Below are 54537 nucleotides of genomic sequence, written 5' to 3'. Positions count from 1 at the left end.
CGCCGACGTCTCTCCAGTCAGCCACGAACTGATCTATGCCAATCATCCGCGCGGGTTTGCGCTTTGCTCGATGCGTTCGCAGACCCGCAGCCGATATTACCTGCAGTGCGCGCTCGACGAAAAGATCGAGGACTGGACGGATCAGCGCTTCTGGGACGAACTCAGGCGACGGCTGCCGGCACACCATGCCGAGGCATTGGTGACCGGGGCGTCGTTCGAAAAGTCGATCGCGCCGCTCCGATCCTTCGTTGCCGAGCCGATGCGCTTCGGTCGGCTGTTCCTGGTCGGAGACGCCGCCCATATCGTGCCGCCCACCGGCGCCAAAGGCTTGAATCTTGCGGCAAGTGACGTGCACTACCTCTTCGAAGGGCTGCTGGAACACTATCAGGACCGTTCGAATGCCGGTGTCGACGCCTATTCCGCGCATGCCTTGGCGAGGGTTTGGAAGGCGGTGCGTTTTTCCTGGTGGATGACAACCATGCTTCACCGTTTCCCTGATACCGGCGATTTCGACCAGAAGATCCAGGAGGCCGAACTCGATTATCTCACCCATTCGCGTGCCGCCGCGACGGCGCTTGCCGAAAACTACGTCGGGCTGCCGTTCTGAGGCAGGCCCTTCGCGGCGAGATCGCTGCGCAGCATGCCGTAGATGGCAGTGTCCCAACGGGCATCGCCAACTCTCGCTGAAGACCGCCGCACACCTTCCTCGATAAAGCCGAGCTTGAGATAGGTACGGATCGCAGCCGTGTTGAACGTATAGACGTTGAGTTCCAGCCGCTCGAAGATGGGGTCCGCGAAGAAACGCTCTATAACGCACTGGAGAAAAGGGTGGGCGAGGCCCAGTCCGCGAAGCCGTGGGTTGATCGCCACGCGGCCGAGACGGCCGACGCCATTTTCCCAGTCAAGTGCGACCTGGGCGTGACCGGCAAGATTGCCATCGACCATGCCGGCAAACATCCATCGCGCCGGCTCGTTGCCTAAGGTCGAAGCCTGCATCTCCTCGAGCTGCGTCGCGTCGAGCGGAAAGCGAAGTCCCGGCCCACCCCATTGGGTGAGCGCTGCGGCGGTCGGGAACCAGTCCAGCATGTCGGCAATGTGGTGTCGGGCGAAGATTTCGAGCTGCACTGGATCGATCGGCATCGTGTTTCAGCAAAATGATTGAGGCTGCAATCTCGGCTGACGAGGATGTTTTGTAAAGGGCGGCGGGTGTGAACTGCCGGACCGCCGTCACGGTTTCGGGGCGATGTCCGATGCCGCCTCGCGAATGGTCTGCATCAGGATGGAAAGCGGCAATGATGGAACGGAGTCGGCACGCATCGTCAGGCCGACCGGGCCTTTGGTTTCGCTGGTGTCGATCGGCAGGACCGCAAGCGTCCCATCCTCGATATCGCTGGCGACGACGCCCGCAGAAATGATCCAGATTGCGTCGCTGGTGCGCACGAAAGCGCGGCCGAAGGCATCGGAAACCGTTTCGATCTGGTTGGGCAGGCCCGGTATGCCGTTGGCGATCAGAAAATGTTCGACGAAGGGGCGAATGATGGAGGCTCGCGTCGGCATCAGCACCGGGTAGTCGCCGAGACGGGCGAAGGCCGATTGCGCGTCCGAAAGCAACGGGTGCCCTGCGCGCACGGCAAAGACCACCTGTTCGGAATAGAGATGCTCGAAGGAAAATCCGGTCATCTTCTCCGGCGCCGCCAACCGGCCGACGACGAGGTCGAGGTCTCCGACCCGCAACTGTTCGAGAAGGACGGCATTCTCGCCGGTGACGATCTTGATGCGTGCGCCGGTGTCCTCCTCCAGGAAGAGCGACATTGCCCGCGGCATGATCCGCGTCGAGACCGTCGGCAAAGCGCCGATGCGCACCGGCACGCCATCGCCGGAGCGCTCCTGCGAGACGGAATCGAGGCCCTGGCGAAGCGCGGTCAGCGCCGCACCGGCGTGGCGAAGAAAGACCTCGCCATAGCGGGTGATCTTGATGCCGCGTCCCTCGCGCTCGAAAACGGCAACCCCCAGAACCTCTTCCAGCTCGCGGATCGTCTTGGTGACGGCGGGCTGGCTGACATGCAGAAGCTCTGCCGCCTTCATGACGCTCTTCTGCCTTGCGACCTCGACAAAAGTCTGCAGATGGCGAAACTTGACCCGGGCGTCGTTCATGGAATTCATAACTCTTGAGTTAATGGAATGCCGTGAAATATCATTTTACCTAACCAGATTAAACATACAATTTGGTTGCAGAGGAGAAGTGCCGTGCAGTTTGCCCGCATCAACGACATCACCATCCACTATCAGGTCATCGGCGCCACGACTGAGCGGCCGGTGCTGGTCTTTGCCAATTCGCTCGGCACGGACTTTCGCATCTGGCGGGATGTCATCGTGCGTCTCGCCGGCGAATACGCGATCGTCCTCTACGACAAGCGCGGCCACGGTCTCTCCGATATCGGCCCTGTCCCTTACGCGATCGAGGACCACGCCAATGACCTTGCCGGCCTTCTCGACATGCTCTCGGTCCGCCAGGCGATCATCTGCGGTCTTTCGGTCGGCGGATTGATCGCCCAGTCGCTCTATCAACGGCGCCCGGATCTCGTGCGGGCGCTGGTTCTCTGCGATACCGCCCACAAGATCGGCACGCCGGAAATGTGGGCGACGCGCATTGCCGCCATCGAGGAGCACGGCATCGAGGCGATCGCCGACGGTGTGCTGGAGCGCTGGTTCACGCCGGCTTTTCGCAGGCCCGAGAACACCGCGCTTGCCGGCTACAGAAACATGCTGATCCGTCAGCCGGTCACCGGCTATGTCGCCACCTGCGGCGCGATCCGCGACGCCGATTATACCGAGGCGGCGGCCCGTATCGCGGTGCCCGTCCTTTGCGTCGTCGGCGACCAGGACGGTTCGACACCGCCGGATGTGGTGCTTGCCACCGCGCGCCTCATCCCCGGCGCACGCTACGAAGTCATCCGTGATGCGGGGCACATCCCTTGCGTCGAAAACCCGGAAACCCTGACCGCGGTGCTGCGCGCCTTCTTCGAAATTGCAATGCATGGAGACAAGAGCCATGAGTGATGCCTTCGCGCCCTCCGACCGCTACCGCCAGGGTATGGCGACACGGCGGGCCGTCCTTGGCGACAACCATGTGGACCGCGCGCAATCGGCCTCGACCGATTTCGACCGGCCGTTCCAGGACCTGATCACCGAAGCCGCCTGGGGGCACGTCTGGTCGCGCCCGACCTGGACGAAACGTGAGCGGTCGATCGTGACGATCGCGCTTCTGGCCGCACTTGGCCAGGACGAGGAAGTGGCCATGCATGTGCGTGCCACCGCCAATACCGGTGCCAGCCGCGACGACATCTGCGAGGCGCTGCTGCATGTGGCGATCTATGCCGGCGTTCCGGCGGCCAACCATGCGATCAAGATCGTCAAGCAGGTCTTTGCGGAGATGGACGCCGGCAAGGCGGCCTGACGGGAGTAACAGATGTCCGACAGAGCAAACGGGAAGCCCGAAACCGGCGCCTTCTTTCCCCGTGACAGAAACTGGCATGCCCCGGCGCTGACCCCAGGCTACAAAACCTCCGTGCTGCGTTCGCCGCAGAAGGCGCTGCTGTCGCTCGACGGCACGATCTCCGAAATCACCGGACCGGTGTTCGGACATTCGATGCTGGGCGAACTCGACAACGATCTTATCCACAACTTCGCCAAGCCGGGCGAAAGCGCGATCGGAGAGCGCATCATCGTTCACGGACGGGTGCTCGACGAGCGTGGACGGGCCGTTCCCGGCGCTTTGCTCGAATTCTGGCAGGCCAATGCCGGCGGGCGCTACCGCCACAAGAAGGAAAGCTATCTCGCAGCGCTCGATCCGAACTTTGGCGGCTGCGGCCGCACGATCACCGACGAGGAAGGCTTTTATTCCTTCCGCACGGTCAAGCCCGGCCCCTATCCCTGGCAGAACGGCGTCAACGACTGGCGTCCGGCCCACATCCACTTTTCGGTTTTCGGCCACGGCTTTGCGCAGCGGCTGATCACCCAGATGTATTTCGAGGGCGATCCGATGATCTGGAAGTGTCCGATCGTCAACACGATCGCCGATCGCCGCGCGATCGAGCAACTGATCGCGCCGCTCGATTGGGCAAACACCATCCCGATGGACGCACGGGCCTACAAATTCGATATCGTGCTGCGCGGTCGCCGCTCGACGATGTTTGAAAACCGCATGGAGGGCAACTGATGGTCCAGGCGCTCGGCTATCTCAAGGAAACCGCGTCGCAGACCGCCGGTCCCTATGTGCATATCGGCCTCACGCCGAATTTCTGCGGCATCGACGGCGTCTATGACGCCGACCTCGGCACGACGATGCTCAACGAACGCACGCTCGGCGAACGCATCAGTGTCAGCGGCCGCGTGCTCGATGGCACCGGAACGCCGCTTAGAGATGCGCTGGTGGAAATCTGGCAGGCAGATGCGGCGGGGCTCTACAATTCCCCGTCAGAAATGCGAGGTGCTGCCGATCCGACGTTTTCCGGCTGGGGGCGGTGTCCGACCGGCGCCGATGACGGCGTCTTTCGTTTCGATACGATCAAGCCGGGTCGTGTCCCGTTCAAGGACGGCCGGCCGATGGCGCCGCACATCACTTTCTGGATCGTTGCGCGCGGCATCAATATCGGCCTGCACACGCGGATGTATTTCCCCGACGAGGCGGAGGCGAACGCCGCCGATCCGCTGCTTTTGCGCGTCGAGCATCGCCATCGCGTTGCAACGCTTGTCGCAACCGGCAGCGCCCCTAATTATATCTTCGACATTCACCTGCAGGGTGAGAAGGAAACGGTCTTCCTCGACATCTGAAACCGGAATGTCACGCAGAGGCTGATCCGTTGCATCTTGGTGCATGGACGTCTCGAAGCAGAACGTGGCATTCCGTCTAAACGCGAACGGGCATCGCGACAACCATCGGGGGGACTATGACCTATTCCGCTTTCGATCATCCCTATCTCTCCGGCCTTCTGGGCGATGAGGCGGTAGCTGCCGAGTTTTCGACTGCTGCCGACATTCACGCGATGCTCTCCTTCGAGGCGGCGCTGGCGCGCGCTGAGGCGATCCACGGCGTCATCCCGGAAAGTGCCGCCGATCGCATCACGGAGGCCTGCCGCGGCTTTTCTCCCGATGTGGCAGCGCTCCGGCGGGCCATGGCCACTGACGGCGTCGTCGTTCCCGAACTCGTTCGGCAGCTGCGGACGGCCGTCGGCGGCGAGGCCGCCGCACACGTGCATTATGGCGCAACCAGCCAGGACGTCATCGATACGAGCCTGATGCTGCGCATGAAAGCTGTTGCAGAACTGTTCGCCACCCGTCTTGGCGATGTCGTGTCAGCGCTGGAGAGATGTGACGATCAATGGGGCGAGCGGATGCTGATGGGCCGCACGCGCATGCAGGCGGCGATACCGATCACCGTTTCCGATCGGCTGCGCACCTGGATCGAGCCGCTGCTCGATCACAAGGACCGGCTCGAGGCGATGGACCGCGACCTCTTCGCGATCCAGTTCGGCGGTGCGGCGGGCACGCTCGACAAGCTGAAGAGCAAGGCGGACGATGTGCGCGCCACGCTTGCCGAGGAACTGGCGCTTGCCGATTTTCCGCAATGGCACAGCCAGCGCTCGGAAGTCGCCGATTTCGCCAACGCGCTGTCGCTTGTCACCGGCAGCCTCGGCAAATTCGGGCAGGACGTTGCGCTGATGGCGCAGCAGGGTGACGAAATTGAACTTGCCGGCGGCGGCGGATCGTCGGCGATGCCGCACAAGCAGAATCCGGTCGCTGCCGAGGTTCTGGTGGCGCTTGCGCGTTTCAATGCGACGCAGCTTTCCGGCGTCCACCATGCGCTGGTGCACGAGCAGGAGCGCTCTGGTGCTGCTTGGACTCTCGAATGGCTGATCATGCCGCAGATGGCAGGAGCAACCGCGGCGGCCCTGCGCCTCGCCGCGGAACTTGCCGGCAACATCAGGCGGCTCGGCTCCGCCTGACGGTCAGGGGGTCGCTACGGCTAGCCCTTGTTCGCAGCCACGCATTGTTTATCCAGCCGCTTGAGAAAAACCGTGATCTCGCGTGCGACCTGCAGGTCGCCCTTTTTCTCGGCGACCGATCGTCCCTCGGTCCAGATGCGCCGTGCCTCTTCGATGCGATTGAGTTTCAGCAGTGCAGCCCCGCTCAGTTTCCAGGCGGCCGAATAGGTGGGATCGAGTTCGATCGCGCGCTGGAGATGGACAAGTGCGGTCTCGGCATCCGCCTCCTGCAGACAGATGCTGCCGAGGGTGAAGCGCAGCAGCTTATCGTCACGGCCGTCGTCCAGAAGTTTTTCAAGCACCTGTCGCATGGCAGCCCCCGCATGGGTGTCCGTTCGCACCGTTCAGATCGTCGGGCACGATGTGCCCGATGGCAATGGATGCCCGCCTGATGTAGCGGCAAAGGGCGGCGATCTCTCGAGTGCCTGGTATTGCCGCTCGCTCCAGAGCAATGGGTCGGCATAGGTGGCTGTCTCGGTAGCGATGATCGTTCCGACAAAGAGCCGGTGGTCACCGACAAGGATAGAGGCGCTGAGCACGCAGTCGAGCCCGGCGGCAGCACCGAGAAGGCGTGGCCGGCCGGAAGGCCAGTCCGCCCATACGCCGACGAGATAGCGGCTGGCGGCCGCGACCCTGCCGGCGAAAGCGTCAGCGACCAGTTCCTGTCCCTGGGCGAGCATCGCCAGCGAAAAACCGCCATGTCTGGAAATGGTGTCCGCCAGCGCGCTGTCGGCCTTGATCGAGACGACGATCGATGGCGGGCTTGCGGAAAGCGAGAAGACGGCCGTCGCCGTTCGACCCAGGCATTCGGAGCCGACACCGGAGCTGACGACGCAGACGGTCGATGCCAGTCGTGCCATCGCGTCGGCGAACTGCGGTCTGGGGACGGCGCGCTCGGCATGGGCGGTGATATCGACGGTGGCAAGCTTGGTCATGGGTGCAATCCGGCTGAGATATGGTCGTGGCGCCGGCGGCGCGGCGCCACGGCAGGCGTGTCAGGCAGACTTAAGCTCCGCCTCGGCGAACTCGTAGTTCGCCAGTCGGTCGAGGAAGTTGCTGACATAATCGGGACGGCGATTGCGGTAGTCGATGTAGTAGCTGTGCTCCCAGACATCGAGGCCGAGCAGAGCTTTACCCTCGTTGGTGGCAACCGGGTTTGAGCCGTTGGCGGTTTTCGTCACCTTGAGTTTGCCGCCGGTGTCGAGCACGAGCCAAGCCCAACCGGAACCGAACTGGCTGGTGGCCGCCGTCTTGAACGCGTCCTTGAAGGCCGCGACGCTGCCGAAGTCCTCGACGATCTTCTTCTCCAGGCTGTCCGGAATTCGTCCGCCCTTGGGGGAAAGATTGTTCCAGAAAAGGATGTGGTTCCAGTGCTGCCCGGCATTGTTGAACACCGGCGCCAGCTCGGCCTTGCCATTGGCGTGGCCAATGATCTCTTCAAGCGACAGTCCGGCAAGCGCCTGATCCTTCTCGACAAAGCCGTTGAGTGCGGTGACGTAGGCCTGGTGATGCTTGCCGTGGTGGAATTCCAGCGTCTCGGCGCTCATGCCGCCTTCGGCCAAAGCGCCGATGGAAAAGGGGAGGGAGGGGAGTTCGAAAGCCATGGGTGAAATCCTCTTCAGCCGGATGGAACGCAGCGAATGTCTTGTGCGACAACCATCAAGCGTGTATTTAACAAGACAATTCTTTGTAAATCTCCGGGCAATAATATGTCAAGCGACCACTTGTTAAATCCGGATCAAAGCCAGGGCCGGTCGCCGGCCGAACGGATCCTGCTGGCGCTGAAGCTGCATGGGCCGCAGACGGCGCCGGCGCTCGGCAAGCGCCTGTCGATAACCGGCGAGGCAGTGCGTCAGCAGCTGGTGCGCCTTGCGCAGGACGGCCTTGCAAACTCCTGGTCGGAGGCACGCGGCGTCGGGCGTCCCTCGCAGTTTTGGGGACTGACCGCTTCGGGCCATGCGGAGTTTCCCGATACCCATGCGGAGCTGACAGTCCAACTGCTGCGCACCATCCGCCAGACGCTGGGGGATACGGCGGTCGATCGCATCATCGCCGCGCGCGAGGAGGAGACGCGAGCCGGCTATCGTGCGGCGCTCGCTGGCGCCGGAAGCCTGCGGGACCGGGTGGAAAAGCTCGTTCACTTGCGAACGGCAGAAGGGTATATGGCGGGATATGAGGAGGCCGGCGACGGCACCTTTCTCTTCGTCGAGAACCATTGTCCGATCTGCGCCGCCGCGGCCAGTTGCCAGGGCTTTTGCCGGGCGGAGATCAATATCTTCCGCGATATTTTGGGCCAAGACGTTACGGTCGAGCGCACCGAACATATTCTCGCCGGCGCGCGCCGTTGTGCCTATGTCATTGTGCCTGCGACGCAAAGCGATCATCCAGGCGCTTGATTTCCCGGCCGGTTTGCCGGGAAATGCCGACGGCGCCGTGGGGACGCCGTAACGCTCGCAACTCGCGCACAGGCAAGGAATCGCGCAGGGGCGCGGCCGGCCGGGCGTTAGATCTCAGCGCGCGCCCATTCGCAACGCGCCGTCAAGGCGGATGACTTCGCCGTTCAGCATCCGGTTTTCGCAGATATGCTGGACAAGGGCTGCAAACTCCTCGGGCTTGCCGAGACGTTGAGGGAAGGGAACGCTCTTGCCGAGCGATTCCTGAACCTCCTGCGGCATGCCGGCCATCATCGGCGTTTCGAAGATGCCCGGTGCAATCGCGACGACGCGAATGCCGTGTCGCGCCAGTTCGCGGGCAATCGGCAGCGTCATGGCGACGACGCCGCCCTTCGAGGCGGAGTAGGCGGCCTGTCCGACCTGGCCGTCGAAGGCGGCGACGGAGGCGGTGTTGATGATGACGCCACGTTCGCCGTCTTCGCCGGGCGCTTCCTTTTCCATCGCAGCCGCTGCCAGCCGAACCATGTTGAACGTACCGATGAGGTTGATGCCGACCGCACGGGCAAAGCTATCGAGCCTATGAGGGCCCTCGCGCCCAAGCACCTTTTCGCCCGGCGCGATGCCGGCGCAATTCACCAGCCCATGGAGATGGCCGAACGTATCGACGGCCGCGGAGACTGCGGCTGCGCCGTCGGCCTCGCTGGTGACATCCGTTTTGACAAAAAGGGCGTTGCGTCCAAGCGCCTCGGCCATTGCCCGTCCGGCGTCTTCGTTGATATCCGCAAGGACGACGCGAGCGCCCTGGCCGTGCAGCAGGCGGGCAACGCCGGCACCAAGGCCCGAGCCGCCCCCGGTGACAATGAAGACTTTTCCGTTGATCAGCATTTGAGAACTCCTCCAATACCGAACTCCGCCGCCGATAGGCGCTTGCCGCAAAGGCACGGCAACGGAGTTCATTGCCATCAGGCGTGATGGGGTGACGTTAGCGTCTTTGAAACGCGGCGGAAATCGGCTGGAGCGATTTTTGATTTTGCGCCGTGGATAAAATCGCTCGTCCGTCTCACCGATCGTCGGGAAAGGCTGCACCTCCGCCGTGCGCAAGGCTCGCCACTAAGGGCTGGCCAAAAGGGCGCCGATGGCTTAGAAACGGCCTCACATCCGGTCGCAGCCCACCCGGTCAAAACAAGGGATCAACAATTATGAGAACTATCGTCATCTGCTCCGGCGGATTGGACTCCGTTTCGCTCGCTCATAAGATCGCGGCGGAACACGAACTCGTCGGCCTTCTTTCCTTCGATTACGGCCAGCGCCATCGCAAGGAACTCGACTTCGCCGCCGCCTGTGCGCGGCGGCTTGGCGTTCCACACCAGATCATCGACATCACCGGCGTCGGCCGGCACCTGACCGGATCGGCACTGACCGATGATGTCGAGGTGCCCGATGGCCATTATGCCGAGGAGACGATGAAGGCCACGGTGGTGCCGAACCGCAACGCCATAATGCTGGCGATCGCCTTCGGACTCGCCTCGGCGCAGAAGGCCGAGGCCGTTGCCGTTGCCGTCCATGGCGGCGACCACTTCATCTACCCCGATTGTCGGCCGGGCTTCATCGACGCGTTCCAGAAAATGCAGGACGAGGCGTTGGACGGCTATGGCAGCGTCCGGTTGCATGCGCCCTATGTCAATATTCCGAAAGCGGCGATCGTTGCCGATGGCGCCAAGTATGGCACCCCCTTCGGCGAGACCTGGTCCTGCTACAGGGGCGGCGTGCGCCATTGCGGCCGCTGCGGCACCTGCGTAGAGCGGCGCGAGGCCTTTCATCTCGCCGGCGTTGATGACCCGACCGAGTATGCCGATCCGGACTTCTGGCAGGCCGCCACCCGCCGCTTCTCGGCAAAGGAGGTCCGCTGATGTACCGCATCACCAAGGAGTTTCACTTCTCTGCCTCGCACCAGCTGAGCCATCTGCCGGCCGATCACCAATGCGCGCGGCTGCACGGCCACAACTACATCGTCGAGGTCGAGCTTGCCGCCGCGGATCTCGATGAAAACGGCTTCGTGCGGGACTATCATGACCTGGCCCCACTGAAGCGCTACATCGACGACAGTTTCGACCACCGCCACTTGAATGAGGTGCTTGGACACGACCGGGTGACGTCGGAGTGCCTTGCCCGGCATTTCTACGACTGGTGCAAGGAACGGCTGCCTGAAACGTCGGCCGTTCGCGTGAGCGAGACGCCAAAGACCTGGGCGGAATACCGGCCATGACGGGCGCAGCGATCCGCGTCAGTGAGATCTTCGGGCCGACAATCCAGGGTGAGGGCGTGTTGATCGGTCAGCCCACGGTGTTCGTGCGCACCGGCGGCTGCGACTACCGTTGCTCCTGGTGCGATACGCTGCACGCCGTCGATAGCGACTATCGCGAGCAGTGGCGGCCGATGTCGGTCGAAGAGATCTGGGAGGAGGTGAGGCGGCTCTCGGGCGGCGTGCCGCTGACCGTCTCGCTTTCCGGCGGCAATCCCGCCATCCAGCCGCTCGGGCCCTTGATCGATCGCGGCCATGGCGAGGGCTATCGGTTCGCGCTCGAGACGCAGGGCAGCGTCGCCAGGGATTGGTTCGCCGACCTCGACGTGCTTGTCCTCAGCCCGAAACCGCCGTCGAGCGGCATGGAAACCGATTTCGCAAAGCTCGACGACTGTCTGACGATGGCCACTGGCACGCCGATGACGGTGCTCAAGATCGTCGTCTTCGACGATCACGACTATGCCTATGCGAGGGGCATTGCCCAACGCTATCCGGGGCTGCCAATCTATTTGCAGCCGGGAAACCACACCCCGCCGCCGCCGGAGGACGACAGCGCGACGGTGGACATCGATGGCATCATGAACCGCATGCTCTGGCTGGTCGACAAGGTGACCGGCGACAGATGGTTCGATGCGCGGGTGCTGCCGCAATTGCATGTCTTGCTGTGGGGTAATCGACGCGGCGTTTAGAGCGCGGAAAGCAACGTCATAAATCGGCCGGGGCCGTGTGGCTCTTGGTCTGCCGGCTTCGCTGGTCAAAGCGTGGCGCCGACCAATCACCACTCGCACCGGAATATGTTAAAAACAATTGCGATCGCTTGCGCCGACGTTCCCGGTGGCGTTCGGTCTTTCATTCCATTCGCATTTATGCAAGAGGCTGTCTCTGAAGACAAAGTGAGGACGTTGTGATCGATGAAGCGTGGCAGTATGAAATATCCATTCGACCGCCAATTTTCATTTCCGAAACGCAGCATAATCGACCGCGCAAAGACACTATACGACAATGCGCGGGTATCCTTCAGGGAAAGACGAAGCAGGCAAGACGTTGAGCTATTGCCCGCCAAGCCAATAGTCCCGTTGAGCAGCGTTGATATCCCGCTCGTTTTCATTGCGCACAACGACATGGCTCTGCTGCCTTCCTTCCTGAAACACTATCGGATGATCGGGGTGACGCGCTTCATATGCGTTGACGATGTCTCGAATGACGGGACGAAGGAGTATCTGCTCGAGCAGCCTGACATCGACGTGTGGACGTCAAACATCAGATACGAGAAAGCTCGTCGCGGTAGACGTTGGCGCGAGGCGCTCTTTGGCAGGTATGGTTATGAACGTTGGTATATCAATGTTGATTCTGATGAGTTTCTCATCTACGATCAATGCCCCGAAGAAACGATTCCTGCGCTTATACAAGTTCTTGAAGACAATGGGATTAAACGGCTGCCGGCACCTATGCTGGATATCTATCCGGGCGTCGAAGCCGATAATGCCGTCAGTGGAGATCTGCCTTGGTTCTCGGTCAACCGATTTGATGCCGATGGCTATGAGATTTCCTATGTCAAGCGAGGTATCAGCGTCAAAGGCGGTCCACGTAAACGACTTTTCAACGAAGAAAACGAGCTCATCAAATATCCGCTGATCTATTGGGACAAGTATTGCTACTTCGGCAGCAGTATTCACCGGCCCTTGCCGTACAACCGCAATTTCGCGCCCATCTGGGGCGTTCTCCTCCACTTCAAGTTCTTCACGAATTACCGAGAGAAAATAGCTGAGGCTGTTGATGGCCGCCAGCACTACAATGGCTCGCAGCATTACCAAACGATGAAGGAAGAACTGGATCAGAAAGGCGATATCGATTTCATGGATAAGAGCTCTACCCGTTTCGCCAATCCGACCCAACTGATTGAACTCGGTTTTATGCCCAGCATTTGCTTTGATCTGGACGATGAACCTCGCGCACCTTATCGGGCATGGAAGTAAGCTGTTTCCGGTTGGGAAACCTGGGGTTTGGAATGACCAAGAGCAAAGTTGCGATCGTTTTCCCTGTCTACAATGGCGCCAAAACGCTTGAGCGCAGTCTTCAGTGCATAGCTGAGCAAGACTATCCAGATTTTCGGGCATTCATCCTGGAGAATGGGTCGACGGATGATACCGTTGAGATAGCCAAGCGCTTTTGCTCGACCGATCCTCGCTTCACCCTGATCAGCAATGATGTGCATCTGAACGCAGTGGATAATTTTGCAAAGGCAGTCAAGATCGGTTCGGCTGCGGCCGAGTTCTTTTGCCTGCGGGCATGCGATGACATGTCCTCTGAAAATTACCTGTCGTCCCTTATCGGCGCGCTGGAGAACGACCATTCTAAGCTTCTGGCTGCAGGACCAACCACCCTTATCGCCCCGGCCGGAACGTCCAGGATAAAGCGGCCAAGCCCAGATATATTTGATTTCAGAGGTAGATTCGCCAAGGGTATTGTGCCTCGAAACCTTACGTTCCCTGCAGAATGGATATATGGGCTGTTTCGATCAGACGGCGCAGAAGAAATCCTCAAAGCTCGCTGGTATGAATTGGGAAACCCGTGGTGCTTTGCCTCATACGTCGTGTCCGAATTCGTCATCCGAGACTTGGTAGCCTATGTGGACGACGCTTCCTATCATTTCTATGAGGGGTCGGGCTCCGACAAAAAGTTTGGAGCTAAGACATTTAGAGAGCGCTTCAGCCAGCGCATGATCTACACGTTCGGTTGCTACAAGCTGATCCAAAAGCTCCCTCCAGCAAGCGCTCTCGCTCGGGCAAGGTTCTTTAGAATGTGCTGGAATGACGCCCGGCGGAAGACCCGATACAAACTGCTCTGGATTTTCTAGCCCTCGCGGACAGGAAGGGCCTTTGCACGCCATTTTGCGTGCAGACTGGACGCGTCACCTGTCGAGAGAATGGTCCCTTTGACTTCGCATGCACGGGCGATCACACCGATTTTCAACCCATCCTCGAAACGCCGCAATATTGCGGCTGATACCCCAAATCCGGTGAGACCTGCGAGCTTGTCGTTGGGTTTGAAATAGGTTTTGGTCTGGGCGCATTCGATTGGGATCCCGCCATTGAAGCGGCTATCCTGCGTTGGTTCGGAGCTCATTTTTATGACAAAGCGCCCAACTTTCAAAGGGGCAGGAAGTATGGCTGCGAGAGAATCCGCGGATACCAACCATCATCCCTCGGACTACATTCCCCGTCGAGCTGGCAAGCTTGCATTCTCCACTTCTGGCATCTCTCTTATCGCGGACAAGCAGCCAGTCACCTCGGAATGTTCTTTAAGACGAGCAAAGTGAATTCGTTGCAGGGTTTCGCTGCTACTATCTCGCTTGACCGGGGCAGCTAACTCGACGTCTGGCATAGCCTGTATTCTGCTTAGCACGAGAGCTCGTTGCTCGAGGCTTACACTAGCCCGGATCGTAAACATGATATCGGTCATTGACTTATGCCGGCGATAAGCTGCTCCAGGTTCAAACGACCATATCCGAAATCGGGCGTAAAGTCTTGGCCTCCCATGGCAGGCACTTTGTCGGCGCTTGAAGCCAAGGCGCTTCGAATCACCGCCGGATTTCTCTGACCGCCATTCGCGATGTAAAGTGCGGCGGCCGCCGCAACATGTGGGGCTGCCATCGATGTGCCGGGCCATGCGTCATAGTCTGTTTCTCGTATATCTGCTTTTCCCTGCCTCCAGCGCCCATCCGGTCCTCGTTCGGCTTTCCAACCCAACTGTCCCGGATAGGTCGGGAGCGTTGACCAGATTGCGTCGCCGGGGGCCGCGATCGTTACGTGATTCCCGCGGTTCGAGAAGTTGGTGATGCGATCCTGGAGGTTTGTCGCACCGACGGCTATCACGCCCGGGATAGCTGCCGGATAGGAAGTTGGGCTACCATCACGCCTCTCATTGCCCATTGCTGCAACGATCGTGGTTCCGTTGGCTAGTAGCTCCTCAAACGCTGCGCTCTCAGTTGGGTCGGGCGCTCCCCCGCCGCCTATTGATAGGTTGACGACGTCAATGCCTGCATCCGCACAATCAAGGAGCGCCCGCAGGTACATAACCGGGTCGACGAAATAGGCAAACTCCGCTGTTCCATCCAAATACGCCAGCAGGTCAGGGCGGTCATCGAAGATTTTCCATGCGTGGATCCGCGCTCGTGATATTCCGTTGATGCCGAGAGCATTGTTGATCGTAGCGGCAATGGTGCCTGCGACATGGGTTCCGTGTCCAATGAGATCCTGAGACGAGCTCGCTCCGGGAAGATCCGGATGTTCAAACGTGTATTGGGCGATCTGCTCTTTGAGGTCTGGGTGGTCAGTATCGATGCCGGTGTCGAGAACCGCTACCTTTATCCTGCTCCCGTCATCGAACCCGCCCCGGTTTCGCGTTTCGTCCCACTTGATCTTGCGAAGATTCCACATCGTATGTGCGGGGGGCGGCACCGCGGCAATTCGCCCGGCGGCGGGAGCCGGAGATCTTTTCTTAGCTGAGGCTGTCGATACACTCTGCGATTTTGCCGCAAGATACCGCATCGGCACCCTGGAAACAGACGCCACTGTCGGATCTCCAGCAAGAGCAAGTTGGAGCTGCCTAACGTCCGTGTCGGATACGAGTTCAATAAGACTGGTCGCTCCGCCCGGCGTTCGTCCATCCAAAGCGGCGTTCAAACTGAGTGAAGGTGCCGACCATCCCTCCACTTCTTCCCCTGAAACTCCAAGGACCTCCGGCTTGGAATTCGGTTCCCGAGCAGGTCGTACCAGCATGCGGCTGGTAAAGTGAGGCGACGTTCGCGAGACAGGCGTAACCCGCTTTACCAAACCGGCTCGTTCAAAAAAGGCTAACGCTTGTAGTCCGGCGCTCTGTGGCGCGCGCGCAACTGCGAGTGCGGCCTCGAAACTTCGCTGGTGCTGCTGGGGCTTCATCCGCACGAACAACATCGCGTCGTGATAAGTCGGAAGGCCCGAATTTTTGAACAATGGTCCCATTCCGAAGACCTCCCAACTGCTCTCTGATTGGCACCAGTGAGAAGCAGTTCAAGCCGCCGGCTCTTGGAGAACACGAGGCACCGGACGCAGCGGCGGCAGACAAAACGCGCTCGCTGCATCTCATTCGAGATGTACATAAGCACTTATTTAAACACATTGCGCCTGTCGACCCAACTACAAGTTTTCGTGGGCCCCCTGCGCGCAGACAGGTTACATCGCCATCGGCCCGCGCCACCGCAACCATGGTTACATTTGGGAAGGAGCGTGCAGCGCCGCGAACCGAAAACCGGTCTGGTGGGGCGAGGCGGTTCAGTTGGTTCCAGATCTTGAAACGACCCTCATTCGCCGATGGCTGAGTTATTGACCAAATGGGGGTCGATAACTTGCCCCAATTTACGGGACCGATGACCTGCGCAGGAGCAAAATATTGTGCGACGCAAATTTTACGTGTTCAACAGGGCCCCGAAAGAAGTTGCGGTTACCCGACTATCAACGGCTGACGTTCCGCGTTGGAATCAACCTTGGAGACATTCTTGTCGACCACGACGAGATCTTTGGGGACGGGGGCAATGTTGCCGCGCGGCTCGAGGCCATGGCCGAACCCGGCGGGGTGCTCACATGTCACAGTGTTCACGAACATGTCGATCGCAAGCTGCCTGTGCGCTTTGTCGACAAAGGGGAGTGCGAGCTGAAGAACATCGGCCGCCGCATTCGAGTTTTCCGTGCGGAATGTGAAATCTTAGGGACGCAACAACCGGCATACAGTGGGGAAGAACGCGAACCGGTGAGCGGGGAGCCGCAGTTGCATGTCTTGCCGTGGGATAATCGACGGGGCGTTTAGAGCGCGGAAAGCAACATCCATAAATTGGCCGGGGCCGTGCGGCTCTTGGTCTGCCGCCTTCGCTGGTCAACGTGTGGCGCCGACCAATCAAATATCCGCTGATCTATTGGGACAGCGGCCAGCGTCTCTCGCTTCGTCAGGGTGTAAGCTTGGCCGCAGTCAACCTAGCTCCTAATCAAGCGACTGGTTCAGAACCCTAATCCTTTTTGGTGGGAGATTGCTTGCCAATAATCGTCGGGAGCATAGACCCCGTTTCGATTTTTTATCTCCAGTGCGGGATTGGGCATCATCAGACGGGCTTGCCTCGGAATAACTGGACTGTTTACGTCCTACGTCCAAGCTCGATTTCTTGCTCTTTGGGAAGGTAGCAGCATCCGGGCGTAGATGCCCGAAGCAGCGCATTAGAGGAGATACATTTTGAGGTACGTACAACATGATCGAGCGCTCATGACTGGTAGAAAAACGGGTACGTACCTCACCTGAAGTGCGCCAATTTCATCTTGTACCCGCGGTATATTAGCGTAGTGTTGCACACGCTCGAGGCCACTGGGAGGCGGCTTCTCAACGATAAAATTTTTGGGAGGAAAATGATGCGGATATCCGATATCGCAATACCACCAAAAGATCTTGATTTGCTCCAGACGGTTCTTGACGCTTGGTGCACACAGCATCGCATTCCGCGCAAGGATGCGACTGTGCAAGCGGCGATATTGATCAACGAATACAAGCGCGGCACTCGTTCGCAGATCAAACTCATCGACGCACTTGTAAACAGCACCACGCACTAGCGGGCTCAACTGCCGCTATAGTCGAGAACCCGGTCCAAAAGGCCGGGTTTTTGTTATCTGCGCCTCGCCTTGCTTGCCGCTTTCTCGGTCTGTGTCACATCGTTGATGAGTTTGATGAAATCACCGTAGGACATAGGCGGATCGCTCCAGTTAACAGGATCACGCCCGCCAATCTCAAGCGAGATCGGTAGGTGCGACAAACCATTATAGGCGGTACCCATCGCGCGAAATCTTGCGGCTCAACGTTGTTCTGGAAGCCGACGATTGAGGGTTATCAACTCGCGGCTGTGTCGATGGGTCTATTCGACGGTCCGACCGGACTGCACCTTTCCAAGCACACATTTGTCGAGGACAAGGGCGACTACTACGAGATCACAGATGGTTTACGCTCTCATCTGCACGCCCATTCGATCAAACGGAATCCCGACGGGAGCGTGAAGCGTGTGAAGGTCTGGCGAAACGCGCTCGCCAGCAGGACTTAATCGCTGGCCAAACCGTCGTGACCCACCTGGAAAGACGAGACGAAGAATTCGACAGGCATGCAGAGAGTAGTCCGGCGTGACGCGCGGTCGCAGTGCTTTTGCTTCCTGAGCGGAAGGCGGAGGTACGAATGCTGCGTCGGCTCTGGAAAATGAGCATCTCGTTTCCGCGTGAAAATCGTGAGCCAGGCCGATGCACCGTCTTCAATTTCCAGTCTCCCCGCCAGCTTTTAAATAGGACAGGGCGCGTTGACGTCTGGTGATGGTTCTGTAGCGATTTGACGTCTGGGCGTCAGGTACGTGACGGCACATTGCGGCAACTCGAATTCGTTCCTTGTGCATCAATTATGGGAAGCGAACTCTGTCGACGGCCATAGCCGTTACGCGGGACGGCTACCAAGTACCCCGCTTGTCCATGCTCAGTCGAGCGTATCTGGCGCTATCAGCATCGAAGTGGCGCTGAGATCTCGTCAGCGGCGTCGGCCGCTTCGTTTCGTACCATCATAGAAGCCAGGAGGCTTCTTGCTGACCCAGGCCACGAATTTATGTATCGCGGGTTCCTCTAGGAGTGCTTCCACAGTCGGATATACGGTTTCCAGTTCGGCTTCCGAAAAAAGAGCGTGGATCTGTCGATGGCATATCCGGTGCAGCGTTTGCGTTTCCCGGCCGCCCCGGCTCTTGGGTACAAGGTGGTGTTCGTCGGCCTGGTCTTCGGGAATCAACCGACCACACAGCGGGCAGATAATCGGCGAAGGATCTTTATGCCAGGAGATGATGTCCTGCTTCGATTTTCGCGCCAATCCTTGGAAACCTTTACATCTGCGTGTTCGCTCGCTGATCAAGCGTCGTTACTCGGGAGCTGACGGTTTTCAGCCATGATATCCGGTATGATGAGGACGTCGTAGGCCGCGCCTGCCTCCTTGGCTAAGAGGCTTAGATCCTCCCGTACCACGGATTTTTCATCCTCCGCGCCATTCTCAATCAGATATGCTTCGAGAATGGAGGGCGGCCCTAACGTGGTGCGGCGCTTCTCCCCATCTACCACGTCCTCCAAAACTGGCCTTTCAACGATCGACGCAATCTTTGATGCTGCCAATTCGGCGGAGACCGCATACATAACCACGCTCATATCCCTTGGTATCGAATTGCTTCCTCTTTGCTTCTGCGTAGCCTTAACGCCTCGATTATGCCGGTGCGAGCGTAATCAGGGGCATCTGAGGTTTCATTGCTAAATTTTTGTTTTCGCGAGCTATAAGCGGCAGTGACATTTTGAACGGCGCTTTAAGAGCCTGGACTCCGGTTGTAGTGACAGAGCTGGCTCGGTTTGTCTGAACAGTTCGTGGCGTTTCGTTAAGTGGATTTCCGCCTCGATTATGCTGCCGCCTTCATTGGCGTCAGCGCGTTGAAGTAAGCCTGATCCGGTGTTTGCCGGTCAAGGGATGAATGTGGGCGTCGGGTATTGTAAAAGGTCACATACCGGCCGATCCCAATGCGGGCCTCGGGCACGGTTTTGTAGGCGTGGAGATAGACCTCCTCGTATTTGATCGAGCGCCAGAGCCGCTCGACAAAGACGTTGTCCCGCCATGCGCCCCTGCCGTCCATCGAGATGTCGATCTCGGCCTTCTTCAGCACCGCCGTGAAGTCGATGGACGTGAACTGCGATCCCTGGTCCGTGTTGAAGATGTCCGGCTTTCCATACCGAGCAAGCGCTTCCTCGACTGCCTCGATACAGAAAGCCGTCTCCATCGTGATCGACAGCCGCCACGACAGAACCCGACGACTGAACCAATCGACGACTGCGCAGAGATAGACAAAGCCCCGCGCCATGGGGATGTAGGTCAGGTCCATTGCCCAGACTTGGTTTGGTCTGGTCACCGCCAGCTTGCGCAGGAGATATGGATAGACCTTGTGACCAGGTGCCGGTTTCGACGTATTGGGGCGACGGTAAATCGCCTCAATGCCCATCTTCCTCATCAACGTCGCGACGTGAAGCCGCCCTGTGACAAGCCCTTCTGCCTTCAAAAGCCCTTGCAACATCCGGCTTCCGGCGAACGGGTAATCGAGGTGCAGTTCGTCGATCCGCCGCATCAGGGCCAGCTCGCCGTCTGACACAGGACGCGGTAAATAATAGACGCTACTACGACTGAAGCCGAGAAGCTTCGCCTGGCGGACGACCGACAGTTTGTGCTCGCGATTGATCATTTCTTTCCGCTCAGCAATCCGGCTTTGCCGAGCGCACCGGATAAAAAATCATTCTCTAGCGTCAGTTCTCCGATCTTGGCATGCAGTGTTTTGACATCGACGGTCGGGGCAGCCGGTTCCGCTTTGGCTTCATCGCCGAAAACGCCCGTCGCCCCCTCAAGGAGCTGGTCTTTCCACTGTTTGATCTGATTGGCGTGCACGTCGAACTGCTGGGATAATTCCACCAGCGTCTGTTCGCCCCGGATGGCTGCAAGCGCCACCTTCGCCTTAAAAGCCGGGCTATGATTCCGGCGCGGTCGTCTCGACATGCTCTCTCCTGTTTCCGGCATTTAAGCCAAAGTCAGGCAGAAATTCCACTTATACCGGCTGTGCAGTTTTCCCGAGCCAGCTCTGACATAGTTAAACGCGCTCATCAATGCGGGGCGAAAAACATGAGGAAACATAACTGCTGAATTATGGTTTGCTGCCCAATTTTCATTTTTACATCACCGTTTCGCATGACAAACTGACAGGCATCAAATTCGGATTGCTTTGCAATGACGGTGCCGGGTCGGGAGTGGGCGGTGCCACAGGGAGGAAACATGAAACGGACCATTCTGGCCGCGCTTGCGGCCTTGGCAATGAGCGGCGCAGCCTATGCGGACACGATCAAGATCGGTGTCGTCGGACCCTTTTCCGGTCCCTTCGCGTTGCAGGGCAAGAACTTCAAGGCTGGCATCGACGCCTACATGGCGGTCAACGGCAGCAAGGTCGGCGACGATGATATCGAGATCATCTATCGCGACGTACCGCAGGCCGACCCGGCGCAATCCAAGGCGCTTGCCCAGGAGCTGGTCGTTAGGGAAGGCGTGCAATATCTGGCCGGCTTCTATTTCACGCCCGATGCAATGGCCGTCACCCCACTATTGGAGCAGGCGAACGTGCCGCTGGTGATCATGAACGCTGCGACCTCGGCGATCGTAACGAAGAGCCCGCTGGTCGTGCGTACCTCGTTTACGACCTGGCAGACGTCTACGCCGATCGCCAAGGTGGCGAAGGATGCCGGCGTCTCCAAGGTCATCTCGGTGGTCAGCGACTATGGTCCGGGCGTCGACGCGGAAAATGCCTTCAAGGCCGGCTTCGAAGCAGCGGGCGGCGAGGTCGTCGAGGCGATCCGCATGCCGCTTGCCACCAACGACTTCTCGCCGATCATGCAGCGCATCAAGGATTCGGGCGCCGAAGGCGTCTTCGCCTTCCTGCCGTCGGGTCCGACCACGCTTGGTTTCGTCAAGGCCTATAATGAAAATGGCCTGAAGAGTGGCGGCATCAAGTTCTTCGCGCCGGGCGACCTGACGCAGGAATCCGACCTGCCGGCGCTCGGCGAAGCGGCTCTCGGCATCCAGACGACGTTCCACTACGCCGTCTCGCACGTTTCGCCGGAAAACAAGGCCTTTGTCGAAGCGGCCGCAAAGGCCATCGGAAATCCGGCCGAACTCTCCTTCCCCTCGGTCGGCGCCTATGACGGCATGCATGTGATCTACAAGATGATCGAGGCGACCGGCGGCGAGCAGGACGCACAGAAGGCTGTCGATGCGGTCAAGGGGCTTTCCTGGACGAGCCCGAGAGGGCCGGTTTCCATCGATCCCGAATCGCGCCACATCACGCAGAACATCTATCTGCGCGAAGTCGCCAAGGCAGATGACGGCACCTACTACAACAAGGAAGTTCAGACCTTCGAGAAGCAGGGCGATCCCGGTCTCGCGGCCCTGAAGTAGACGCTTTGGTAAATGCGGGCGCCGGTTGAGCGCCGCCCGCATTGCCTGCAACATACCGGGCAGCCGGCGGCTTGACCGATCGGGACGCCCCGCAGCATTCCCACGAACGGTGCGATTGCGGTTTTCCATCCGGGAGTGCCAATAGAGAGATGGAGCGTTTCCGTGCCGCCGTTTAAAGCGGAGCGATCCAGGCGCACGCGGTTGTTTGTTGGAGACGGGGGCAGGCCCATCTCGCCGCGTCTCCGCCAGCGATAACGAAAGGCATCGGACAGCCCCATGCAAACAGTCTTCAGTATAGCGATCGATGCCCTTGCCTACGGCATGGTGCTCTTCGTCATCTCCATCGGGCTTTCCGTGACCATGGGGCTGATGCGCGTCGTCAACCTTGCCCATGGCGCCTTTGCCATGATCGGCGGTTACATCGCCTCCTATGCGGCGCGCGATCTGGGCCTTGCCTATGGATTTGCCATCGTGCTTGCTGTCTTCGGTACGATCCTGATCGCCATCCCGATCGAGCGCCTGCTTTACCGTCGCATCTATGGTGCGCCGGAGCTGACCCAGGTTCTGATGACGATCGGCATCACCTTCTGCATCATCGGCATCGCCAACTACGTCTTCGGCCCGACGCTGAAGACCGTGCCGTTGCCCGCGCAGCTGCAAGGTTCTGTGGACCTAGGGTTCCGCGCGATCGCCACGCATCGCCTCTTTGCGATCCTTTGCGGTCTCGCCGTAGCGGCAGCCCTCTGGTATGCGATCGAAAGGACGGCATTCGGCGTGAAGCTGCGCGCCTCGGTGGACAATGCGGCCATGGCCGCCGCCCTCGGCGTGCGCACCGAGATTGTCTACGCCGTGAGTTTCGCGATTGCCGTCGGCCTTGCCGCCTTTGGCGGAGTCGTGGGCGCCGAACTTCTGCCGGTTGAGCCCTATTATGCGCTTCGTTACATGGTGACGTTCCTGGTGGTCGTGTCAGTCGGCGGTGCGGGCTCGATCCCCGGCGCGCTCGTCGCCTGCCTGCTGCTTGGCGGCATTGACACGACCGGCCGTTACCTGATGCCCGAGTTCGGCGAATTCTTCTTCTATCTGGCCGTCATCGCGATCATCTGCGTCTTCCCGCGCGGACTTGCCGGGAGAGCCAAGGGATGACCATGACCACCACCAACGACTTGATCACGCAAACACCGGCCAAGCGCCGCTTCGGCGGGGGTGACCTGATCGGCCTTAGCGTCATCCTGGCTCTCGCCGTTGTCGGCTACTTCCTGTTCCCGACCAATCTGGCGCTGCTCACGCGCATCATCGCCATCGCGCTTTTGGTGCTCTCGCTTGATCTCGTCACCGGCTATTGCGGGGTCGCGACGCTCGGGCACGCAGCCCTGTTCGGCGCCGGCGCCTATGCCGCGGGGATCGCCTCGGCGCATTACGGCATCAACGATCCGCTGGCGATGCTCGCCTTCGGTATCGTCGCTGGCGCCGTTGCCGGCCTCGTTTGCGGCGCGGTGATCCTGCGCGCGCACGGCCTGCCGCAGCTGGTGCTGTCGATCGCCCTCATCCACCTGTTTCATGAGTTCGCCAACAAGGCCTCGTCCTGGACCGGCGGCAGCGACGGCCTGTCCGGCATCGCCCCGAGCGCGCTCATCGGCCTTTACGAGTTCGACTTGTGGGGCCGCACCGCCTACGTCTTCGGTGTCGTGCTGCTGGCGTTGGTCTTCGCCCTCCTACGGCTGATCGTGCGTTCGCCGTTCGGCATGCTGTGCCGCGCGATCAAGGAAGATCCGGTCCGCATCCGCTCGATGGGAGCATCGCCCAAGGCAGCGCTGATGAAGATGTATGTCATCTCCGGTGCCGTCGCAGGCGTCGGCGGTGCGCTCAACGCCATCTCGACGCAGGTGGTCGGTCTCGACAGCTTGTCCTTCACCATGTCGGCCGAAAGCCTGGTGATGCTCGTTCTCGGCGGAACCGGCTCGCTCTTCGGCGCGCTGACGGGCACCATCGTCTTCATGTTCTTCGAAGACGTCGTTTCCGCCGCCAACCCGTTCCACTGGCTGACGATGGTCGGCGCTCTGCTGATCGCCGTCGTCCTCTTCGCGCCGAAGGGGCTTTACGGAACGGCAGCCGCCATTGTTGCCCGCCGCCGGGAGGCAAAGTGATGCAGCCCGTCTTTGAAGTTCGCAACCTCAAGCGCGCCTTCGGCGGCCTGGCGGTCACCAATGACGTAAGCCTCAGCATGGCGCCGGGTGACCGTGTGGCACTGATCGGCCCGAACGGCGCCGGTAAGACGACGTTCGTCAACCTGGTGACCGGCAACCTTGCCCCTGATTCCGGCGAGGTTCGCCTTGGCGGCGAGACGGTCACCGGCATCGATGCGATCGGCCGGGTGAGGAGGGGGCTCGTGCGCTCCTTTCAGGTCACGCGTCTGTTTCTCGACATGACGCCGGCCGAGCACGTTGCGCTCGCCGTGCTGCAGCGTGACGGCCGCTCGGGCCGCCTGTTCGGCAATTTCCTCTCGATGCCTGACGTGATGGATGAGGTCGGTCAACTGCTCGGCAAGCTCGGGCTTCGCGAGCTGATGCATCGCAAGGTCAGCGAAATCGCCTATGGCCAGCAGCGCCTGCTTGAAATCGCCGTGGCGCTTGCCTTGAAGCCGAAGGTTCTTCTGCTCGACGAACCGGCAGCCGGTGTTCCGCAGAGCGACACCGGGCGCATCGAACAGGCGCTCGCCGACCTGCCGGCGGACCTGGCCGTGCTGATGATCGAGCACGACATGGATCTGGTCTTCCGCTTTGCCAAACGCGTCGTCGTCCTGGCGGCAGGCGCCATCATCTTCGACGGTTCGCCGTCGGACGTCACCCAGGATCCGCGGGTGCGAGAAGCCTATCTGGGGAGCTATGCCAATGCCAGCCACGCCGCTTGAGGTGGAAAACCTGTCGGCCGGTTATGGTCCGACACGGGTGCTCGAAGACATTTCGTTCTCGGTTCCAGCCGGCGCGCGCCTTGCGGTTCTCGGCCGCAACGGCATGGGCAAGACCACGCTCTTGGCGACGCTTGCCGGTCAGACGAAGCGCTATGACGGCCGCATTCGCATCGGCGATACGGATGTGACCGGTATGCCGAGCGCTTCACGTGCCCGCAAAGGTCTGGGTTTCGTGCCGCAGGCGCGCTGCGTGTTTCCGACGCTGACGGTCGAGGAAAACCTGTTCGTCGGCCTCAAGGACCGGCCGAAGGCTGCGCTGCAGGAAGCCTACGATATGTTTCCGCGGCTTCATGAGCGGCGGCGGAACCTCGGCAGCCAGCTTTCCGGCGGCGAACAGCAGATGCTGTCGACGGCTCGCTCGATCCTCGGCCGTCCGTCGATACTGCTGCTCGACGAGCCGCTCGAGGGCTTGGCTCCGGTAATCTGCGAAGAGCTGATGAAGGCCTTTGCCGAACTCGCCAAGATCGGCGACATGACGATCGTGCTGGTCGAACAGCGTATCCAGAGCGCGCTGGATTTTGCCGATCAGGTCATCGTGCTCGAGCGCGGACGCGTCGCCTGGACAGGCACGCCGCAGGCGCTTTCAAGTGACCACGACGCCGTCGAGCGATTGCTTGGCGTCGGCGGGCTTCACTGAAGACTGAGAGGCACAAGGGAAATCGGACCGTTCGGCTCTTAGAGCGTTTCCGGTTCAGACGGAGTCGCAGAAACGCTCTATCTCTTTGTTTCTACGCATTTCCTGACGGAAAACCGCTTCGCACTTTTCCGGGAAATGCTTTCACGGTCTTTCGCGCTGGGCTGTTCCGAGCCTGGCTCGCTCGCCCTCGTAGTATCGGGCGAGAGCCGGTATCGCGCTCTTCATCTGGTCGAAGATGACGTCGTGGACCGTGAGGTTAGCGCCATACTTTGCTTCCAGGAAGGCCTGGTGACGGTGCAGAGCTTCCTGCGGGGCGCCAGGAACGACCGCAAACACAGGTGAAACCGCGCTTCGGCCTTTGACGGTGATCCGATCGAGTTCGGCGACCGGGAATGTCTTCTTAACGAGCGAGGCGGTGCTTTCGCCCAGAAGCAACGCAATGCCGTAATCCTTGGAGGCGCCCTCGAGGCGTGAGGCCAGGTTGACTGCGTCGCCGAGCGCCGAATAGTCGAAACGTCGAATGGACCCCATGTTCCCGACAATACATTCGCCAGTGTTGATGCCGATCCCGATCCGCAACGACTGGACCGCGCGGGCGTCTGTCTTGGCCTCCGTCGCAAGCTCGACATTGACCTCCTGAAGTGCGGCGAGCATATCGAGTGCCGCCTGCACTGCGTGGGTCGCGTGATCCGGGTCGTCGAGCGGTGCGTTCCAGAACGCCATCAGGCAATCGCCGATATATTTGTCGATTGTACCGCCCTGCTGGAGAACGGCCTCCGATAGCGGGGTCAGCAGTCGGTTGACGAGTGTCGTCAAGCCTTCCGGATCCTCCTTCATGTCTTCCGCGATCGAGGTGAAACCTCTTATGTCGCAAAAAAGTACCGACAATGTCCGCCGCTCACCGCCGAGTTTCAGATGTGATGGGTCCCGCGCGAGCCGCTCGACAAGTGCGGGGGAGAGATATTGCGAGAAGGCGCGGGTGATCTCTCGCCGCCGCCGTCGCTCCTCGGCATAGTCGAGCCCGGCCTGACCGGCAACAACGCCAAGAAACGCAAGGCCCGGTCCGATAGGCGAAACGAAGACCTGCCCCAGTCTCATCATGGCATAGCTTGCAAGTACGATGAGCATGAGAGCAATGATGGTATGGCCAAGCGTCTGCCAGCCGGTTGCGGGCAATACGGTGAAAGCGGCCAGGATGGCGGCGATGAGAATAGCGGCGATGATGGCCGGTGGCGCCGCCCGTGTGATGAACAGACCACGTGCCAGATTGTCGTAGATCGTCGCTTGCATTTCGACGCCCGAGACGAGCTTGTTCGAATGGACCGTATCCGAACTTGGAAAGGCATCGGCTCCACCGTCGGCAATCGAGGGCGCATTCTGCAGGCTGAGACCGACGAGCACGACTCGATCCCGGAAGGTGTTTTCCGGCAGAAAGTTGTCGGGATCCAGGGCCTGGTAATACGATACTGTTGGATAGGTACGGGCCGGGCCAAAGGTCTGGATCAAACCGTATTGTGGTGGAGGCACGGAACGTGCACCAGCGACTTCGGCGAGAACGGCTGCAAATCCATCAGGGTAGACAGGCACTGCCCGCAATGTGCCGTCTCCGCCGAGATCGACCGAAGCAATCCCTGTTCGGGCACCCTTCTTCGTGAAGATCGCAAGTGGTTCCGTGCGGATAAACTGGTCGGCCTGAGGCGCCTCGACCAATGATTGGTCGCCGGCTAGGACGACGTCTGGCCCTAAGGCGCGCTCAAGTAAAACGTCGTTTGCCGGATCCGCCGACGGTTCTGCGAAAATCACGTCGATGCCGATCGCACGCGCTCCGGCTTTGCGCAGAGCATCTATAAGGCGCGCATGTAAGGCTCGCGGCCAAGGCCATTGACGTCCAATCTCGGCCATGGACGGCTCGTCAATCGCGACGATCACCGGCCCGTTGGCGGGAAGGGGCGGCCGGTAGACAGTAGAGAGGTAGTCGAAGCTGCGCAGTTCGTTGAGCGACCAGGCGCCAGTCAACGATGCCAGTGACAGAGCAATAACGACAAGGGCTGCAAGCACGAGCAGCTTCAGCCGCCTTTGCAACTGTCCGCGTCCATCCCCTTGCGCGGATGCGCCGCCGGAAAAATAGAACGCGCCCAGATCCTTCATCAAAAGCGCACTTTGACCGTGCCCTTGAATGTCGGCCCCCAGCCGGGCAGGCCGTTTCTCAGCTCGAACTCCTCGTCAAGCAGATTGAATGCCGCCAGATTGACTTCGAGTTGCTTGTCGAAGGGCTCCCATTCCAGTGAAGCATCGAGTGTCCAGAAATCGTCAAGCGTTTTGCCATCAGCCGGGCGCGTCCCGACATAGTTGGCTGCGATCGTCGCCTTCACATTGGCCGTGCTGACCCAGGTCAGGGCCACCTGACCACTGTTTTCCGGGACGAAAAGCAAATCGTCGGTGAGATTGCCGGGGTCGTCTTTGACGTCTGCGTTTGTATGGGCCGCCGTCGCCGAAAGGCCAAAGCCGTGTCCGAGCGCGAAGTTTGCGGTTGCAGCCACGCGGTCAAGTCCGACCTTGGCGTAGTCCAGGCTCAACGTGGACAACGGTACGTCGAGCGACAGCTCCCGGACCTCCTGGTGTTGGTAGTCGAGCGCGGTGAAGAGCCAGTCATGCCATTCCGCGTCCCAACGAAATGCCAGTGTATCCGTATAGCCTTCGGCTCCGAAACGCAGTTGGTTCGGCTGCAGGGCGACGACGCCGATCGGGGCGAGCGTGGCGACGTCGAAGTTCAAGCCGTCACGCATCGCCGCCGCTCTTAGCCAATGACCCTCCACCGGCGCCCAGGCGATGCCGAGCTTCGGCTCAAGCCTGACGTTGCCATCGTTGGCGCCCTCGATGTAGCGGGCAAACAGCGCGCCTTCGGCCTTCAGATCCGGCGTGATTTCATAGATGGCGTCGACATAGGCCTTGGCGACGTTCTGCGTTGAGGACGTCGACGCCGATGCTATGACGGGCGCGCCATTGTTGCCTGTCAGCCCCAATGGATCGAAGATGTCGAGTGAACTCGAGGAGTGGACGACACCGCCCTCGATGCCGTAACGCCAGGTGATGTCGCCGTTGCCATAGAGATGATTGACGGCGGCGATATAGGTCCTTTGCTTCTCTTCACTTCGGCTCGTCGCGAGGTCCGGAACGGCCAGTCGCGAAAGCCGTAGCGTCTCGCTCTCGACAACATTCTGATCGGCGAAGAAAAAGGCCGCATTGGCCACATTGCGGTAGCCGAACGTGTGGCTCCAGGCGATGCCTGAGAGAAGACGGGACGCGCTGTCGTCGCCGATATTGTCCACACCGATTGGTCCGACAGGTATGTCGAGCATGCTTTTGAGATCATCGAACTTGCCGTAGTTGGCATAGGCGATAACCCTGTCGTCTGGTGTCGGCGTCGCCGTCAGATAGCCGTTGCCGCCGAGAAGGCGCACTTCTCTATCGAGTCGCAGGTCCTGACCAAGTTCGATGGTATCGCGCGGTTCTTCCCACTGGACATTGCCGTAGACGCTGATCGGGAAAGGCGAAAACGTCAGGCCACGCAGTTCTGCCTCGCCGATCCACCCTTGGTCGTCGTTATCAGTGATGATGCCGCCGCCGAGTGCGGCCTCGAAGAATGGTCTCTGCAAGATGTTGGCCGTGCGCTCGCGGTTTGCGAGCATGTGCGGCTCGATCAACAGACCTTGGAAGAAGGCCGAGAAACTTTGTGGGTTGGCGGTGTTGACGACAGGGCTGCCGTCGAAATCATAGGTGTTGAAGAGCGGATTAACGCTACCGCGCACAGCCTGGTCGACGTAGCTCGAGCCGGTGAAGGGATCAAAAACGGCGTCGCCGTAATATTGTCCCCAGGCATTGAGGCCCTGCAGGCGGAACGCGTCGTTGAGCGTGGAGCCGGCATCCTGATTGGCGCCTAGCGCGGCTGTCTCGCCACCGCGCGCCCGGGTTCGGCGCATCAGCTCCTGGGCATAACGAATTGCGGCGTCCGAATCATAGCCGTCGATGGCGATCGCAGTGCGCATCTGCATGACGACAGGATCGTTGGGGTCCAGCCGGTCGGCGTTATCGAGCGCCTGGGCGGCGGGGATGCGATCACCCTTCTCGTAGTAGGCGCCAGCCAGCAGCAATTGGGCGCCGGAGTAGGCGGGATTGGCGGTAGACCCGGCGAGCAGGTCTTCGACGGCCTTGTCCAATTCGCCGGTTTGCATGTGATAACGCCCGCGTGCCACCAATGTCACATCGAAGGACGGGTCGGCGGCAAGCGCGGCATCAATTTCGCTCTTCGCCTCCACCAGGCGGTTTTCGACCAGGTAGAGAATAGCCAGATTGGCATGTGAGACCGGATCCTGCGGATCGAGCGCGATCGCACGCTTGAAGGCACTCTCCGCAGCGCGATTGTCGCCGCGTTCGCCCTGCACGAGCCCAAGGGAGTTCCAGATGGACGATGAGCCGGGCGCTGTCTTGAGGCCTTGCTCTAGGTCTGCCAAAGCTCCATCGAGATTGTTCTCGATGTGAAAGCGGTAATCGGAGCGGGCTTGCAGCGCGGTCGGGTCTTCCGGGTCGATCGCCAGCGCCCTTTCGATGCCATTACGGACTTCCTCGCGGTCATCCAGCAGCAGGGCGAACTGCGCGCGGGCAGCGGGCAATGTCGGGTCGTCAGGAAACTGGCGCTCTGCTTGCTTGAGGGTATCGATCGCAGAACGGATGTCGTTGCGAAACCCGTTGGTCCAGGCCCGCGCAAGCGCCCCATAGGCACCCGCTGCATGGCGCGGCGGTGCTTCAGCGTGGTCGGGGTTGGCAAGCGCACGAGCGAAGTAGCCGCCATAGGCAGCTATGGCGCGTCGCTTGATGTCCAGACCACGCGCCGCACGCAAGAAGAGCTTTGCCGCGTCGTCATAGCGATTCTCAGAACCCGCGATCAACGCCTCGACGAGGTCGGCACGTGCCTGCTGCGTTCGGCCAAGCCGACGTCTACGCGCCTCGGTCAATGCGTCCTTCGCTTTCTGACGACCGTCCAGAGACATGTAGATCTCTGACAGCGCGAGCCAGTCTTCGGCAGATCTTGATGACGGAGGCTTCGCCTCTATCCGTTCTCGCTCATTGCGCATATCCGGTACACGTAAGGGAGATGCCGGCATCCAGACGAACGAATCACGCAAAGAGAGATGGAACAGCATTTGCTCGCGATCCTTCGGCGTGACGATCACGATCTTGGATGGGGCCTGGCCGATTGCGGCCACCGCACCTTCGCCTTGGCTGACAGTCACGCTGCCAAGCGCATTGCTAAGTTCGACCATGCCCTCAAGTACGATAAGAGACGTCTTGCCGTCGGCGCCAACGGTCAGTGTCCAGTCGGTTCCCCGCACAGCGGCAGTCGCTGCCGGGGTGTCGACAGCAAGCCCCTGGCCGCCGCGTTCGGCGCGAGCCCAAATCGTACCGGTCTGAAGCTCCAGTTGCGTGTCGCCGGCGGTTGCCATCTTCTTGACGCGCAGCGCTGTGTTTCGTCCGAGCCGTATCTGGGTTCGATCGGAAAAAAGAACGGCGAGCGCACCGGTTGCATTGGTGCGCAATACGTCGCCGGAAAGAAGATCTTGAGCGAGATCGACAAAACGCCAGTTGGAAACGTCGACGAAGCGTACTTCCTCGCCGGATCTGCGCGCGATGACGGAGCCTGCGACGGGGTTCGGGCGAGGAACAGGGTCAGCCAATACATTGCTTGAAGCAAGCACACCTGCTGCCACAAGCATTATTTGAGAATTTGGCCGCCCCATTCCAATTCCCTGTCCCGATCGCCTCGAAGTCAGTGAATTTCGTCCATATTAAAAGTCAATGGGATTCTAATATTTCGCGGTGTTTTCTGGTGTCGGTGTAGTATCAAGGCGACAGGTTTCTTGTTGGAAACCGGTTGCCAGCTTCAGATCTGTTTCGATCGAGCACAGTTTTTGCGGCCTGAAGTTTTGAGAGCGAGCGAGCCGTCTTTGCCGTGGAGAGACGACGTAAAACGCCTTGCCCGTCGCCGTTTAGCTAGGGCGACGGATGGAGTGGCGCCGCTCAATATATTGTTGTCGACCCTGAGAGTAGGACGCCGGGCAAGAAAGAGCCTGCCCGCTTAGGACGCGACCGCGGCGTTTCTTCAAACCGAAGCGCGTACACGCTCCCAGGCGTTCATCAGGTGGCGGCCGAGCACTTCGGATAGTTTGGCCTTGTCGCGGGCTTCGAGTGCGACGATCATCTCATCGTGCTCGGCGACTGCGGCCGCCCATTTTTCCGGGCCCTCGTGGCCGATGAAGCGGATGCGCTTCAGCCGTGTCTGCAAGACGGCGTGCATGTCGGCGAGCGCCGCATTTTCGGCGAGTTGGACGATCGCCGAGTGAATCTGCTGGTTGAGCTTGTAGTACTGCAGCCGGTCGCCGACCTTGTAGCGGCGGACCATCTCGTCATGCAAAGCGCGGACTTCGGCAATGCCGGCGTCGCTTGCCGCTTCGCAGGCGAGCTTGCCCGCAAGTTCCTCCAGCGTCTGCAGCACGGTCAGCATATCGTGCACGTCCTTGGCGCTGAAGCGCTTTACGACGGCGCCGCGACTGGGCACGAGTTCGACCAAGCCTTCGCTAGCAAGGTACTTGATGGCTTCGCGCAAGGGCGTGCGGGAAACGCCGAGCTGCTCGCCGAGCTGGCCCTCATGCAGGCGCGTGCCGGGCGAAAGGTCACCTTCGATGATCATATCGCGCAGGTGGCTGACAAGCGTGTCATGCAGAGCCGTCCGCCTGATCGGGCCGGGGCCGCCGTCGGCGCGTCTCTCCAGTGGTGTGATTTCGTTCATCATTTCGCTTCTGCACTTGGCGGCCGCGTGTCGGCCATCCGTTCCCCGTGAGTGCCGATTGAATCAGCACTGTCTGATTGAAGCATGGCGACAGGGCTCGTCATCGTCAACAGAAAATGCTGCATACAGAATACAAAAGACTTGATGCAGAATTTTGAATAACGTATGACAGCCTGCGAAAAGCATGAAGTGGAGGACATCTCACATGACGACCAATGGTGCTGCCGGTAACGGCGCGCGTCCTGTCATCGCGCTCGCCATGGGCGATCCTGCCGGCATCAGCCCCGAGCTGACCGCGCGGCTGCTAGCTCTTCCCGATATTCGCGAGGCAGCGCACATCATCACCATCGGCGATCGCCGCATCCTGGATGAGGGTGCCAAGGCGGCCGGTCTGACGCTTGATCTTGAGCCTTCGACGCTTGAGGGCCTCGACGAGGCCGGAACTGCCCGCCACGTATTCGTCGATCTCGGTCATCTCGATCCGGCCGACGTCGATCGCGGCGAGGCGACGCTTGCCGGCGGCACGTTTGCAACGCGCAACTTCCGCACGGCGCTGGAGCTTGCCCATGCCGGCAAGGCGGAGGCCGTCTGCTTCACGCCCTTCAACAAGAAGGCCATGCGCTTTGCCTATCCCGGCTATGACGACGAAATCCGCTTCGTCGCCGACGTGCTCGGCTTCACCGGCAAGGTTCGCGAATTCAACGTTCTCGAAAAGGTCTGGAATGCGCGCGTCACCTCGCACATCCCGCTCAAGGACGTGGCTGACAATCTTTCGGTCGAAGGCATTCTTGCCGAGGTCGAGCTGACCCAGGCCTGCCTAAAGGAGGCCGGCTACGAAGAGGCGAAGATCGCGATTGCGGGTCTGAATCCGCATGCTGGCGACGGCGGCAGCTTCGGCATGGAAGAGATCGACATCATCGAGCCGGCGGTCGAGAAGGCCAAGGCGCTCGGCTACAACGTCGATGGCCCGTTCCCGGCTGACACCGTCTTCGTTCGTGCGCTCAAGGAGGGCTTCAATGCCGTCCTGACGATGTACCACGATCAGGGCCAGATCGCGATGAAGCTGATGGGCTTCGACAAGGGCGTGACGATGATGGGCGGCCTGCCGTTCCCGCTCTGCACCCCGGCTCACGGCACTGCCTATGACATCGCAGGCAAGGGCATTGCCGATGTCGGCGCAAGCCGCGAGGCACTTCTGCTCGCAGTTCGCATGGCGAAGAAAAAGGCTGCCCTTTCGGCTTCCGCCTGAATTCGCACGCTTTCAAGCACTACCGGCGCAGGAGGAGGTCTTGCGCCGCATCTCACTCAACGGGAGGACTAGACATGAAAAAATCCGTTTCACTCGCATGCATCATGGCAGCCGCATTCGGCGTTGCCGCTCCGGCGTCGGCCTTCGAGCCCGACCGTCCGGTCGAGTTCGTCGTCACGGCTGGTCCGGGCGGCGGCACGGACATCTTCGCGCGCACGATCCAGGCGATCATCGGCAAGTACGAACTGATGAAGGCGCCGGTCGTCGTCACCAACAAGGGCAGCGCCGGCGGCGCCGAAGGTTTCGTCTACACGGCGACCAACAAGGGCGACGCCTACAAGCTGGCATTCGGCACCAACAATGCCTACCTGCTGCCGGTTCGCGCCAAGGTGCCTTATAAGGCCGAGGACCTGACGCCGGTTGCAGCGCTCGCTTCCGACGAATTCGTTCTCTGGGTCAACGGCAAGGCGCCGTACGCAACGGCTGCCGACTTTGCCGCCAAGGCCAAGGAAGGCGGACTGAAGATCGGCGGAAGCCAGTCGAAGGACGTCGACCAGATCCTCACCTCGATGATCAACGACGCGACCGGCGCGACCATCAACTACATCCCGTTCAAGAGCGGTGGCGAAGCGGCCGTGCAGCTCGCCGGCGAACACCTTGATGCCAACGTCAACAACCCGAGCGAAAACCTCGGTCAGTGGCAAGCCGGCATGGTCAAGCCGCTTTGCGTCTTCAAGAGCGTCAAGTTGACGAATGACGCCAAGGTTGCCGGCGACAAGGGCTGGAGCGACATCCCGACCTGCAAGGATACGGGCATCGCCATCGACAACTACTCCATGCCGCGCACCGTCTGGCTGCCGGCCGGCGTCGAGCCCGATGCCGTCAAGTTCTATGCGGACCTGATGCGCAAGGTTTCCGAGACGCCGGAGTGGGCGAAGTATCTTGCCGATACCTCGCAGTCTCCCGCTTATATCGCTGGCGACGACTTCAAGGCCGCCATCGAGATGGACGGCGCCGCAGTCGGTGAAGTTCTGAAGCGCGAAGGCTGGCTCGCCAACTAATTCAGGCGATATATCGGGACGGGCGCTTCTACAGCGCCGCGCGTCAAGTATGGCGCGCTAAGAACGCTGTAGCACTTTAAAATTGCTGCACAATTTTTCCTTAGATCGATCCCGATTTAAGGAATTATGCAGGGGCACCCGTCAACCGGTTTGAAAGGTCACGATCATGAGTGAGAACAGTGCGAATGGGCTCTCCCGCTTCGCGGTGGAGCTTGGCGTTGCCGCGTTGACTGGTATCTTTGGTGCAGCCGTCTGCTACGGCGCCTTCGATATCGGCGCCGGATGGAGCGATTTCGGCCCCGAGGCAGGCTATTTTCCCTTTTATATCGGCGTTCTGATCATTCTGGGAAGCGTTGCGAACGCGATCGGTGCATTCGTGAAGCATCGCGGCACGGGCGATATCTTCATCGACGCTGCCCGCGCGCGCGTCGTTGCCTCATTTCTCTTGCCTCTCGTCGCGTTTGCCGGCGTCTCTGCTTGGCTCGGGCTTTATGTCGGAACCGCGCTCTACATCGCCGGCGCGATGCTCTTCCAGGGGCGTTACAAGTGGTGGATCGCGCTGCCGGCCGGCGTTGCCGTTTCGCTCTTCTTCTTCATCGTATTCGAGATCGGCTTCAAGGTTCCGCTTTTGAAGGGACCGGTCGAGGCCTGGTTCGGGATCTACTGATCCCGACCGCTTAAAGTTTCCCCGGGAGGAATGACATGGAAAATATCGGTCTTCTGATCGATGGCTTCGGCCACATCCTCAGCTGGAATCACATCCTGCTGATGATGGTCGGCGTCACGCTCGGCATTCTCGTCGGCGTTCTGCCCGGCCTCGGCGCGCCCAACGGCGTATCGCTCTTGTTACCGCTGACCTTCTCCATGGATCCGATCTCCGCGATCATCCTGCTCTCCTGCATGTATTGGGGAGCGCTGTTCGGCGGCTCGACGACATCCATCCTGTTCAACATCCCCGGCGAGCCCTCGTCGGTCGCAACCACCTTCGACGGCTATCCGATGGCAAAGGCCGGGCAGGCGAGCCGCGCATTGACGCTGGCTTTCGTTTCCGCCGGCATCGGTGCGCTTGCTGGCGTGGTGATGATCACGCTGCTGTCGGGCTGGGTCGCGAACTTCGCGCTGCGGTTCTCTTCGCCTGAGTATTTCGCGGTCTACTTCCTCGCCTTTGCAAGCTTCATCTCGATGGGCGCGCAATCCCCGTTCAAGACGCTCGTCTCGATGATGATCGGTTTCGCGCTTGCTTCCGTCGGCATGGACACGATCTCCGGCGATCTGCGCCTGACTTTCGACATCCCGACCCTGATCAAGGGCGTCAGCTTCCTGATCGCCGTCATGGGCCTCTTCGGTATCGGCGAACTCTTGCTGACGACGGAAGAGGGCCTGCGGTTTGAAGGCATCAAGGCGCGCGTCAGGCTCGCCGAAATCGGCCGCACGCTGGTCGAGATCCCGCGCTACTGGCTAACCATCGCGCGCTCGATCATCATTGGTATCTGGATGGGCATCACGCCTGCCGGCCCGACAGCGGCCTCTTTCATGAGCTACGGCGTCGCCCGTCGCTCGGCGCGCGACAAGTCGAAGTTCGGCAAGGGCGATCCGCGCGGCATCGTTGCGCCTGAAACCGCCGATCATTCGGCCGGGACCTCGGCGCTGTTGCCAATGCTGGCGCTCGGCGTTCCTGGTTCGGCCACGGCCGCCGTCATGATGGGCGGCCTGATGATCTGGGGCCTGACGCCCGGTCCGATGCTGTTTACCGATCGGCCGGATTTCGTCTGGGGCCTGATTGCCTCAATGTATCTCGGCAATGTCGTCGCCGTCATCCTGGTGCTTGCGACCGTGCCGCTCTACGCCTCGATCCTGCGCGTGCCGTTCTCGATCATCGGCCCGATCATCGTCGCGGTTATCTTCTCCGGCGCCTATCAGGTGGCAAATTCCGTCTCCGATATCTTCATGGTCATCGGCTTCGGTGTGCTCGGCTACGTCTTCAAGAAGCTCGATTATCCGCTGGCGCCGCTGGTTCTCGCCATGGTGCTTGGCGACAAGGCCGAGGACGCCTTCCGCCAGTCGATGCTTCTGTCGAGCGGCTCGCTCAACATCTTCTGGTCGAATACGCTGGTTTCGAGCCTGATGGCGCTTGGCCTGGCAATGCTGCTGTCGCCAGTCGTCTTCGGACTGATCGGCCTGGTTCGCAAGCGCAAGCGCGATGATGCAACATCGCAGGGCGACGGTAGCGCGGCGGCTTGACGGAGCCGCCGCACCAAACTTCAAGAATCGGGGAAACACCATGGCAAACGCGCCGCGCAAATGGAACCGTGACAGCTGGCCGATCGCAGCCGCGATGATCCAGTATCCGAACATCCTGGCGGATGGCCGCTCGGTTCAGGATCAGTCGGTCGAGGAATGGGCGCTGACGCTCGATGACGTCGTCGATGCCGGCTTCACCGAACTCGATCCGACCGACAGCTGGATCCGCCTTGCGGATTTATCGCCGGCACGGCTTGAGAGCTTCGTTAAATTGACGCGTGACCTCGGCCTGACCATGCCGGCGATCTCGACATCGCGTCGCAGCGTCATCGATCCGGATCATGGCGACGACTATCTCGCCTATGCTCACCGGGTGATCGATACGGCAGCTGCAATCGGGGCCGGCTCGGTCTCCTTCGGGTTCTTCGGTCCCTTGACCGATGCGCAGAAGGAGGTGCTGTGGTTCTGGACCGTCGATGGTGTCAAAAACCCTGACGATGCTTCTATCTGGCAGAAGGGCGTCTCGCGTATCCGCGAGCTCGGCCGCCATGCCGAAGAACTGGGCATCGAGCTGGCGCTCGAAATGTATGAAGACACCTATATCGGTTCGGCCGATAGCGCCGTGCGTTTCGTCACCGATGTCGGCCTGTCGAATGTCGGCATCAACGCCGACCTCGGCAACCTGATCCGCCTGCATCGTCCGGTCGAACACTGGCAGGAGATGATGGCGAAGGTTGCGCCGTTTGCCAAATACTGGCACGTCAAGAACTACAACCGCACCGAGGACGAAACGTCGGGGCTGATCGTCACCCATCCGGCTCCACTGGAGTTCGGCGTGATCAACTACCGTACCGCCATTCGTTTGGCGCTTTCCCACGGGTTCCAAAGCCCGTTCCTCTGCGAGCATTACGGTGGCGATGGCCTTTCCGTCAGCGCAACCAATCGGGACTATCTGAGGCGCATCCTGCCTCGCGACTAAGGAACAAGTAGCGATGACCACGATCTTTGACGCACCGGAAGATTTCGCCGCAACCGCGCTCGCCGGCTTCAGCTCCATCTATGCCCGCAACGTCCGTCTGGTGAAGGGCGGCGTCGTGCGCTCGACCAAGGTGCCGAAGGGCAAGGTCGCCGTGGTTATCGGTGGCGGCTCCGGTCACTATCCGGCCTTTGCAGGTTATGTCGGCCCAGGCATGGCGGATGCAGCCGTTGCCGGCGACGTCTTTGCTTCGCCGTCGACTGCTGCCGTCGCGCGCGTCTGCCGCCATGCCGACCAGGGCGGCGGCGTCCTGCTCGGTTTCGGAAACTACGCCGGCGACGTGCTCAATTTCGGCGTCGCCGCCGAGCGCCTTCGGGCCGAAGGCATCGATGTGCGCATCGTGCCTGTAACCGACGATGTCGCTAGCGCCGCCGCCGAAACGGTGCCTAAGCGCCGCGGCATTGCCGGCGACCTCGTCGTGTTCAAGATCGCAGGTGCTGCAGCGGAAGCCGGCCTGCCGCTGGACGAGGTCGAGCGCATCAGCCGCCTTGCCAATGATCGCACCGTTTCCTTCGGTGTTGCTTTTGGCGGCTGCACCCTGCCGGGTGCGAACCATCCGCTCTTCACCGTGCCGAAAGGCGAAATGGCGCTCGGTCTTGGCATTCATGGTGAGCCGGGCATCAGCGAAGAAAAGATCGTTTCGGCAACCGAGCTTGCGAAATTGCTTGTCGGCAAGCTGCTCGCCGAACGTCCAACTGGAACTGCGAAGGTTGCGCCGGTGCTGAACGGCCTGGGTTCGACCAAGTACGAAGAACTCTTCGTTCTTTGGATGGCAGTTGAAAAGGAATTGAAGGCAGCGGGCCTCGAAATCGTCGATCCAGAATGCGGCGAGTTCGTCACCAGCCTGGATATGCAGGGCTGCTCATTGTCGCTGCTCTGGCTCGATGACGAGCTTGAAACCTACTGGCGTGCGCCATGCGATGCCCCGGTCCTGCGCAAGGGGGCGATCATCAACGCCGAACCGGCGACCGACACGATTTCCGATGAGGATGGTCCGGTGACCTTCGCACCTGCCTCGCAGGCATCCAAGGAAAGCGGCAAGTGTATTGCGCGGCTGATTGGCAAGGTTGCCGACGCCCTGAAGGCGGCTGAAGACGAACTCGGCCGTATCGATGCCTTTGCCGGCGACGGCGATCATGGCCAGGGCATGCGCCGCGGTTCGGCGGCGGCTGAGGAGGCCGCTAATTCTGCCGTCGCGGCCGGGGCTGGTGCTGCCAGCGTGCTGGCAACGGCCGGCGATGGCTGGGCAGATCGCGCCGGCGGTACGTCGGGCGCGATCTGGGGTCTTCTTCTTCGCTCCTGGAGCAACGCATTCTCCGACGGCGACAAGCCCTCCGATGCGGCCATCGTCGAAGGTTCCCGGCTTGCGCTCGATGGCGTCACCCGTCTCGGACGCGCCCGCGTCGGTGACAAGACCCTGGTCGATGCCCTCGTGCCGTTTGTCGACACGCTGGAGCGGGAGTTCGCAAGCCACAAGTCGCTGAACAAGGCTTGGGATGCGGCAGCCAAGGCTGCTAGCGATGCGGCCGAAGCCACGTCCAGCCTGACGCCGAAGCTCGGCCGTGCGCGGCCGCTTGCGGAAAAGAGCATCGGCCATCCGGATGCCGGTGCGGTGTCGCTGGCGCTGATCGCTGGCGTTGCCGCCGACTTTCTGAAGGAAGCCGTCGACGCCTGAGTAAGCCGTCCGGTCCATTCCTCGCAAAAAGGCGCGGGTCCTCCCAACCGCGCCCTTTTTGTTGTCTTGGTCTGATGCCTGCCGGTGTTCCGTCGACGCTGCGCGCATTCGGGCGGAATGCACTGGCGTACGCTTGTTCAGGCGTAGCGAACGAGGAATTCCTCGGCGGTCAGCTCGCGAAAATCGTCGAGTGCCTTGCGCAGGCGCTGATGGTCCCAATCCCACCAGGCAAGCCTATCCATGCGCTCGCCAATGCCGGCATTGAACCGATCACGGATGAGCTTTGCGGGCACGCCGCCGACGATCGTATAGGGGGCGACATCCTTGGAGACGACTGCGCCTGCTCCGATCACCGCGCCATTGCCGACACTGACGCCGGGCAGCAGCGTCGCGCCGTGACCGATCCAGACGTCATGGCCGATCGTGACGCGGTTGGATCGGCGCCAGGCGAAGAGATCGTGATCGACTTCGGTATCGTCCCAATAGTTCGGCGCGCGGTAGGTGAAGTGATGCAGGGTCGCGCGCCAGGTTGGATGGTTGGTGGCGTTGATGCGCACGGCGGCGGCGATGTTGACGAATTTGCCGACCGTCGCGCACCAGATCGAGCCGTCCTGCATGATGTAGGAATAGTCGCCGAACTCGACCTCCTCCAGGCGCGAGCGCTCCTGGATTTCGGTGTAGCGGCCGAGCGTCGAGTTGTTGACGCTTGCGGTCGGGTGGATAAAGGGCTCGAGCCCGAGTTTCGGGCTCATGCGGCAACCTTTCGCGGCGAGAAGGCCGATACGTCGAGAATGCGGTCGGCAACCGCGTCGCGGACTTCCTCATCGTGGAAGATGCCGATCAGCGCCGTTCCCTTCGCCTTCTTCTCGGCGATCATTTCGACGACCACCGCACGATTTTTCGCGTCGAGAGATGCCGTCGGCTCGTCGAGAAGCAGGATCTTGTGGTCGGTGATGAAGCCGCGGGCGATGTTGACGCGCTGTTGCTCGCCACCGGAGAAGGTTGCCGGCGGCAACGACCACAGCTCTTTCGGCAGGTTGAGCTTTGCCAGAAGCTCAGCTGCCCGTGCACGGGCATCCTCAAGCGCGACGCTGCGCGCCTGCAGTGGCTCGGCAACGATATCGAGTGCGGAGACACGCGGCACGACGCGCCGAAACTGACTGACATAGCCGAGCGTTGCGCGCCGGACTTCAAGTACGGTGCGAGGTTCGGCGGTCGCAAGGTTCACCAGCTTGCCATCGTGCTCCATCAGGATCTGGCCTTCGTCGACGCCATAATTGCCGTAGAGCATTTTCAGGATCGAGCTCTTGCCGACGCCCGAGGGGCCGCCGAGCACGACGCATTCGCCTGATTTGACCGAGAAGGAGACGTTGGCGACGACAGGCAGGCGGACGCCGTCGCGCAGGTGCATGGTGAAGCTCTTTGCGACTTCGGAAACAACAAGGGGCGTAGCCATGATACTTACTTTCCTTTGCGCATGATCTTGACCGAAAACCGATTTTCACTTTTCGGGATCATGCGTCATACCTGCAGGATGGAGGACACGAGGAGCTGGGTATAGGGCTCGCGCGGATCGTCGAGCACACGGTCGGTCAGTCCCTGCTCAATGACGGCGCCGTCCTTCATCACCATTATGCGGTGCGATAAAAGCCGTGCGACGGCGAGATCGTGAGTGACGATGATGGCCGCAAGGCCGAGATCATGCACAAGACCGCGCACCAGATCGAGCAGGCGCGCCTGGACCGAAACGTCAAGGCCGCCGGTCGGCTCGTCCATGAAGACGAGGCGAGGGGAGGTGACGAGATTGCGGGCAATCTGCAGGCGCTGGCGCATGCCGCCCGAAAAGGCGCGGGGCTGGTCGTCGATGCGGTCGATGCCGATCTCGACGCGTTCGAGCCAATCGCTGGCGGCGACACGGATGTTGCCGTAGTGCCGGTCGCCAACGGCCATCAGTCGCTCGCCGACATTGGCGCCGGCCGAGACCGTCATCCGGAGGCCATCGGCCGGGTTCTGGTGGACGAAGCCCCAGTCGGTGCGCATCAGGAAGCGCCGCTCGGCCTCGCCCATGCGCGCCAGGTCACGGTACTGGCCATCGCGCATATGGTATTCGACGATGCCCGATGTCGGCATCAGCCGGGTCGAAAGGCAGGACAGAAGCGTAGTCTTACCCGAGCCGGATTCTCCGACGATCGCCAGCACTTCGCCGGAGAAGAGGTCGAAGGAGACATTCCGGCATCCGATGCGGCTGCCGTAAAATTTTGAGACGTCATTGACTTTAAGAAGCGGTACGGCGCTCATTCTGCAGCCTCCTGGCGGGCAAGCATGTGTCCAGCATGGCCGCAGTCGCGGCGGTCTTCGCAATGGTCGGTGTCCGAGCAGACGAACATGCGTCCGCCCTTGTCGTCGAGCACCACTTCGTCAAGGTAGACGTTCTCGGCGCCGCAGAGCGCGCAGGGCTTGTCGAACTTCTGCACCTCGAAGGGATGATCGTCGAAATCGAGGCTGACGACCTCAGTATAGGGCGGAACCGCATAGATGCGCTTTTCACGGCCGGCGCCAAAAAGCTGGAGCGCTTCCGACATATGCATCTTCGGATTGTCGAACTTCGGCGTCGGCGAGGGATCCATGACGTAGCGACCCTCGACCTTCACCGGATAGGCATAGGTGGTGGCGATGTGGCCGTTGCGGGCAATGTCCTCGTAGAGCTTCACGTGCATCAGCCCGTATTCTTCGAGCGCATGCATCTTGCGGGTCTCGGTCTCGCGCGGTTCCAGGAAGCGCAAGGGTTCCGGGATCGGTACCTGATAGACGAGCGTCTGGCCCTCCCGCAGGCCTTCCTCGGGAATGCGGTGGCGCGTCTGGATAATGGTCGCCTCCTTCGTCTTCGTCGTCACGGCGACATCGGCGACCTTCTGGAAGAAGGCGCGGATCGACACGGCGTTGGTCGTATCGTCGGCGCCCTGGTCGATGACCTTCAGCACGTCCTTCGGGCCGAGGATCGAGGCGGTGACCTGCACGCCGCCGGTACCCCAGCCGTAGGGCATCGGCATTTCACGCGAGGCGAAGGGAACCTGGTAACCGGGGATGGCGATCGCCTTCAGGATGGCGCGGCGGATCATGCGCTTCGTCTGTTCGTCCAGATAGGCGAAATTATAGGTGGCTAGGTCGTTCATCGCTGATTACCCTCAACATAGTCGACCGCTGATGGGGCCGGGATTTGAGCGAGATAGTCTTCTGGGTCGTGGTGATCTGCGCCGCGGCGGTAACCGCCCTGTTCTGGGTCGCCCGCAGTGCCCGGCACGAGCCGGTCAAGGCGCGTAAGAACGATGGCTCCGGCGATGCCGGTGTCGTGTTTGCCCGGGACAGCGGCGGCGATTGCGGCGGTGGAGATGGCGGCGGCGGCGACTGAATAGCTACTGCTCGCAGAGGCATTCCCGATCATTCGGCCGCCTCCCGTCGTTCCTTCGTCGGTTCACCTGAATTGGCGGCTTCGTAGTCGCGGCGCATGCGGCGGACGAGGTCGAGTTCGGCCTGGAAATCGACATAGTGCGGCAGCTTGAGATGCTCGACGAAGCCGGTCGCCTGAACGTTATCCGCATGCGAGATGACGAACTCCTGGTCCTGGGCCGGCGCCACGATATCCTCGCTGAATTCGTCGGTGCGTAGCGCCCGGTCGACGAGCGACATCGACATGGCCTTGCGCTCGCTCTGGCCGAAGACGAGGCCGTAGCCGCGGGTGAACTGCGGCGGCTGCTTGGCCGAACCCATGAACTGGTTGACCATCTGGCATTCGGTGACGCGGACGACGCCGAGCGAGACCGCAAAGCCGAGTTCGGGCAGGTCCAGTTCGACTTCGACTTCACCGATGCGGACTTCGCCGACAAAGGGGTGTGTGCGGCCATAGCCGCGCTGGGTGGAGTAGGCGAGCGCCAGCAGAAAGCCTTCGTCGCCGCGTGCCAAAGCCTGCAGCCGCAGGTCGCGGGCCATCGGAAACTCCATCGGCTCGCGGGTGAGGTCGCCCATGACGTGGCCCTCAGGCATGCGGCCGTCGCCTTCGATCAGACCTTCGCCGTCGAGAATGTCCGAGACACGCATCACATGCTCGCCCGGCTCCTTGACGGCCGGCTCCTCGACCGCCGCGTCATCGATCAATGAGGGATCGAGCAGACGATGGGTGTAGTCGAAGGTCGGCCCGAGCAATTGTCCGCCGGGCAGATCCTTGTAGGTGGCGGAGACGCGGCGCTCGACCTTCATGGTTGCGGTGTTCACCGGCTCGGAATAACCGAAGCGCGGCAACGTCGTGCGGTAGGCGCGCAGGATGAAGATTGCTTCGATCATGTCGCCGCGCGCCTGGCGCACGGCAAGCGCTGCGAGCTCCCGGTCGTAGAGCGAGGCCTCGGCCATGACGCGGTCGACGGCAAGGCCAAGCTGTTCGACGACCTGCTGGATCGTGATCGACGGTAGCGTGCGGTCGCCGCGGCGGCGGTCTGCGAGGAGGCGGTGGGCGTTGGCAATGGCGGCTTCGCCGCCTTTCACTGCAACATACATTGGTTATGCCTCCTGTCGGACAAGTCTTGACGTGCGCGGCAGGCAGAGAACGCTGTCGCCTGCCGTCAGCACGAGGTCGATGCCGCGCGGGAAGATCGCGCGGTTGGCGCTCCAGAAATCGAGGAAGACGTCCGGCAGGCCACGCACCGCGATGGTGACGTCATCCTTGATACCCGGCCCGCGACAGATAAGCGGCTTGCCGCCGGTCAGCGCTTCGATCTCGATGACGAGCGTCGTCGAGCGATCCGGATATTCCTGCGTGCCGAGGGAAAACTGGTCGAAGCCTGGAACCGGCGCGCCTTTTTCAACAAATGCAAAACGGGCGTCCGTCTTGCTGTTGGTCACGGTCGCGCCGGTGTGGAAGGCGATCCACTGCGGTACGGCGGATTTGGCAAGCGAAGGCGTCAGCCAGACGGCCGTGTCATGATCGCACAGCGTCAGCGCCACGGCCCCGGCAGCCGCACCCATTGGTGCCGGCGGCGTGCTCGAGGCCTCGAGACGGACGATCTGCCCCGGGCGGGCAAAGCCGTCCATCAGGCTCTTGAATACGGATTGGGCGGAAAAGACCGGGTCCGCGAAGGCGCCGGCGTAGATTTGCGATTGGCTGGCCATCAGTCGTCTCCGCGAACCATGGTGAAAAAGTCGACGCGGGTCGCCGCGGTTTCTTCGGCCGTTCGGCGATCTTCTGCCGCGATGCGCGAAGCAATCTTCCGGTGAAGCGCCTCGACAGTTGCGCGATCGCCGTTACGCTGGAAGAGTGCATCGAAGATTGCGGCAAGGCGCGCACGCTGCTTGTCCGTGCCGAGCAACTGACCATGGCCGATTTCGCCGGTGGAAAGCCGGATCGTTGCGCGCGACACGGTTGCCTCGCCGAGATTGAAGGCATCGCCGCCGCCGCCGATGCGGCCGCGAACCATGACGAGGCCCGTTTCCGGTCCGCGAACGGGCGAGACATCGGGCTTGTCGGCAAGCGCTTCCCAGGCTGCGTTGAGTTCTTCCGAAGACGCGCGGGCCAGCAGCCGCATGCCTGCCTTGCGCGCCGTGTCCGGCGGACTTTCCTGTTTCAGCTTCGCATCCATCACTTTCACCTCAAATGTCTATTGATCTAGACAACTGTACATCTTATGCTTTTCCATAACGTCCGCAAATGACAGGCTTGTGACATGGCAAAGCGAAAAGTGGTTGAACGGCAGACAGGCGTCGCGCTCTGGCGACAGATCGCAGACCGGATCCGACTGGCAATAAGCAATGGCGATTACGATGCTGCCGGCATGGTGCCGCCAGAAACGGTCCTTGCCGGCGAGTTCGGCGTCAACAGGCATACGGTGAGAAGCGCGCTTGCCGCCCTTGCCGAGGAGGGTTTGGTTCGGGCCGTCCAGGGCCGCGGCACGATGATCGAGCGCAAGGAGCGCGTGAGCTATCCGATCTCCCGTCGCACCCGCTTCTCGCAGGGGCTCGGGCGGCAGGTGAAGGAGATCGGCACCCGCCTGCTCGGCCATGCCGAACTGCGGGCATTTGGCGACATTGCCTCAGCATTGGGCATTGCGCCCGGTGAACCGGTGATCGAATTGCGCACCGTCAGCAGCGGCGACGGCAGGCCGCTGTCCGTTTCGGCAAGCTATTATCCCGCCGCGCGCTTTCCCCGGATGGCGGAGGAGTTCGAGGAACTGCATTCTGTGACAAAGGCGTTTGCCGCCCACGGCCTCGACGACTACGTGCGCGTCTCGACCGAGATCGTCGCCCGCCATGCCGACGGCGACGAGCTCTCCATGCTGAAACTCTCGGCAGGCGCGATCGTGCTTGAAGCTCAGTCGGTCAATGCGGACCTCGACGGCAGACCGGTGGAGTATTCCCGTAGCTGTTTTGCTGCCGACCGAATGAAGCTGAGGATCGAAACGTAGTCTGTTTGGTTGTGGCTCTTCGATTTCGCCCGCACAGGTCTCTCTCTCCGCCCGAATCGACCAATAGGAAATGGTTCTAAACGGCTTCATAGAGGGGCGCTTCGTTGAGGGGACGCATCGGCGTACTGGTTCTGATCGGTGCTTTGCTACTGGCGACGCAACCCGCACGGGCGGACGACGGCGAATTTTTCGGACTCTGGCGCGAAGTTGGCGCGAAGCCTATCGGTTATGAGGGCTGTCTCAGCATCGCCCGGCACGGCACTGTTTTGACCATTGTCAGCGAAGCAGGCTGGTCGGCCGTCGCGGCCGCCGACAGTTATGTCTATGCGTCCTACGCTAGCGGAACCGGACGATGGCAGCCCGACATCGGCGGCAAATATCCTCATGCACCGTTCGAGGTGTATCTCGCTCTCGCAGGTAGCCGGTTGTTCGTCGCCTTGATGACGAAGAGCGACCGCAGTCCATCACCGCCTGTCAAGCTCATCTACGAGAGGCGGCCGCCCGCCGAAGACGAAGAATTGGGTGAGGTTCGCAAGATCAAGATAGGTCGCGAATGCTCTCGGCATTGCCGGCCGTGAAACGGTGGCGGGCTGCTGAAAAATCTGAGAGCTTTGATTTCCCGGGTAAGTCACACTATCTTCCGGTTGCAGGAGCGATCAAAGCTAGGCGGAGGTGCGATGCCGATCGCGCGACGGTCGAAATTGAAGCGGCGTCTTCCGGCGATGCTCGTGACAGGCATCGGAGGCATGGTGGCGGCAGCCGTCTCCTTCGCAACGGCAGTCTACGAGGCAGCCAATCCCGCTCCCGTCGAGCTTGTCAAAAAGGACGAGCCAATCGACACAGGTCGTTGGCTTGTCACGATAAACAATGCCTCGATGGCCGCGGTTCCCCCAACGGGAACCAAACCGGTCGACGCCAAGCGGTTCTTGACGGTCGACCTCGAACTCGACAACCGCTCGGCTGCGACAAGCAATGCCTTCATGCGGCTGATCTCGATCGAGATGCTACCTTCGATCAAGCTCCCTGAGCCGGTGTACTACCTCGCCCGTGACAAATGGATCGCGAGCGCGATCAACCCTGGCATGCCGGAGAAGGTGATTGCAGTTTGGGAATGGCCGGAGGGTTCTCCGAGCCCGAAGGCACTGCGCTTCTCGGTCGCCAAGCAGATCTACAAGCCGCGCGACAATCTCTATGGTGCGCCCGGATGGTTTGAAGACGGTAAGGCTGCCATCGTCGAAATGGCCGTGAGTGGGCAACCGGACGAGGCGGTGCAATGATGGCGGTGCTGCGCTCGATCCTGTTGCTCGGGCTTGGCGCCCTCGTGCTCTTCGTCATGCAGCACAATACGCCGGGCTATGGTGATATCACGTCGCCGATCGCGATCCGTGGCAAGGCGGGCGAGCGGGTGGAAGGCCATGCCTTTGCCTATGGTGCCGCGAACGTGCACCTGGCGCGGGTGGTCAAGACGGAAAGTTTCGGTCGGGTGCGCGACTATTCAAGCTCGGGCGTCTGGCTGATCATCGAAGGTGCAGCGGTTGCCAAGAAGGAAAGCCTGACGTTGCTGTCGGCGGAATGGTTGTCGCCGGGCGGTATCCGGTATGCCCTTAGTCAACGTTTCTCGACCATGCGCGGCGGCTACCTGCCGACCGAGCGACTGGAGCCGGGCTTGCCCAAGCCGGTGCTGATCGCATTCGAATTGCCGGAGACTGCGATCAAAGGCGGACGTCTGCTCATCGCGCGCTCGGCGTTGACGCCTCTCGGCGAAGAGCTTTGGATCGATCTCGACCAGAAGGCGCAGCTGGAGATCAAACCATCGATCACGCTTGCGCGCGGTAGCGGCAGCATGCCGTGGACATTGGCGGCGAAATGACAAGGGGCCGACCATGAGCCAGAGACGTCTGTTCTGGACCTGCCTCCTGGCGCTTGTTGCCGTGCTGCCGCTGGCGATCGTTGTCCACGCCTGGGATAGTTTGCGCCAGATGCCTGTGTTTACCGGCAAGCACGACATCGTCGTCGAAGGCGGCGCGGTCCAGCCCTATGCGGGCGGGCAATGGAAGCTTGCCGACCTGAAGCGGCTGCCCGGTCCTTCGGACGAGGCGCGTATCGTTCTGGCTGAATTCGAGACTGAGCCGAGAGATCTGGCAATGCTGGCCCAGAGCGCGTGCCGGGTCCGGCTCGTGGATGCGGAGGGCCGGCGTTTCGAGCCCCTGATGCTGTCGGAGCCTATCGTACGCGAGATGTATCCCGAAGTGGCGGACCGCCCGCGCTGCTCGAGCCTCGCCTTCGCGAATGCCGGAAACGGGGGCACGGTCAGAATGGTCGAAAGCTTTATCGTCCCGGCAAAGGCAAGCGATCTCTCGCTCGTGGTTGAAGTTCAAGGTGGGGAAGTCGGCGTGCTCGTCTTCAAGTGGAAGCGTAGCTAGGCGTGACCACAGGCGTTGCCCGCGAAATGGCATATTCGAGCATGGCGGCCAGCAGCGAAATGCGCATGGCATCAAGCAGGATGCCGCCGTCGAGATCGCTGGGACTGCCGATGATGACGGCCAGAATACTGAACGCCAACTCCCAGGTCGCGAATTCTTCAACACCGAGCAGCCGCGTCGTAGCAAACCAGAGCCACGCGCCAAGCCAGCCGATTAGCCGATCGGCAACGATGAAGGTAAGCAAGGTTGCCAGCCCCGAGCTAAGTGTCAGCTTCAAGCACGTCCAGACCGGCCCGTAACGCGAACGATAATCGCTGACGAAGTGTTCGAGAAAATCGGCCAGCCACGTGCGCCAGGTCCGGGCCCTGGTTGGCGCCGGCCTGGCGCGAGGACTGGCCGTGGAAAGTTCATAGCCGTTGATGATCGCGGCCATCACCAGCCAGACCAACGGCAGGAGGGCGTAGAAGAACAGGCTTTGCGCCTGCGTCAGCCAGTCCGGCTCGCGAAACTCCGCGGGTATGAAGCCCTCGGTGGCGTAGGCCGTGCCGATTAGTTGGAAGCTCATGGCCCCACCAAGAGAGCTCAACAGCTTGCCGGCGCCGAGCCACGCGATGAATTGGTCCTTCCAGATCGAGAGCCCATAGAGGCCGATAAAGATCCAGCTCGCGTCCGCTGCAACGATCAGCAAGCGCCAATGTGGCGCCGGGCTCCTTTTGCTCATGCGCTTGGCAGTCCAGCGCACCAACCAGCAAAAAGCAATGGAAAGCAGCAGTCCGCTTGAACTGAGAATGTCGAAGAAATCCGCCTTTTCACCGAAGGCGACCTTGCTGAGCGCCAGCCGAGAGTATTCACGGACCGTGTCGCCAAGGAAGCCCCAGGCCGCGTAGTAGGCGAAGAACGGCAGGATGGCCGCAGCAGTAACGGCCAGCAAACGCCGATCATCACCGCCGGATTTGCCTGATGAGACCGACGCATTCCTTGTTTGCCGGAGCGATTCGAGCGCGGGCAATCCCGGGCGCAGGGCCAGAAACATCAGGACGACGATGACGAGCTTGGCAAGGACGACGAGTGACAACACCACCATACCGCCGAGGGGATGGTGCATACCCACTTCAACCGCGGCACGTACTAGCAGGTCCCGGACGATGTAGCCTGCAGCCCCGATCAGGAGCAGCTGCGGCCAAAAGCGGGCAAGCAAGCGTCCCATGAGGCCAAGGGGACCGAGCGCATCAGCATTCGACGTCATGACCGGAACATAGTTGCCTCGGGCCTTGAGTACAACCGTGGCGCCCCAAACGATAGCGTCAGGGTGGTAAGGCGACGAACGGCGCACGGTCAGCGGCGCGACGGCAGGCCACTGTCCGTTTCGTCAAGCGATAATCCGGCCGCAGGCGGTAGGCCCGGCCGGAAGCAGCAGTTCTCCTTTTGAGGAAGTAAGGCAATGCGCCGCATTTCCGACGCGATTTTGCCGCATCACCAAAGCCTGCATCAGGATCCACGCATTGGGAATTCTCCGGGGAGAATGGAAATGGCGACGTGGCGACCCGATCCTTCCTTTTATCCATCACCACGCATGGCGGCCAAGGCTCCAAAGGAAACCGTCGCCTATGTCGCGGCGTTCGATCCCGAGCGGGCGAGGCCGGATGCCATCGCCGTCGTCGATGTCGACCCGACGTCGCCGAGCTATTCGCAAATCGTCGGACAGGTCGACATGCCGAATGTTGGCGACGAGCTCCATCATTTCGGCTGGAATGCCTGCTCCTCCTGTCTTTGCCCCAATGCGCCGCACCCGCATGTCGAGCGTCGCTATCTGGTCGTGCCGGGCTTGAGGTCCTCGCGGCTCCACATCCTCGACACCAAGCCAGACCCGCGCAATCCGCAGATCATCCGCGTGATCGAGCCTTCGGAAATTGCCGAAAGGGCGAACTATTCGCGATTGCACACCGTCCATTGCGGGCCCGAGGGCATCTACGTCAACGCGCTCGCGGACCGTAACGGCAATGCGCCCGGCGGCATCTTCCTCTTGGATCACCAGAGTTTCGACGTGCTCGGCCAATGGGAAATGGATCGTGGGCCGCAAAAGCTCGCTTATGATTTCTGGTGGCATCTCGGCCACGACACGCTGATTACCAGCGAATGGGGCACGCCGGATACCTTCGAGAACGGGCTGGTTCCGGAGGTGCTGCTCGGCTCGAAATACGGCCGCAGACTGCATTTCTGGGATCTGCACAAGCGCAAGCACCTGCAGGAGATCGACTTCGGCGAGGAGCACCAGCTCGTCTTCGAACTGCGCCCGGCCCACGATCCGACCAAGGCCTATGGCTTCGTCGGCTGTGTCATCAGTCTCAAGGACCTCTCCGCGTCGATCTGGACCTGGTATCGCGACAAAGACCAATGGGCAGTCAAGAAGGTGATCGAGATCCCGGCGGAGCCCGCCGATCCGGATCTCCTGCCGCCCGTGCTCAAGGGCTTCAACGCGGTTGCGCCGCTCGTCACCGACATCGACCTTTCGATGGACGATCGGTTCCTCTACGTTTCCTGCTGGGGCACCGGCGACATGATCCAGTATGACGTTTCCGACCCGCTCGCGCCGAAGGAGACGGGCCGGGTACGGATCGGTGGAATCGTTTCGCGCGCGACCCATGCGAAGGCCAAAAACGGAGCGTTGAACGGCGGGCCGCAGATGGTAGAGATCAGCCGGGACGGCAAGCGGGTCTATTTCACCAATTCGCTCTATGGCGCAATCGACCCGCAATTCTATCCCGACGGCATCGACGGGTGGATGGTCAAGCTGGATGTCAATGACGGCGGCGGGATAGCGTTCGACGAGAATTTCTTCGTCGACTGGCCGAAAGGTCATCGCCCGCATCAGGTTCGCCTCGAAGGCGGGGACTGCTCGTCCGATTCCTACTGTTATCCGTAAGGAGGGTGCGGCCGTGCGGCCCTACCAGGGCGAATGACGACCTTCTGGCCATGGCTTTCGCTTGCGGGGCTTGGCGCCTTTCACGGCTTCAATCCGGCGATGGGCTGGCTCTTCGCCGTGGCGCTGGGGCTTCACCGTCAGAGCCGGCGGATCGTCTGGCTGTCCCTTGTTCCCATTGCGATTGGCCACGCCATTTCCATCGCGACCGTGTTGGCGGTCGTTGTCGCGTTCGGCGCGGCCCTGGATCTGCACAGCTTCAGGCTTGCCGCCGCCTTGCTCATTCTCGGCCTCGCCGCCTACGGTGCCCTTTACGGACACAGCCACCGCGTCAGAGTCGGAATGCGAATCGGCATGGCCGGCCTGGCGCTCTGGTCCTTCCTGATGGCGACGAGCCACGGGGCGGGTTTGATGCTGGTGCCCGCGGTCCTCAGCCTCTGCCTTGCGGATCACTCCGGCGACCTTGCAATGGCGAGTTCGCTGCCGGTCTCGCTCGCCGCCGTTGCGGTTCATAGCGGAGCAATGCTGGCGGTCACCGCGGCGGTGGCGCTCGCCGTCTTCGAGTGGCTTGGCCTTGCGGCCCTGCGCTCGGCGTGGATCAATTTCGATCGCCTGTGGACACTGGCGCTCGGCGCGACCGGCATCGTCCTTCTTGTTCAATGAACGTAAATCATCGGTCTAGGCGGTCCCTGTCAATTCCTCTTGCCTCTGGGCCTTCACGTAATCGATGTAACCGCGAACATCTGCGGCGGGTTCGGAGTAGGCGTTGCCGAGCGATTTCTCGATCGCTGCCATATAGGTCGCCGCCCAGGCCGGCAGGGGATAATCGATCACTGCGAGGAATTCGAGCGTCGCGGCAAGCCTTATGTCGGCAATCGACGGTTTGGTGCCACCGATGAAGGCTTTCCCGCCCATATAGAACGTGTGGAAGACTTCGAGCGGCTCGGCCAGCGCCTCCGCAGCTTCCTTGCGCGCGTGCTCCTTGGTGTCAGCGTCGGCGTCGCTATAGCCGACTTCGCCCGGATATTGTGGGAACTTGAGCGCCGGATAGGTGGCGCGCGCGAGATAGGGATAGAAGGTGCCGATCAGGTAGAACATGGCGCTGTCGATCATCGCCCGCGTCTCGGGATCCTTCGGATAGAAGTCGTCGAGCCCGTGTTTGTTGCAGAGATACTGCATGATCGCGCAGCTCTCCCACAGCGCACCCTTGGGCAAATCTGCCGTTTCGATCATCGGCGTCAGGTGTGAAGGCGCCCTCGCCAGATACTCGGCCGAGCGCGTTTGCCCATAGACGTCATGCTCGCTGAAATTGAGGCCTGCGGCGCGAACGAACACGCGCGCCGTCAGGTTGTTGACGCTGGGCTTGATGACATTGAGTTTGATTGCAGACATGAGTGATCCTCCCTTTTCGTGCCCGCGCTCAGTACGGATTCCTGGGCGCCCGATCGGTTGACAATGAAGGCCGGTTCCGCTCGATCAGGGCCTCGATCGCATCGGCGAGATGCACTTCGGCAATGGCGTAGTCGCCGCGGGCAACGCGAATTCGGTGCGCTTCCATCAGCACCTCGGCATGCGTGTGGCCGGCCGGCGGCTCGAACCGATAGGACGCGAGCTCGATCAGCAGGCCAAGCGGGTCTTCGAAATAGATCGAATCCATGAAGCCGCGATCCTTGACGCCGCTGTTGCCGATCTCCCGCTCATTGAGACGATCGACCGCCTGCTGGAACGTCGCGCGCGAGACGGCGAAGGCGATGTGATGCACACAGCCGATATCCGTCGATGTCCGCTTCGGATCGGGCTTGCGGGCCTCGTCGGTAAAGACGGTAATCAGCCGGCCATCGCCCGGATCGAAATAGAGATGGCTTTCGCTCGCTCGATCGAGGTTCGGTTGCTCGAAGATGAAGGGCATGCCGAGCACGCCTTCCCAGAAGTCGATCGACGTCTGCCGGTCCGCGCCGACGAACGTGATGTGATGGACCCCTTGCGATTGCAGTTTTCGCATAGCTGGCCTTCCTGCATATAGCAGCGGAATGCGGGTAGAAACCGCTCACGGTTTCTACTTCCCGCTCCAGCCAATTGTCGCCTGTAGCGGACAGAAGGCAAGCGCCAATGCAGGGCTGGTCGCCCGCTTTGCCGCGGACAGAATGAAGCCGCATATCGAGACGGGGGCTATTCTCTCAGAGCTGTTCTGCCGGGTGATCGATCATTGATACGCACCAAGATGTGGCGCTTGCCCGGCGAATATGTCGTGATTTTCAGAATTCCAGCGCTCGCGATTTCCGGCGCGAGGCTCCCTGGGCCACGTTCTGGGTGTTCGCGCTCTGGGTTAGTGCTCTTTTGCCGTCCGACGAACGAGCCTATCCTGCCTGTTGTTCATCCGAAGAGCTCCGCGCTCGCGCCGAACGGGGTTTGCTATGCCCTCGACCGAGTTTCATCTTGTTACCAAATGGACCGTCGATGCCTCTGTAGAGGACGTCTGGTGGGAGCTGAGCAGACCAGAGACTTGGCCCGATTGGTGGTCGTCGGTGAAACAGGTTTCCGTCCTGCACGAGGGCGACGAGCGCGGCGTTGGGACGATCCGGAGGATGCACTGGGCTACTGCATTACCCTATGATCTCACCTTTGACATGGAAACGACGAGGGTTGAGCCGCTTTCGCTCATCGAAGGCAGGGCCGTCGGTGAGCTCGAGGGCCTCGGCCGGTGGACGCTCCGGGCCAACGGCTCCAATTGCGATGTGCGCTATGACTGGATCGTCAAGGTCACGAAACCGTGGATGATCCGGCTTTCGTTCATTCTAAGGCCCGTGTTCAGCTGGAACCATGCGGTCGTCATGGAGCGCGGTCGGCGCGGTCTTCTGCATCGTCTACAGCGCCGCGCGTCTTATTAGACGCGCAAAGGTCGCTGTAGCACTTTGAAGCGCTGCATGTTTTTATCCTTAATCGGCTACGATTTAAGGAAACATGCAGTAGGTGTGGAGCCTCAATAGGTTGGTCCTCGGCTTTGTCGGCCTGTTGTTTTTTGCGTTTGCGGCGGCCGCGCAGGGACGGCTGGCCATACCTTCGCGGGGAAGTGGAGACGACTTGCTTCAACGGCTGGCCGTTGTGACAAGTGCCATTCGGCATCTTGAGGCATGGAGGACCTGCTGACCGTAACGAGCAGCAATGGCTGGCAGGCCTTCCGCCCTTGGCGCATCAGATGTTCCGCCGCTTACCCTCGATCAGGTCAAG

Annotated in this window: 59 protein-coding genes (2 of these 59 only partly in view); 34 read left to right on the top strand and 25 right to left on the bottom strand. The window is 60.9% G+C overall.

Annotation, left to right across the window (positions count from 1 at the left end; translation table 11 throughout):
• Positions 1-607, top strand: partial view of a 4-hydroxybenzoate 3-monooxygenase gene (pobA, locus tag AC244_RS17760; RefSeq protein ID WP_053250147.1) — the 3' portion only. The gene continues 566 nt to the left of window position 1, outside the view; 607 of the gene's 1173 nt are visible here — the last part of the coding sequence; its start codon lies off the left edge, out of view; it ends in the stop codon at positions 605-607.
• Here the strand turns inward: pobA and AC244_RS17755 are convergent.
• A complete protein-coding gene (locus tag AC244_RS17755) occupies positions 586-1140 on the bottom strand; it encodes a GNAT family N-acetyltransferase (protein WP_082366896.1) in 555 nt (184 codons plus the stop codon). The genes pobA and AC244_RS17755 overlap by 22 nt on opposite strands.
• 87 nt (positions 1141-1227) lie before the next feature.
• Positions 1228-2154, bottom strand: a complete 927-nt coding sequence (gene pcaQ, locus AC244_RS17750; RefSeq protein WP_053250212.1) for a pca operon transcription factor PcaQ — start codon at positions 2152-2154, stop codon at positions 1228-1230.
• Between the two features lie 93 nt (positions 2155-2247).
• Here pcaQ and pcaD point away from each other — a divergent pair, with 93 nt between their 5' ends.
• The 5 genes from pcaD to AC244_RS17725 all read left to right on the top strand — a co-directional run bounded on the left by pcaD (position 2248) and on the right by AC244_RS17725 (position 6005).
• On the top strand, positions 2248-3060 hold the full coding sequence (gene pcaD / locus AC244_RS17745) for a 3-oxoadipate enol-lactonase (RefSeq protein ID WP_053250146.1): 813 nt from the start codon (positions 2248-2250) through the stop codon (positions 3058-3060).
• Complete coding sequence (gene pcaC, locus AC244_RS17740) at positions 3053-3457, top strand: 4-carboxymuconolactone decarboxylase (RefSeq protein ID WP_053250145.1); 405 nt, start codon at positions 3053-3055, stop codon at positions 3455-3457. The genes pcaD and pcaC overlap by 8 nt, the downstream gene beginning before the upstream one ends.
• 12 nt (positions 3458-3469) lie before the next feature.
• The gene (pcaH, locus tag AC244_RS17735; RefSeq protein ID WP_053250144.1) at positions 3470-4219 is read left to right on the top strand and encodes a protocatechuate 3,4-dioxygenase subunit beta; all 750 of its coding nucleotides are present in this window, start codon (positions 3470-3472) and stop codon (positions 4217-4219) included.
• Positions 4219-4833, top strand: a complete 615-nt coding sequence (pcaG, locus tag AC244_RS17730; RefSeq protein ID WP_053250143.1) for a protocatechuate 3,4-dioxygenase subunit alpha — start codon at positions 4219-4221, stop codon at positions 4831-4833. The genes pcaH and pcaG overlap by 1 nt, the downstream gene beginning before the upstream one ends.
• A 116-nt stretch (positions 4834-4949) precedes the next feature.
• A complete protein-coding gene (locus AC244_RS17725; protein ID WP_053250142.1) occupies positions 4950-6005 on the top strand; it encodes a 3-carboxy-cis,cis-muconate cycloisomerase in 1056 nt (351 codons plus the stop codon).
• A 20-nt stretch (positions 6006-6025) separates the two neighbouring features.
• On the opposite strand, the gene AC244_RS17720 is transcribed toward AC244_RS17725, so the two are convergent.
• From AC244_RS17720 to AC244_RS17710, 3 genes are read right to left on the bottom strand one after another with little or no spacing between them, the layout of a single operon-like run.
• The gene (locus AC244_RS17720) at positions 6026-6355 is read right to left on the bottom strand and encodes a tetratricopeptide repeat protein (protein ID WP_053250141.1); all 330 of its coding nucleotides are present in this window, start codon (positions 6353-6355) and stop codon (positions 6026-6028) included.
• Between the two features lie 33 nt (positions 6356-6388).
• Positions 6389-6979 (bottom strand): flavin reductase family protein, encoded by a 591-nt coding sequence (locus AC244_RS17715; RefSeq protein ID WP_063934112.1) that lies wholly within the window; start codon positions 6977-6979, stop codon positions 6389-6391.
• Between the two features lie 60 nt (positions 6980-7039).
• Positions 7040-7648, bottom strand: coding sequence for a superoxide dismutase (locus tag AC244_RS17710; RefSeq protein ID WP_053250140.1), 609 nt, complete (start codon positions 7646-7648; stop codon positions 7040-7042).
• Between the two features lie 105 nt (positions 7649-7753).
• Between AC244_RS17710 and AC244_RS17705 the strand changes: the two genes are divergently transcribed.
• Positions 7754-8440, top strand: a complete 687-nt coding sequence (locus AC244_RS17705) for a helix-turn-helix transcriptional regulator (protein WP_082366895.1) — start codon at positions 7754-7756, stop codon at positions 8438-8440.
• A 114-nt stretch (positions 8441-8554) separates the two neighbouring features.
• On the opposite strand, the gene AC244_RS17700 is transcribed toward AC244_RS17705, so the two are convergent.
• On the bottom strand, positions 8555-9322 hold the full coding sequence (locus AC244_RS17700) for an SDR family NAD(P)-dependent oxidoreductase (RefSeq protein WP_053250139.1): 768 nt from the start codon (positions 9320-9322) through the stop codon (positions 8555-8557).
• A gap of 314 nt (positions 9323-9636) precedes the next feature.
• Here AC244_RS17700 and queC point away from each other — a divergent pair, with 314 nt between their 5' ends.
• The 5 genes from queC (at position 9637) to AC244_RS17675 (ending at position 13596) form a co-directional block, all read left to right on the top strand.
• Entirely contained in the window at positions 9637-10347 is a 711-nt protein-coding gene (gene queC / locus AC244_RS17695; RefSeq protein ID WP_053250138.1) for a 7-cyano-7-deazaguanine synthase QueC, read from the top strand.
• The gene (queD, locus tag AC244_RS17690) at positions 10347-10703 is read left to right on the top strand and encodes a 6-carboxytetrahydropterin synthase QueD (RefSeq protein WP_053250137.1); all 357 of its coding nucleotides are present in this window, start codon (positions 10347-10349) and stop codon (positions 10701-10703) included. The genes queC and queD overlap by 1 nt, the downstream gene beginning before the upstream one ends.
• On the top strand, positions 10700-11428 hold the full coding sequence (queE, locus tag AC244_RS17685; protein WP_053250136.1) for a 7-carboxy-7-deazaguanine synthase QueE: 729 nt from the start codon (positions 10700-10702) through the stop codon (positions 11426-11428). The genes queD and queE overlap by 4 nt, the downstream gene beginning before the upstream one ends.
• Positions 11429-11650: 222 nt before the next feature.
• A complete protein-coding gene (locus tag AC244_RS17680) occupies positions 11651-12715 on the top strand; it encodes a glycosyltransferase family 2 protein (RefSeq protein ID WP_152976000.1) in 1065 nt (354 codons plus the stop codon).
• Positions 12716-12747: 32 nt separating this feature from the next.
• Positions 12748-13596, top strand: a complete 849-nt coding sequence (locus AC244_RS17675) for a glycosyltransferase family 2 protein (RefSeq protein WP_053250135.1) — start codon at positions 12748-12750, stop codon at positions 13594-13596.
• 353 nt (positions 13597-13949) lie between these two features.
• On the opposite strand, the gene AC244_RS38140 is transcribed toward AC244_RS17675, so the two are convergent.
• Positions 13950-14201 (bottom strand): hypothetical protein, encoded by a 252-nt coding sequence (locus AC244_RS38140; RefSeq protein WP_082366893.1) that lies wholly within the window; start codon positions 14199-14201, stop codon positions 13950-13952.
• Positions 14198-15742 (bottom strand): S8 family peptidase, encoded by a 1545-nt coding sequence (locus AC244_RS17665; protein WP_053250133.1) that lies wholly within the window; start codon positions 15740-15742, stop codon positions 14198-14200. The genes AC244_RS38140 and AC244_RS17665 overlap by 4 nt, the downstream gene beginning before the upstream one ends.
• Before the next feature lie 472 nt (positions 15743-16214).
• Between AC244_RS17665 and AC244_RS38135 the strand changes: the two genes are divergently transcribed.
• Together AC244_RS38135 and AC244_RS17655 are read left to right on the top strand one after the other, a co-directional pair.
• Positions 16215-16583, top strand: coding sequence for an adenylate/guanylate cyclase domain-containing protein (locus AC244_RS38135; RefSeq protein ID WP_053250132.1), 369 nt, complete (start codon positions 16215-16217; stop codon positions 16581-16583).
• Between the two features lie 590 nt (positions 16584-17173).
• Positions 17174-17371 (top strand): hypothetical protein, encoded by a 198-nt coding sequence (locus tag AC244_RS17655; RefSeq protein ID WP_053250131.1) that lies wholly within the window; start codon positions 17174-17176, stop codon positions 17369-17371.
• Positions 17372-18320: 949 nt separating this feature from the next.
• On the opposite strand, the gene AC244_RS35405 is transcribed toward AC244_RS17655, so the two are convergent.
• The 3 genes from AC244_RS35405 to AC244_RS17640 form a co-directional block, all read right to left on the bottom strand.
• Positions 18321-18650, bottom strand: coding sequence for an HNH endonuclease (locus AC244_RS35405; RefSeq protein ID WP_082366891.1), 330 nt, complete (start codon positions 18648-18650; stop codon positions 18321-18323).
• A 38-nt stretch (positions 18651-18688) separates the two neighbouring features.
• Positions 18689-18967, bottom strand: coding sequence for a hypothetical protein (locus AC244_RS17645; RefSeq protein WP_152975999.1), 279 nt, complete (start codon positions 18965-18967; stop codon positions 18689-18691).
• Positions 18968-19221: 254 nt separating this feature from the next.
• A protein-coding gene (locus AC244_RS17640) for an IS3 family transposase (protein WP_202596090.1) occupies positions 19222-20360 on the bottom strand; the annotation gives its coding sequence in 2 pieces (ribosomal slippage) (positions 19222-20102 and positions 20102-20360; 1140 coding nt in all).
• A gap of 273 nt (positions 20361-20633) precedes the next feature.
• Here AC244_RS17640 and AC244_RS17630 point away from each other — a divergent pair.
• The 5 genes from AC244_RS17630 (at position 20634) to AC244_RS17610 (ending at position 25411) form a co-directional block, all read left to right on the top strand.
• Complete coding sequence (locus AC244_RS17630) at positions 20634-21806, top strand: ABC transporter substrate-binding protein (protein ID WP_053250127.1); 1173 nt, start codon at positions 20634-20636, stop codon at positions 21804-21806.
• Positions 21807-22082: 276 nt separating this feature from the next.
• Positions 22083-22949, top strand: a complete 867-nt coding sequence (locus tag AC244_RS17625) for a branched-chain amino acid ABC transporter permease (protein WP_053250126.1) — start codon at positions 22083-22085, stop codon at positions 22947-22949.
• The gene (locus AC244_RS17620; RefSeq protein ID WP_152975997.1) at positions 22946-23950 is read left to right on the top strand and encodes a branched-chain amino acid ABC transporter permease; all 1005 of its coding nucleotides are present in this window, start codon (positions 22946-22948) and stop codon (positions 23948-23950) included. Before AC244_RS17625 ends, AC244_RS17620 begins: the two co-directional genes overlap by 4 nt.
• Positions 23950-24714, top strand: a complete 765-nt coding sequence (locus tag AC244_RS17615; RefSeq protein WP_053250125.1) for an ABC transporter ATP-binding protein — start codon at positions 23950-23952, stop codon at positions 24712-24714. Before AC244_RS17620 ends, AC244_RS17615 begins: the two co-directional genes overlap by 1 nt.
• Entirely contained in the window at positions 24695-25411 is a 717-nt protein-coding gene (locus AC244_RS17610) for an ABC transporter ATP-binding protein (RefSeq protein ID WP_053250124.1), read from the top strand. The genes AC244_RS17615 and AC244_RS17610 overlap by 20 nt, the downstream gene beginning before the upstream one ends.
• A 141-nt stretch (positions 25412-25552) precedes the next feature.
• On the opposite strand, the gene AC244_RS17605 is transcribed toward AC244_RS17610, so the two are convergent.
• The 3 genes from AC244_RS17605 to AC244_RS17595 all read right to left on the bottom strand — a co-directional run bounded on the left by AC244_RS17605 (position 25553) and on the right by AC244_RS17595 (position 32255).
• Positions 25553-27559, bottom strand: a complete 2007-nt coding sequence (locus tag AC244_RS17605) for an adenylate/guanylate cyclase domain-containing protein (protein ID WP_082366890.1) — start codon at positions 27557-27559, stop codon at positions 25553-25555.
• Positions 27559-31182 (bottom strand): FecR domain-containing protein, encoded by a 3624-nt coding sequence (locus tag AC244_RS17600; protein WP_234716965.1) that lies wholly within the window; start codon positions 31180-31182, stop codon positions 27559-27561. Before AC244_RS17600 ends, AC244_RS17605 begins: the two co-directional genes overlap by 1 nt.
• A 386-nt stretch (positions 31183-31568) precedes the next feature.
• Positions 31569-32255, bottom strand: coding sequence for a GntR family transcriptional regulator (locus AC244_RS17595; protein ID WP_053250207.1), 687 nt, complete (start codon positions 32253-32255; stop codon positions 31569-31571).
• Between the two features lie 205 nt (positions 32256-32460).
• Between AC244_RS17595 and AC244_RS17590 the strand changes: the two genes are divergently transcribed.
• The 6 genes from AC244_RS17590 to AC244_RS17565 all read left to right on the top strand — a co-directional run bounded on the left by AC244_RS17590 (position 32461) and on the right by AC244_RS17565 (position 39517).
• On the top strand, positions 32461-33504 hold the full coding sequence (locus AC244_RS17590; protein WP_053250122.1) for a 4-hydroxythreonine-4-phosphate dehydrogenase PdxA: 1044 nt from the start codon (positions 32461-32463) through the stop codon (positions 33502-33504).
• Positions 33505-33578: 74 nt separating this feature from the next.
• Positions 33579-34565 (top strand): tripartite tricarboxylate transporter substrate binding protein, encoded by a 987-nt coding sequence (locus AC244_RS17585; RefSeq protein WP_053250121.1) that lies wholly within the window; start codon positions 33579-33581, stop codon positions 34563-34565.
• A gap of 166 nt (positions 34566-34731) precedes the next feature.
• Positions 34732-35232, top strand: coding sequence for a tripartite tricarboxylate transporter TctB family protein (locus AC244_RS17580; protein ID WP_053250120.1), 501 nt, complete (start codon positions 34732-34734; stop codon positions 35230-35232).
• A gap of 35 nt (positions 35233-35267) precedes the next feature.
• The gene (locus AC244_RS17575) at positions 35268-36806 is read left to right on the top strand and encodes a tripartite tricarboxylate transporter permease (RefSeq protein WP_053250119.1); all 1539 of its coding nucleotides are present in this window, start codon (positions 35268-35270) and stop codon (positions 36804-36806) included.
• A gap of 40 nt (positions 36807-36846) precedes the next feature.
• On the top strand, positions 36847-37785 hold the full coding sequence (locus tag AC244_RS17570; RefSeq protein ID WP_053250118.1) for a sugar phosphate isomerase/epimerase family protein: 939 nt from the start codon (positions 36847-36849) through the stop codon (positions 37783-37785).
• Positions 37786-37798: 13 nt separating this feature from the next.
• Positions 37799-39517: a dihydroxyacetone kinase family protein gene (locus AC244_RS17565; RefSeq protein WP_053250117.1), complete on the top strand. Its 1719-nt coding sequence runs from the start codon at positions 37799-37801 to the stop codon at positions 39515-39517.
• A gap of 137 nt (positions 39518-39654) precedes the next feature.
• On the opposite strand, the gene AC244_RS17560 is transcribed toward AC244_RS17565, so the two are convergent.
• The 4 genes from AC244_RS17560 to AC244_RS17545 all read right to left on the bottom strand — a co-directional run bounded on the left by AC244_RS17560 (position 39655) and on the right by AC244_RS17545 (position 42690).
• The gene (locus tag AC244_RS17560) at positions 39655-40269 is read right to left on the bottom strand and encodes a DapH/DapD/GlmU-related protein (protein ID WP_053250116.1); all 615 of its coding nucleotides are present in this window, start codon (positions 40267-40269) and stop codon (positions 39655-39657) included.
• Entirely contained in the window at positions 40266-40973 is a 708-nt protein-coding gene (gene phnL / locus AC244_RS17555; RefSeq protein ID WP_053250115.1) for a phosphonate C-P lyase system protein PhnL, read from the bottom strand. The genes AC244_RS17560 and phnL overlap by 4 nt, the downstream gene beginning before the upstream one ends.
• A 65-nt stretch (positions 40974-41038) precedes the next feature.
• Positions 41039-41815, bottom strand: coding sequence for a phosphonate C-P lyase system protein PhnK (gene phnK / locus AC244_RS17550; RefSeq protein ID WP_053250114.1), 777 nt, complete (start codon positions 41813-41815; stop codon positions 41039-41041).
• On the bottom strand, positions 41812-42690 hold the full coding sequence (locus AC244_RS17545) for an alpha-D-ribose 1-methylphosphonate 5-phosphate C-P-lyase PhnJ (protein ID WP_053250113.1): 879 nt from the start codon (positions 42688-42690) through the stop codon (positions 41812-41814). Before AC244_RS17545 ends, phnK begins: the two co-directional genes overlap by 4 nt.
• Before the next feature lie 44 nt (positions 42691-42734).
• On the opposite strand from AC244_RS17545, the gene AC244_RS17540 reads away from it, so the two are divergent.
• The gene (locus AC244_RS17540) at positions 42735-42926 is read left to right on the top strand and encodes a hypothetical protein (protein WP_053250112.1); all 192 of its coding nucleotides are present in this window, start codon (positions 42735-42737) and stop codon (positions 42924-42926) included.
• A 29-nt stretch (positions 42927-42955) separates the two neighbouring features.
• On the opposite strand, the gene AC244_RS17535 is transcribed toward AC244_RS17540, so the two are convergent.
• The 3 genes from AC244_RS17535 to phnG are packed head-to-tail and all read right to left on the bottom strand — an operon-like array spanning position 42956 to position 45144.
• Complete coding sequence (locus AC244_RS17535) at positions 42956-44065, bottom strand: carbon-phosphorus lyase complex subunit PhnI (protein ID WP_053250111.1); 1110 nt, start codon at positions 44063-44065, stop codon at positions 42956-42958.
• Positions 44066-44068: 3 nt separating this feature from the next.
• A complete protein-coding gene (gene phnH / locus AC244_RS17530) occupies positions 44069-44677 on the bottom strand; it encodes a phosphonate C-P lyase system protein PhnH (protein ID WP_053250110.1) in 609 nt (202 codons plus the stop codon).
• On the bottom strand, positions 44677-45144 hold the full coding sequence (phnG, locus tag AC244_RS17525) for a phosphonate C-P lyase system protein PhnG (protein ID WP_053250109.1): 468 nt from the start codon (positions 45142-45144) through the stop codon (positions 44677-44679). Before phnG ends, phnH begins: the two co-directional genes overlap by 1 nt.
• Positions 45145-45228: 84 nt before the next feature.
• On the opposite strand from phnG, the gene phnF reads away from it, so the two are divergent.
• The 5 genes from phnF to AC244_RS17500 all read left to right on the top strand — a co-directional run bounded on the left by phnF (position 45229) and on the right by AC244_RS17500 (position 48389).
• Complete coding sequence (phnF, locus tag AC244_RS17520) at positions 45229-45966, top strand: phosphonate metabolism transcriptional regulator PhnF (protein ID WP_053250108.1); 738 nt, start codon at positions 45229-45231, stop codon at positions 45964-45966.
• A gap of 104 nt (positions 45967-46070) precedes the next feature.
• Entirely contained in the window at positions 46071-46544 is a 474-nt protein-coding gene (locus AC244_RS17515) for a hypothetical protein (RefSeq protein WP_053250107.1), read from the top strand.
• A 150-nt stretch (positions 46545-46694) separates the two neighbouring features.
• A complete protein-coding gene (locus AC244_RS17510; protein WP_152975996.1) occupies positions 46695-47243 on the top strand; it encodes a hypothetical protein in 549 nt (182 codons plus the stop codon).
• Positions 47240-47836 (top strand): hypothetical protein, encoded by a 597-nt coding sequence (locus tag AC244_RS17505; RefSeq protein WP_234716964.1) that lies wholly within the window; start codon positions 47240-47242, stop codon positions 47834-47836. The genes AC244_RS17510 and AC244_RS17505 overlap by 4 nt, the downstream gene beginning before the upstream one ends.
• Positions 47837-47849: 13 nt before the next feature.
• Positions 47850-48389 (top strand): hypothetical protein, encoded by a 540-nt coding sequence (locus AC244_RS17500; protein ID WP_053250105.1) that lies wholly within the window; start codon positions 47850-47852, stop codon positions 48387-48389.
• Here the strand turns inward: AC244_RS17500 and AC244_RS17495 are convergent.
• Complete coding sequence (locus AC244_RS17495) at positions 48370-49722, bottom strand: hypothetical protein (protein WP_234716963.1); 1353 nt, start codon at positions 49720-49722, stop codon at positions 48370-48372. The two genes, AC244_RS17500 and AC244_RS17495, sit on opposite strands and share 20 nt — an antisense overlap.
• Positions 49723-49917: 195 nt before the next feature.
• Here AC244_RS17495 and AC244_RS17490 point away from each other — a divergent pair, with 195 nt between their 5' ends.
• Positions 49918-51312: a selenium-binding family protein gene (locus AC244_RS17490; protein ID WP_053250103.1), complete on the top strand. Its 1395-nt coding sequence runs from the start codon at positions 49918-49920 to the stop codon at positions 51310-51312.
• Positions 51313-51345: 33 nt separating this feature from the next.
• Positions 51346-51972 carry a hypothetical protein gene (locus tag AC244_RS17485; protein ID WP_053250102.1) on the top strand — a complete coding sequence of 209 codons (627 nt, stop codon included), beginning with the start codon at positions 51346-51348 and terminating at the stop codon, positions 51970-51972.
• A gap of 15 nt (positions 51973-51987) precedes the next feature.
• On the opposite strand, the gene AC244_RS17480 is transcribed toward AC244_RS17485, so the two are convergent.
• Positions 51988-52701 (bottom strand): glutathione S-transferase family protein, encoded by a 714-nt coding sequence (locus AC244_RS17480; RefSeq protein WP_053250101.1) that lies wholly within the window; start codon positions 52699-52701, stop codon positions 51988-51990.
• A 28-nt stretch (positions 52702-52729) separates the two neighbouring features.
• Positions 52730-53311: a VOC family protein gene (locus AC244_RS17475; RefSeq protein ID WP_053250100.1), complete on the bottom strand. Its 582-nt coding sequence runs from the start codon at positions 53309-53311 to the stop codon at positions 52730-52732.
• Between the two features lie 412 nt (positions 53312-53723).
• Here AC244_RS17475 and AC244_RS17465 point away from each other — a divergent pair, with 412 nt between their 5' ends.
• Positions 53724-54197, top strand: a complete 474-nt coding sequence (locus AC244_RS17465) for an SRPBCC family protein (RefSeq protein WP_053250098.1) — start codon at positions 53724-53726, stop codon at positions 54195-54197.
• Positions 54198-54501: 304 nt separating this feature from the next.
• Here the strand turns inward: AC244_RS17465 and scpA are convergent, their stop codons facing one another.
• Positions 54502-54537 carry the final stretch of a methylmalonyl-CoA mutase gene (gene scpA, locus AC244_RS17460; protein ID WP_053250097.1) on the bottom strand. 2103 nt of this gene lie beyond the right edge of the window, so only the last 36 of its 2139 coding nucleotides appear in the window; its start codon lies off the right edge, out of view; its stop codon occupies positions 54502-54504.

Origin of the sequence: Ensifer adhaerens, assembly GCF_001270265.1 — a bacterium.
In the GTDB taxonomy this organism is placed as follows: domain Bacteria; phylum Pseudomonadota; class Alphaproteobacteria; order Rhizobiales; family Rhizobiaceae; genus Ensifer; species Ensifer adhaerens_B.
The sequence above is the reverse complement of the archived record's forward strand: the minus strand, read 5'-3'. Positions and strand labels throughout refer to the sequence as shown.

Coding starts and splice junctions, on each gene's coding strand:
- AC244_RS17480 (WP_053250101.1), bottom strand. CDS start 52,701: ATGTCTGCAATCAAACTCAATGTCATCAAGCCCAGCGTCAACAACCTG.
- AC244_RS17720 (WP_053250141.1), bottom strand. CDS start 6,355: ATGCGACAGGTGCTTGAAAAACTTCTGGACGACGGCCGTGACGATAAG.
- AC244_RS17590 (WP_053250122.1), top strand. CDS start 32,461: ATGACGACCAATGGTGCTGCCGGTAACGGCGCGCGTCCTGTCATCGCG.
- queE (WP_053250136.1), top strand. CDS start 10,700: ATGACGGGCGCAGCGATCCGCGTCAGTGAGATCTTCGGGCCGACAATC.
- queC (WP_053250138.1), top strand. CDS start 9,637: ATGAGAACTATCGTCATCTGCTCCGGCGGATTGGACTCCGTTTCGCTC.
- AC244_RS17710 (WP_053250140.1), bottom strand. CDS start 7,648: ATGGCTTTCGAACTCCCCTCCCTCCCCTTTTCCATCGGCGCTTTGGCC.
- phnH (WP_053250110.1), bottom strand. CDS start 44,677: ATGGCCAGCCAATCGCAAATCTACGCCGGCGCCTTCGCGGACCCGGTC.
- AC244_RS17500 (WP_053250105.1), top strand. CDS start 47,850: ATGAGCCAGAGACGTCTGTTCTGGACCTGCCTCCTGGCGCTTGTTGCC.
- queD (WP_053250137.1), top strand. CDS start 10,347: ATGTACCGCATCACCAAGGAGTTTCACTTCTCTGCCTCGCACCAGCTG.
- AC244_RS17565 (WP_053250117.1), top strand. CDS start 37,799: ATGACCACGATCTTTGACGCACCGGAAGATTTCGCCGCAACCGCGCTC.
- pcaG (WP_053250143.1), top strand. CDS start 4,219: ATGGTCCAGGCGCTCGGCTATCTCAAGGAAACCGCGTCGCAGACCGCC.
- phnF (WP_053250108.1), top strand. CDS start 45,229: ATGGCAAAGCGAAAAGTGGTTGAACGGCAGACAGGCGTCGCGCTCTGG.
- AC244_RS17605 (WP_082366890.1), bottom strand. CDS start 27,559: ATGAAGGATCTGGGCGCGTTCTATTTTTCCGGCGGCGCATCCGCGCAA.
- phnK (WP_053250114.1), bottom strand. CDS start 41,815: ATGAGCGCCGTACCGCTTCTTAAAGTCAATGACGTCTCAAAATTTTAC.
- AC244_RS17625 (WP_053250126.1), top strand. CDS start 22,083: ATGCAAACAGTCTTCAGTATAGCGATCGATGCCCTTGCCTACGGCATG.
- AC244_RS17490 (WP_053250103.1), top strand. CDS start 49,918: ATGGCGACGTGGCGACCCGATCCTTCCTTTTATCCATCACCACGCATG.
- AC244_RS17680 (WP_152976000.1), top strand. CDS start 11,651: ATGAAGCGTGGCAGTATGAAATATCCATTCGACCGCCAATTTTCATTT.
- AC244_RS17585 (WP_053250121.1), top strand. CDS start 33,579: ATGAAAAAATCCGTTTCACTCGCATGCATCATGGCAGCCGCATTCGGC.
- AC244_RS17610 (WP_053250124.1), top strand. CDS start 24,695: ATGCCAGCCACGCCGCTTGAGGTGGAAAACCTGTCGGCCGGTTATGGT.
- AC244_RS17485 (WP_053250102.1), top strand. CDS start 51,346: ATGACGACCTTCTGGCCATGGCTTTCGCTTGCGGGGCTTGGCGCCTTT.
- AC244_RS17755 (WP_082366896.1), bottom strand. CDS start 1,140: ATGCCGATCGATCCAGTGCAGCTCGAAATCTTCGCCCGACACCACATT.
- AC244_RS17620 (WP_152975997.1), top strand. CDS start 22,946: ATGACCATGACCACCACCAACGACTTGATCACGCAAACACCGGCCAAG.
- AC244_RS17570 (WP_053250118.1), top strand. CDS start 36,847: ATGGCAAACGCGCCGCGCAAATGGAACCGTGACAGCTGGCCGATCGCA.
- AC244_RS17505 (WP_234716964.1), top strand. CDS start 47,240: ATGATGGCGGTGCTGCGCTCGATCCTGTTGCTCGGGCTTGGCGCCCTC.
- AC244_RS17630 (WP_053250127.1), top strand. CDS start 20,634: ATGAAACGGACCATTCTGGCCGCGCTTGCGGCCTTGGCAATGAGCGGC.
- AC244_RS17575 (WP_053250119.1), top strand. CDS start 35,268: ATGGAAAATATCGGTCTTCTGATCGATGGCTTCGGCCACATCCTCAGC.
- AC244_RS17725 (WP_053250142.1), top strand. CDS start 4,950: ATGACCTATTCCGCTTTCGATCATCCCTATCTCTCCGGCCTTCTGGGC.
- AC244_RS17655 (WP_053250131.1), top strand. CDS start 17,174: ATGCGGATATCCGATATCGCAATACCACCAAAAGATCTTGATTTGCTC.
- AC244_RS17705 (WP_082366895.1), top strand. CDS start 7,754: ATGTCAAGCGACCACTTGTTAAATCCGGATCAAAGCCAGGGCCGGTCG.
- AC244_RS38140 (WP_082366893.1), bottom strand. CDS start 14,201: ATGACCGATATCATGTTTACGATCCGGGCTAGTGTAAGCCTCGAGCAA.
- AC244_RS17675 (WP_053250135.1), top strand. CDS start 12,748: ATGACCAAGAGCAAAGTTGCGATCGTTTTCCCTGTCTACAATGGCGCC.
- pcaC (WP_053250145.1), top strand. CDS start 3,053: ATGAGTGATGCCTTCGCGCCCTCCGACCGCTACCGCCAGGGTATGGCG.
- AC244_RS17475 (WP_053250100.1), bottom strand. CDS start 53,311: ATGCGAAAACTGCAATCGCAAGGGGTCCATCACATCACGTTCGTCGGC.
- AC244_RS17545 (WP_053250113.1), bottom strand. CDS start 42,690: ATGAACGACCTAGCCACCTATAATTTCGCCTATCTGGACGAACAGACG.
- phnG (WP_053250109.1), bottom strand. CDS start 45,144: ATGGATGCGAAGCTGAAACAGGAAAGTCCGCCGGACACGGCGCGCAAG.
- pcaH (WP_053250144.1), top strand. CDS start 3,470: ATGTCCGACAGAGCAAACGGGAAGCCCGAAACCGGCGCCTTCTTTCCC.
- AC244_RS17600 (WP_234716965.1), bottom strand. CDS start 31,182: ATGCTTGTGGCAGCAGGTGTGCTTGCTTCAAGCAATGTATTGGCTGAC.
- phnL (WP_053250115.1), bottom strand. CDS start 40,973: ATGGCTACGCCCCTTGTTGTTTCCGAAGTCGCAAAGAGCTTCACCATG.
- AC244_RS17595 (WP_053250207.1), bottom strand. CDS start 32,255: ATGAACGAAATCACACCACTGGAGAGACGCGCCGACGGCGGCCCCGGC.
- pcaQ (WP_053250212.1), bottom strand. CDS start 2,154: ATGAACGACGCCCGGGTCAAGTTTCGCCATCTGCAGACTTTTGTCGAG.
- AC244_RS17645 (WP_152975999.1), bottom strand. CDS start 18,967: ATGTATGCGGTCTCCGCCGAATTGGCAGCATCAAAGATTGCGTCGATC.
- AC244_RS17560 (WP_053250116.1), bottom strand. CDS start 40,269: ATGAGCCCGAAACTCGGGCTCGAGCCCTTTATCCACCCGACCGCAAGC.
- AC244_RS17700 (WP_053250139.1), bottom strand. CDS start 9,322: ATGCTGATCAACGGAAAAGTCTTCATTGTCACCGGGGGCGGCTCGGGC.
- AC244_RS17615 (WP_053250125.1), top strand. CDS start 23,950: ATGCAGCCCGTCTTTGAAGTTCGCAACCTCAAGCGCGCCTTCGGCGGC.
- AC244_RS17665 (WP_053250133.1), bottom strand. CDS start 15,742: ATGGGACCATTGTTCAAAAATTCGGGCCTTCCGACTTATCACGACGCG.
- AC244_RS17715 (WP_063934112.1), bottom strand. CDS start 6,979: ATGACCAAGCTTGCCACCGTCGATATCACCGCCCATGCCGAGCGCGCC.
- AC244_RS17535 (WP_053250111.1), bottom strand. CDS start 44,065: ATGTATGTTGCAGTGAAAGGCGGCGAAGCCGCCATTGCCAACGCCCAC.
- AC244_RS17465 (WP_053250098.1), top strand. CDS start 53,724: ATGCCCTCGACCGAGTTTCATCTTGTTACCAAATGGACCGTCGATGCC.
- AC244_RS17580 (WP_053250120.1), top strand. CDS start 34,732: ATGAGTGAGAACAGTGCGAATGGGCTCTCCCGCTTCGCGGTGGAGCTT.